At 68.2% G+C, this 56,720-nt stretch carries 50 protein-coding genes (1 of these 50 only partly in view); 18 read left to right on the plus strand and 32 right to left on the minus strand.

Going from position 1 to position 56,720, the window contains the following annotated elements; genetic code table 11:
* Nucleotides 1-387, minus strand: the start of a protein-coding gene (locus tag AC5P9I_RS13175; RefSeq protein ID WP_414608616.1) for an efflux RND transporter permease subunit. Its footprint begins 3,135 nt before the window's first position; the window shows 387 of its 3,522 coding nt (coding positions 1-387); it begins with the start codon at nt 385-387; its stop codon lies off the left edge, out of view.
* Entirely contained in the window at nt 384-1,529 is a 1,146-nt protein-coding gene (locus AC5P9I_RS13180) for an efflux RND transporter periplasmic adaptor subunit (RefSeq protein ID WP_064238278.1), read from the minus strand. The genes AC5P9I_RS13175 and AC5P9I_RS13180 overlap by 4 nt, the downstream gene beginning before the upstream one ends.
* A gap of 205 nt (nt 1,530-1,734) precedes the next feature.
* On the opposite strand from AC5P9I_RS13180, the gene AC5P9I_RS13185 reads away from it, so the two are divergent.
* Together AC5P9I_RS13185 and AC5P9I_RS13190 are read left to right on the plus strand one after the other, a co-directional pair.
* Nucleotides 1,735-2,124: a c-type cytochrome gene (locus AC5P9I_RS13185; protein ID WP_049464464.1), complete on the plus strand. Its 390-nt coding sequence runs from the start codon at nt 1,735-1,737 to the stop codon at nt 2,122-2,124.
* Nucleotides 2,125-2,133: 9 nt separating this feature from the next.
* A complete protein-coding gene (locus AC5P9I_RS13190; protein ID WP_235645209.1) occupies nt 2,134-2,595 on the plus strand; it encodes a c-type cytochrome in 462 nt (153 codons plus the stop codon).
* 155 nt (nt 2,596-2,750) lie between these two features.
* Here the strand turns inward: AC5P9I_RS13190 and AC5P9I_RS13195 are convergent, their stop codons facing one another.
* Both AC5P9I_RS13195 and AC5P9I_RS13200 read right to left on the minus strand, forming a co-directional pair.
* Nucleotides 2,751-4,631: an ATP-binding cassette domain-containing protein gene (locus AC5P9I_RS13195; RefSeq protein WP_049464460.1), complete on the minus strand. Its 1,881-nt coding sequence runs from the start codon at nt 4,629-4,631 to the stop codon at nt 2,751-2,753.
* A 193-nt stretch (nt 4,632-4,824) separates the two neighbouring features.
* Entirely contained in the window at nt 4,825-5,700 is an 876-nt protein-coding gene (locus tag AC5P9I_RS13200; protein ID WP_049464458.1) for a LysR family transcriptional regulator, read from the minus strand.
* A 101-nt stretch (nt 5,701-5,801) separates the two neighbouring features.
* On the opposite strand from AC5P9I_RS13200, the gene AC5P9I_RS13205 reads away from it, so the two are divergent.
* Both AC5P9I_RS13205 and dbpA read left to right on the plus strand, forming a co-directional pair.
* A complete protein-coding gene (locus AC5P9I_RS13205; RefSeq protein ID WP_049464456.1) occupies nt 5,802-6,881 on the plus strand; it encodes a YeiH family protein in 1,080 nt (359 codons plus the stop codon).
* Nucleotides 6,882-6,991: 110 nt separating this feature from the next.
* Nucleotides 6,992-8,368 (plus strand): ATP-dependent RNA helicase DbpA, encoded by a 1,377-nt coding sequence (dbpA, locus tag AC5P9I_RS13210; RefSeq protein WP_049464454.1) that lies wholly within the window; start codon nt 6,992-6,994, stop codon nt 8,366-8,368.
* Between the two features lie 92 nt (nt 8,369-8,460).
* On the opposite strand, the gene AC5P9I_RS13215 is transcribed toward dbpA, so the two are convergent.
* Complete coding sequence (locus AC5P9I_RS13215) at nt 8,461-9,000, minus strand: adenine phosphoribosyltransferase (RefSeq protein WP_049464452.1); 540 nt, start codon at nt 8,998-9,000, stop codon at nt 8,461-8,463.
* Nucleotides 9,001-9,298: 298 nt separating this feature from the next.
* On the opposite strand from AC5P9I_RS13215, the gene AC5P9I_RS13220 reads away from it, so the two are divergent.
* Both AC5P9I_RS13220 and AC5P9I_RS13225 read left to right on the plus strand, forming a co-directional pair.
* The gene (locus AC5P9I_RS13220) at nt 9,299-11,710 is read left to right on the plus strand and encodes a membrane-bound PQQ-dependent dehydrogenase, glucose/quinate/shikimate family (protein WP_049464450.1); all 2,412 of its coding nucleotides are present in this window, start codon (nt 9,299-9,301) and stop codon (nt 11,708-11,710) included.
* 101 nt (nt 11,711-11,811) lie between these two features.
* Complete coding sequence (locus AC5P9I_RS13225; RefSeq protein ID WP_187758928.1) at nt 11,812-12,666, plus strand: IclR family transcriptional regulator domain-containing protein; 855 nt, start codon at nt 11,812-11,814, stop codon at nt 12,664-12,666.
* A 76-nt stretch (nt 12,667-12,742) separates the two neighbouring features.
* Here AC5P9I_RS13225 and pcaC read toward each other — a convergent pair whose 3' ends face one another.
* The 15 genes from pcaC to AC5P9I_RS13300 all read right to left on the minus strand — a co-directional run bounded on the left by pcaC (nt 12,743) and on the right by AC5P9I_RS13300 (nt 27,597).
* Entirely contained in the window at nt 12,743-13,129 is a 387-nt protein-coding gene (gene pcaC / locus AC5P9I_RS13230) for a 4-carboxymuconolactone decarboxylase (RefSeq protein WP_049464447.1), read from the minus strand.
* A gap of 24 nt (nt 13,130-13,153) precedes the next feature.
* The gene (pcaD, locus tag AC5P9I_RS13235; RefSeq protein WP_130768171.1) at nt 13,154-13,939 is read right to left on the minus strand and encodes a 3-oxoadipate enol-lactonase; all 786 of its coding nucleotides are present in this window, start codon (nt 13,937-13,939) and stop codon (nt 13,154-13,156) included.
* 26 nt (nt 13,940-13,965) lie between these two features.
* Nucleotides 13,966-15,309 (minus strand): 3-carboxy-cis,cis-muconate cycloisomerase, encoded by a 1,344-nt coding sequence (locus tag AC5P9I_RS13240; protein ID WP_130768172.1) that lies wholly within the window; start codon nt 15,307-15,309, stop codon nt 13,966-13,968.
* A 90-nt stretch (nt 15,310-15,399) separates the two neighbouring features.
* Nucleotides 15,400-15,963, minus strand: a complete 564-nt coding sequence (gene pcaG, locus AC5P9I_RS13245; protein ID WP_049464441.1) for a protocatechuate 3,4-dioxygenase subunit alpha — start codon at nt 15,961-15,963, stop codon at nt 15,400-15,402.
* Between the two features lie 4 nt (nt 15,964-15,967).
* On the minus strand, nt 15,968-16,678 hold the full coding sequence (pcaH, locus tag AC5P9I_RS13250) for a protocatechuate 3,4-dioxygenase subunit beta (RefSeq protein ID WP_130768173.1): 711 nt from the start codon (nt 16,676-16,678) through the stop codon (nt 15,968-15,970).
* A 69-nt stretch (nt 16,679-16,747) separates the two neighbouring features.
* Complete coding sequence (gene pcaF, locus AC5P9I_RS13255; protein ID WP_414608186.1) at nt 16,748-17,962, minus strand: 3-oxoadipyl-CoA thiolase; 1,215 nt, start codon at nt 17,960-17,962, stop codon at nt 16,748-16,750.
* Between the two features lies 1 nt (nt 17,963).
* The gene (locus AC5P9I_RS13260; protein WP_053463262.1) at nt 17,964-18,611 is read right to left on the minus strand and encodes a 3-oxoacid CoA-transferase subunit B; all 648 of its coding nucleotides are present in this window, start codon (nt 18,609-18,611) and stop codon (nt 17,964-17,966) included.
* Nucleotides 18,608-19,288, minus strand: a complete 681-nt coding sequence (locus AC5P9I_RS13265) for a 3-oxoacid CoA-transferase subunit A (RefSeq protein WP_130768174.1) — start codon at nt 19,286-19,288, stop codon at nt 18,608-18,610. The genes AC5P9I_RS13260 and AC5P9I_RS13265 overlap by 4 nt, the downstream gene beginning before the upstream one ends.
* A gap of 172 nt (nt 19,289-19,460) precedes the next feature.
* A complete protein-coding gene (locus tag AC5P9I_RS13270) occupies nt 19,461-20,780 on the minus strand; it encodes an MFS transporter (RefSeq protein ID WP_235645208.1) in 1,320 nt (439 codons plus the stop codon).
* A gap of 53 nt (nt 20,781-20,833) precedes the next feature.
* Complete coding sequence (gene aroD / locus AC5P9I_RS13275; protein ID WP_231353059.1) at nt 20,834-21,685, minus strand: type I 3-dehydroquinate dehydratase; 852 nt, start codon at nt 21,683-21,685, stop codon at nt 20,834-20,836.
* 35 nt (nt 21,686-21,720) lie between these two features.
* Entirely contained in the window at nt 21,721-23,010 is a 1,290-nt protein-coding gene (locus tag AC5P9I_RS13280; RefSeq protein ID WP_130768175.1) for a carbohydrate porin, read from the minus strand.
* Between the two features lie 22 nt (nt 23,011-23,032).
* Entirely contained in the window at nt 23,033-24,544 is a 1,512-nt protein-coding gene (locus tag AC5P9I_RS13285) for a right-handed parallel beta-helix repeat-containing protein (protein ID WP_130768176.1), read from the minus strand.
* A 370-nt stretch (nt 24,545-24,914) separates the two neighbouring features.
* On the minus strand, nt 24,915-26,480 hold the full coding sequence (locus tag AC5P9I_RS13290; protein ID WP_130768177.1) for a protein adenylyltransferase SelO: 1,566 nt from the start codon (nt 26,478-26,480) through the stop codon (nt 24,915-24,917).
* A 32-nt stretch (nt 26,481-26,512) separates the two neighbouring features.
* The gene (locus AC5P9I_RS13295) at nt 26,513-27,202 is read right to left on the minus strand and encodes a glutathione S-transferase family protein (RefSeq protein WP_057493783.1); all 690 of its coding nucleotides are present in this window, start codon (nt 27,200-27,202) and stop codon (nt 26,513-26,515) included.
* Between the two features lie 185 nt (nt 27,203-27,387).
* Entirely contained in the window at nt 27,388-27,597 is a 210-nt protein-coding gene (locus AC5P9I_RS13300) for a cold-shock protein (protein WP_005416210.1), read from the minus strand.
* Nucleotides 27,598-27,900: 303 nt separating this feature from the next.
* Here AC5P9I_RS13300 and AC5P9I_RS13305 point away from each other — a divergent pair, with 303 nt between their 5' ends.
* Complete coding sequence (locus AC5P9I_RS13305) at nt 27,901-28,389, plus strand: YaiI/YqxD family protein (protein ID WP_057493784.1); 489 nt, start codon at nt 27,901-27,903, stop codon at nt 28,387-28,389.
* Between the two features lie 4 nt (nt 28,390-28,393).
* Here the strand turns inward: AC5P9I_RS13305 and AC5P9I_RS13310 are convergent, their stop codons facing one another.
* Nucleotides 28,394-29,272, minus strand: a complete 879-nt coding sequence (locus AC5P9I_RS13310; protein WP_130768178.1) for a pseudouridine synthase — start codon at nt 29,270-29,272, stop codon at nt 28,394-28,396.
* 125 nt (nt 29,273-29,397) lie between these two features.
* Here AC5P9I_RS13310 and AC5P9I_RS13315 point away from each other — a divergent pair, with 125 nt between their 5' ends.
* The 3 genes from AC5P9I_RS13315 to AC5P9I_RS13325 all read left to right on the plus strand — a co-directional run bounded on the left by AC5P9I_RS13315 (nt 29,398) and on the right by AC5P9I_RS13325 (nt 33,288).
* Nucleotides 29,398-29,946 carry a YaeQ family protein gene (locus tag AC5P9I_RS13315; RefSeq protein WP_049464421.1) on the plus strand — a complete coding sequence of 183 codons (549 nt, stop codon included), beginning with the start codon at nt 29,398-29,400 and terminating at the stop codon, nt 29,944-29,946.
* Entirely contained in the window at nt 29,943-31,127 is a 1,185-nt protein-coding gene (locus AC5P9I_RS13320; RefSeq protein ID WP_130768179.1) for a BaiN/RdsA family NAD(P)/FAD-dependent oxidoreductase, read from the plus strand. The genes AC5P9I_RS13315 and AC5P9I_RS13320 overlap by 4 nt, the downstream gene beginning before the upstream one ends.
* Before the next feature lie 91 nt (nt 31,128-31,218).
* Nucleotides 31,219-33,288 carry an EAL domain-containing response regulator gene (locus AC5P9I_RS13325; protein ID WP_053463571.1) on the plus strand — a complete coding sequence of 690 codons (2,070 nt, stop codon included), beginning with the start codon at nt 31,219-31,221 and terminating at the stop codon, nt 33,286-33,288.
* Nucleotides 33,289-33,395: 107 nt separating this feature from the next.
* On the opposite strand, the gene fabV is transcribed toward AC5P9I_RS13325, so the two are convergent.
* From fabV to queA, 6 genes are all read right to left on the minus strand, one after another.
* A complete protein-coding gene (gene fabV, locus AC5P9I_RS13330) occupies nt 33,396-34,655 on the minus strand; it encodes an enoyl-ACP reductase FabV (RefSeq protein ID WP_103282838.1) in 1,260 nt (419 codons plus the stop codon).
* A 210-nt stretch (nt 34,656-34,865) separates the two neighbouring features.
* Nucleotides 34,866-35,846 carry a protein translocase subunit SecF gene (secF, locus tag AC5P9I_RS13335; RefSeq protein WP_130768180.1) on the minus strand — a complete coding sequence of 327 codons (981 nt, stop codon included), beginning with the start codon at nt 35,844-35,846 and terminating at the stop codon, nt 34,866-34,868.
* A gap of 16 nt (nt 35,847-35,862) precedes the next feature.
* Entirely contained in the window at nt 35,863-37,719 is a 1,857-nt protein-coding gene (secD, locus tag AC5P9I_RS13340) for a protein translocase subunit SecD (RefSeq protein ID WP_014646827.1), read from the minus strand.
* 61 nt (nt 37,720-37,780) lie between these two features.
* A complete protein-coding gene (gene yajC / locus AC5P9I_RS13345; protein ID WP_005416201.1) occupies nt 37,781-38,125 on the minus strand; it encodes a preprotein translocase subunit YajC in 345 nt (114 codons plus the stop codon).
* 133 nt (nt 38,126-38,258) lie between these two features.
* Nucleotides 38,259-39,389, minus strand: a complete 1,131-nt coding sequence (gene tgt / locus AC5P9I_RS13350) for a tRNA guanosine(34) transglycosylase Tgt (RefSeq protein ID WP_130768181.1) — start codon at nt 39,387-39,389, stop codon at nt 38,259-38,261.
* A gap of 172 nt (nt 39,390-39,561) precedes the next feature.
* A complete protein-coding gene (queA, locus tag AC5P9I_RS13355; RefSeq protein WP_088475965.1) occupies nt 39,562-40,629 on the minus strand; it encodes a tRNA preQ1(34) S-adenosylmethionine ribosyltransferase-isomerase QueA in 1,068 nt (355 codons plus the stop codon).
* A gap of 211 nt (nt 40,630-40,840) precedes the next feature.
* Between queA and AC5P9I_RS13360 the strand changes: the two genes are divergently transcribed.
* Both AC5P9I_RS13360 and AC5P9I_RS13365 read left to right on the plus strand, forming a co-directional pair.
* Nucleotides 40,841-42,337, plus strand: a complete 1,497-nt coding sequence (locus tag AC5P9I_RS13360) for an aminotransferase class III-fold pyridoxal phosphate-dependent enzyme (protein ID WP_049464411.1) — start codon at nt 40,841-40,843, stop codon at nt 42,335-42,337.
* 253 nt (nt 42,338-42,590) lie between these two features.
* Entirely contained in the window at nt 42,591-43,184 is a 594-nt protein-coding gene (locus AC5P9I_RS13365) for an LOG family protein (protein ID WP_049464410.1), read from the plus strand.
* Nucleotides 43,185-43,203: 19 nt separating this feature from the next.
* Here AC5P9I_RS13365 and AC5P9I_RS13370 read toward each other — a convergent pair whose 3' ends face one another.
* Nucleotides 43,204-46,044: a bifunctional diguanylate cyclase/phosphodiesterase gene (locus AC5P9I_RS13370; protein ID WP_495217365.1), complete on the minus strand. Its 2,841-nt coding sequence runs from the start codon at nt 46,042-46,044 to the stop codon at nt 43,204-43,206.
* Between the two features lie 247 nt (nt 46,045-46,291).
* On the opposite strand from AC5P9I_RS13370, the gene AC5P9I_RS13375 reads away from it, so the two are divergent.
* The 5 genes from AC5P9I_RS13375 to AC5P9I_RS13395 all read left to right on the plus strand — a co-directional run bounded on the left by AC5P9I_RS13375 (nt 46,292) and on the right by AC5P9I_RS13395 (nt 50,526).
* Complete coding sequence (locus AC5P9I_RS13375; RefSeq protein ID WP_231353173.1) at nt 46,292-46,810, plus strand: RNA polymerase sigma factor; 519 nt, start codon at nt 46,292-46,294, stop codon at nt 46,808-46,810.
* Complete coding sequence (locus tag AC5P9I_RS13380; protein WP_130768182.1) at nt 46,807-47,859, plus strand: hypothetical protein; 1,053 nt, start codon at nt 46,807-46,809, stop codon at nt 47,857-47,859. The genes AC5P9I_RS13375 and AC5P9I_RS13380 overlap by 4 nt, the downstream gene beginning before the upstream one ends.
* Before the next feature lie 40 nt (nt 47,860-47,899).
* On the plus strand, nt 47,900-48,496 hold the full coding sequence (locus AC5P9I_RS13385) for an IMPACT family protein (protein ID WP_057493792.1): 597 nt from the start codon (nt 47,900-47,902) through the stop codon (nt 48,494-48,496).
* Nucleotides 48,489-50,261 carry an ABC transporter transmembrane domain-containing protein gene (locus AC5P9I_RS13390; protein WP_130768183.1) on the plus strand — a complete coding sequence of 591 codons (1,773 nt, stop codon included), beginning with the start codon at nt 48,489-48,491 and terminating at the stop codon, nt 50,259-50,261. The genes AC5P9I_RS13385 and AC5P9I_RS13390 overlap by 8 nt, the downstream gene beginning before the upstream one ends.
* A gap of 70 nt (nt 50,262-50,331) precedes the next feature.
* Nucleotides 50,332-50,526, plus strand: coding sequence for a hypothetical protein (locus AC5P9I_RS13395; protein WP_049466425.1), 195 nt, complete (start codon nt 50,332-50,334; stop codon nt 50,524-50,526).
* 242 nt (nt 50,527-50,768) lie between these two features.
* On the opposite strand, the gene AC5P9I_RS13400 is transcribed toward AC5P9I_RS13395, so the two are convergent.
* The 3 genes from AC5P9I_RS13400 to AC5P9I_RS13410 form a co-directional block, all read right to left on the minus strand.
* Nucleotides 50,769-51,893: a prephenate dehydrogenase gene (locus AC5P9I_RS13400; RefSeq protein WP_049466423.1), complete on the minus strand. Its 1,125-nt coding sequence runs from the start codon at nt 51,891-51,893 to the stop codon at nt 50,769-50,771.
* Nucleotides 51,890-52,798 carry a pyridoxal kinase gene (pdxY, locus tag AC5P9I_RS13405; RefSeq protein WP_049466422.1) on the minus strand — a complete coding sequence of 303 codons (909 nt, stop codon included), beginning with the start codon at nt 52,796-52,798 and terminating at the stop codon, nt 51,890-51,892. The genes AC5P9I_RS13400 and pdxY overlap by 4 nt, the downstream gene beginning before the upstream one ends.
* Before the next feature lie 539 nt (nt 52,799-53,337).
* Complete coding sequence (locus tag AC5P9I_RS13410; RefSeq protein WP_049470279.1) at nt 53,338-54,537, minus strand: MFS transporter; 1,200 nt, start codon at nt 54,535-54,537, stop codon at nt 53,338-53,340.
* A gap of 72 nt (nt 54,538-54,609) precedes the next feature.
* On the opposite strand from AC5P9I_RS13410, the gene AC5P9I_RS13415 reads away from it, so the two are divergent.
* Nucleotides 54,610-55,407, plus strand: a complete 798-nt coding sequence (locus tag AC5P9I_RS13415; RefSeq protein WP_049470282.1) for an AraC family transcriptional regulator — start codon at nt 54,610-54,612, stop codon at nt 55,405-55,407.
* Between the two features lie 60 nt (nt 55,408-55,467).
* Here AC5P9I_RS13415 and dnaJ read toward each other — a convergent pair whose 3' ends face one another.
* A complete protein-coding gene (dnaJ, locus tag AC5P9I_RS13420; protein WP_049470284.1) occupies nt 55,468-56,592 on the minus strand; it encodes a molecular chaperone DnaJ in 1,125 nt (374 codons plus the stop codon).
* Nucleotides 56,593-56,720: the final 128 nt, after the last annotated feature.

A 56,720-nucleotide genomic window follows, 5' to 3' on the forward strand; every position in this document is an offset into this window, starting at 1 on the left:
CTCCAGGCTGGCCTGGTCCATGTTGGTGCCCCAGGCGAATTCCAGCACCACGTCGCTCTGGCCGGTGCGCGAGACCGACTTCAGCTTGCGCAGGTTCTTGACCACGCCGACCGCTTCCTCGACCGGCTGGGTGATCAGGGTTTCGATTTCAGTCGGCGCCGCACCGGTGTATTCGGTGCGCACGGTCAGCGTCGGGTAGCTCAGGTCCGGCAGCAGGTTGACCTTGAGGTTGCCCAGCGCGATCAGGCCGAACAGCAGCAGGGTGACCGTGCACATGGCGATGGTCACGCGGCGGCGGGTGGCAAACTCCACCAGGCCGCCGCGCATGCCGGCGGCGGCGCCGTCGCTCGCCGGCGAGGCACCGTGGTCGTGGCCCGGGGCGGTCATTGCGTGCTCCCGGCCTTGGCTGCCGGCTTGGCGGCCGTTGCGACCGTCTTCGCCTTCGGGTCGGCAATCACCTGCACCGCGGTGCCGTCGCGCAGGGCGACCTTGCCGGCGGTGACCACCTGATCACCGGCCGCCAGGCCATCACGGATCTCCACCCACGGGCCCTCGGCGTAACCCAGTTTGACCGGAACGCGTGCGACCTTGCCTTCGCGCACGCGGAACACCGCCGGCTCACCGTCGTCGAGCAACGCCAGGCGCGGCACCACCAGCGCATCGGCACGCTGGTCGTAATCGATGCGGATGCGCCCGAACATGCCGGGCTGCAGCGCGTGTGCTGCGCCGTCGAAGGCGCTGACCACGCGAAACGTGCCACTGCCCGAGTCCACCACCGGCGCAATGCGGTCAACGGTGCCGGTGAAGCTCTGCCCCGGCAGCGCGTCGGCCGCCAGGGTCACCGGCTGGCCGGCGCGCAGGGTGGCCAGCTCGCGTTCGGGCACGTTGAGCGTCGCCTCCAGTCGCGAGTTGTCGACGATGCGGAAGATCGGCGTATTGATCTGCACGAAGTTGCCGGTCTTGATCGAGCGCGAGGCGATCACGCCGGAAATCGGTGCGACCACGGTGGTGTAGGACAGTTCCAGCGTCGCCAGGCGGTACTGCGCGCGGACGTTTTCCAGATCGAAACGCAGCTGGTCGACATCGGCGGCGCTGACCATCTGCTGGCCGACCAGCTTCTGTGCGCGCTGGTAGTTGTTTTCCAGCTTGCGCATCTGCGCTTCGCTCTGTGCCACCGCCAGGCGCGCGCGGTCCGGGTCCAGCCGCACCAGCGGCTGGCCGGCGGTGACCCGCTGACCTTCCTCGACCAGCACCGCCAGTGCCACGCCGGAGGTCTTGGCGACCACCTGCGATTCGGCGCGTGGCTCCAGTGCGGCGGTACCGGTGTAACTGGCCGCGACCGCGCGATGGCTGGCCACCGCCACCTCGACCGGGACCGCATCGACCTTCTTTTCCTCCTTGGTCTCGGCGGCCTTGGCTTCGGAATTGGGCCCTGCGGCGCAACCGCCCAGCAGCAGGGAGGTGGAGATCAGCAGTGCGGCAGCGCAGATTCCGCTGCGACGGCCGGACAGGAGGGTTGGGTGCGACATCGTCAGGTCCCTGGAGGATGCGTGGACAGGTGTGGTAGCAAAGTAATGCACCACTTCACGGCAACACCATATCCCAAAGGTCATGGTGCCTTCACGCCGCCGGTCGGCCCGACCCCATTTCAGCTAGATGAAACCTGAGGCTATACTCGGGTCGTTCCGTACCCCACGCCGGAACGACCAGACCCGAATCCCCGGAAACGACACCATGCGCCCGCAGCCGCTCGCCGCTTGTCTCGCTCTGGCCGTCCTCCTGCCCCTTGGGGCCGCCGCACAGCCCGCTCCTGCTCCCTCCACGCCTGCCCCGGCCCCGGCTCCCGCTGCGGCGCCTGCGCCTGCCGCGCCCACCGGCAACTTCGACAATGGGCGCGTCCTGGCCTACACGTGCCAGGGCTGCCATGGCATTACCGGCTACAAGAACGCCTATCCCAGTTACCGGGTGCCGAAGATCGGCGGCCAGACCCAGCAGTACCTGGCCCAGGCCCTGACCGAGTACCGCCAGGGCAAGCGCCGGCATCCGACGATGCAGGCGCAGTCGATGAGTTTCAGCGAACAGGAGATCGCCGATCTCTCTGTTTACCTGTCCACCGTCAAGTAAGGCCCGCCCATGTCGAATGCCGCGCATCCGATGCGTCACGCCATCGCCCTGTCCGTTGCCCTGCTGCTGGCGGCCTGTTCACAGTCGCAGGTGGAAAACAGCGAGACCTCCGCCGCCGACCCGGGTCATGCCAGCGGCGAGCACGGTTCTTCGTCCTCGGCCGGCCTGCCGACCGGCCGCGAGGCCGCCGGCGAAGCCCGCGCCAAGGTGAAGGGCAAGGCCACCAACCAGAGCTGCATCGACTGCCATGGCGCCGACGGCAACGCACCGATCGACCCGACCTACCCCAAGCTGGGTGGGCAGTACGGTGACTACCTGGCACACGCGCTGCAGGCCTACCGCGCCGGTGATCGCCAGCATGCGCTGATGACACCGCAGGCGAAGGACCTGAGTGATCAGGACATCGCCGATCTGGCGGCGTACTTCGGCAGCCGGCCGAGCCAGCTGCGGGATCTGCACGGGGTCAAATGACCGCCGGCCCCCGGTGGGGGCGGACCTTGGTCCGCACGGACCGTTGATTGGTGGGTGCGGACCGTTGGTCCGCACAGATCCGGATATCCACGCATGGCGTGGATCTACTGATTCTCCATCCGATCAATCGGCGCACTGCTGGCGCCGACCGATACTCAGCCTTCCAGCTCTTCCCAGCGCGCGTAGGCGGCATCCAGCTCGGCCTGCACCTTGGCCAACTGCTGGGTGTGCGCCGTCACTTCGGCGCTGCTGCGGGTATAGAACGCCGGATCGTTCATCGCCGAGGTCAGCCCTTCGACGTCGCTTTCCAGCTTCTCGATGGTCTTCGGCAGCTGTTCCAGTTCGCGCGCTTCCTTGTAGGCCAGCTTGCGCTTGGGCGCTGCGGGAGTCGCTGCCGCAGCAGCCGGTGCAGCGGCCGCCGGCTTGGCGGCCGTAGCCGCCGCGGGCGCCGCCACGCTGGCCGCATAACGCTGCCAGTCGCTGTAGCCACCGACGTACTCGCCGATCACGCCATCGCCTTCCATCACCAGCGTGGAGGTCACCACGTTGTCGATGAAGTCACGGTCGTGGCTGACCAGCAGCAGCGTACCGGTGTACTCGCCCAGCAGCTCTTCCAGCAGCTCCAGGGTTTCCACGTCCAGGTCGTTGGTCGGTTCGTCCATCACCAGCAGGTTGGACGGCTGCGCGAACAGCTTGGCCAGCAGCAGGCGGTTGCGCTCGCCACCGGACAGGCGGGTGATCGGCGCACGCGCGCGCTCGGGGGTGAACATGAAGTCCTGCAGGTAGGCATGCACGTGCTTGCGCTTGCCGTTGAACTCGAGGAAATCGCGGCCTTCGGCCACGTTCTCGATCGCGCTCCAGTCTTCGCGCAGCACCGCGCGGTACTGGTCGAAATAGGCGATCTGCAGGTTGGTGCCGGCGTTGACCTCGCCCTTGGCCGGCTGCAGTTCGCCCAGCAGCAGCTTCAGCAGCGTGGTCTTGCCGCTGCCATTGGGGCCGATCAGGCCGATGCGATCACCGCGCATGATGGTGGTGGTGAAGTCGCAGACCATGGTGCGCTCGCCGAAGGCGAACGAAATGTCCTTGACGTCGATGACCTTCTTGCCGGAGCTGATGCCCTGCGCGGCTTCCATCTTGACGTTGCCGCTGAGATCGCGGCGCTGCGAACGCTCCACGCGCATCGCCTTCAGGCGGCGCACGCGGCCCTCGTCGCGGGTGCGGCGCGCCTTGATGCCCTGCCGGATCCAGACTTCTTCCTGCGCCAGCAGCTTGTCGAAGCGCGCGTTTTCCTGCGCCTGCGCATTGAGCCGTTCCTCGCGGCGGCGCTCGTAGTTGGCCCAGTCGCCGGGCCAGCTGGTGACCTGCCCGCGATCGATCTCGACGATGCGGGTGGCCAGTGCACGCAGGAAGCGGCGGTCGTGGGTGACGAACACTACGCTGCCACTCCAGCCCTTCAGGAACGCTTCGAGCCAGTCGATGGCTTCGATGTCCAGGTGGTTGGTCGGTTCGTCCAGCAGCAGCACGTCCGGGCTGGAGACCAGCGCACGGGCCAGCAGCACGCGGCGCTTCATGCCGCCGGACAGGCGGCCGAACTCGGCCTCGCCGTCCAGGTCGAGCTTGGTCAGCGTTTCGCTGACGCGCTGGTCCAGGCCCCAGCCGTTGGCGGCGTCGATCTTGGCCTGCACGTTGCCCAGGGCTTCGCCATCGAACACCTCGGCATGGCTGAGGTGGTGGAACTCGGCCAGCCACTGGCCCAGTTCGCCCAGGCCATCGGCAACGACGTCGAACACCGAGCCGGCCGCGCCGTGTGGCACTTCCTGCTCGAGGCGGGTGACGCGCACGCCCTGCTGCACGCGCACTTCGCCGTCATCGGGCTTGTGGTCGCCGGAGAGCAGCTTGAGCAGGGTGGATTTGCCGGCGCCGTTGCGGCCGATCAGGGCGATGCGTTCGCCCGGCTCGATCGACAGTTCGGCCTTTTCCAGCAACAACGGGCCGCCGACGCTGAAGTCGACGTTCTGCAGAGTAATCAGAGGCATCCGGACATTGTACGGGTTGGGGCACCGGCCGGGTTGCACACCCGGCACCCGCGGTGGTGCCGGCCGCTGGCCGGCAACCTCGACGGCAACGTCAAACGCTGGTTTCCTGTGGGACGGCGGGGGTCGGATCCCGTTGCTGCGCGACGGGCTCTGACCCCGTCGTGGAATTCGCGCAGTGTAAGACCGATCCCGGCTACCCCACCTCCCCCAGCAACGCCTGCAACCCCGGCAGCCAGTGCTTGCCCGGGTGGCGTACCAGCCAGAGCGTGCGCTGCAGGGGCGGCAGCGGAGTCTCGAGTACGCGCAGGCGGCCCAGGGCCAGCGGCTCTTCCAGCGCATGGCGCGAGAGACAGGCCAGGCCGAGGCCGGCGATGGCGGCCTGCTTGATCGCTTCGGTGTTGCCCAGCTGCAGGGTCTGCGCGAAGCCGCGCAGGTGCGGCAGCAACGCCTGTTCGACCGCTTCGCGGGTGCCGGAACCCGGTTCGCGCAACAGCCAGCGTGCGCGGCGCAGTTCATCCAGCGACCAGCGTGCGCGGGCATCGGCGGCGGCCACGATCACCAGCGGGTCCTGCTGCCAGGCGGTCACCTGCAGGCCACGCTCGTGGCAGGGGCCTTCGATCAGGCCCGCGTCCACATCCAGGCGCTGCACGGCGGCGACCACCCCGGCACTGTTGTCGATGCGCAGGTCGACCTCTGCCTGCGGGGCGTGCCGCAGCAGCTCGGCGATGCGCGGCGGCAGCAGGTAATTGCCGATGGTGGTGCTGGCGGCCAGTACCAGCCGCAGCGGTGCCCCCTGCGACGGGTCGCCACCGGCGGCCAGCTGCCGCTCCAGATCGGCGGCATTGACCAGCAGGCTGCGCGCCGGCTCCAGCAGTGCGCGGCCATGGCCGTTCAGGGCCAGGCGACGACCGATGCGGTCAAACAGCGGAGTACCGAAATGCGCCTCCAGTTCCTGCAGGGCGGCACTGCTGGCCGATTGCGAGAGCGCGATGGCCTGGCCCGCAGCCGTGGTACTGCCGTGATCGGCGATGGCCACGAAGACTTGGAGCTGGCGCAACGTCAGGCGCATGGCCGTTACCTTCTGGACAGGTAGATTTCACTCATATTATTCGTTTTACAGGTCAACGGCTGGGGCGCACGCTTGCCCCATCACTCCAGCCCTGCCCTGCCATGAACGCCCCCGCTCTCTCCTCCTGGTCCCTGCCCGCCCTGCGCCAACGCTGGCAGCCTCGCCTGCCCGGCCTGCTGCTGGTGGGCCTGGTCGCGGCGGCGTCGCTGTACCTGGCCGAGCTTCCCTGGCTCCAGGCGCATGGCCTGAGCGCGCTGACCGTTGCCATCGTCGCCGGCATCGTGGTCGGCAACACCGTCTACCCGCGGTTGGCACCGGGCAGCGCGGCCGGTGTCGGCTTCTCCAAGCACTGGCTGTTGCGCGCCGGCATCGTGCTGTACGGCCTGCGCCTGACCTTCCAGGACATCGGCCACGTTGGCTTTGGCGGTGTGCTGATGGACGTGCTGGTGGTCGCCAGCACCTTCGGGCTGGCCTGCTGGCTGGGCATGCGTGTGTTCAGGATGGAGCGCGAAGCGGCGATGCTGATCGGCGCCGGCAGCGCGATCTGCGGCGCGGCGGCGGTAATGGCCGCCGAACCGGTGGTGCGCGGCCGCGCGGCGCAGGTCACGGTGGCGGTGTCGACGGTGGTGGTGTTCGGCACGCTGGCGATGTTCCTGTACCCGGCGCTGTATGCGCTGGTGCAGTCGCACGGCTGGCTGGCGATGGACGCACGGCAGTACGGCCTGTTCACCGGCGCGACGGTGCACGAAGTGGCACAGGTGGTGGCGGCCGGCCGCGCGGTCAACGAAGCGGCGGCTGACACCGCGGTGATCACCAAGATGGTGCGGGTGATGCTGCTGGCGCCATTCCTGGTGGCACTGTCGCTGTGGCTGGCGCGCGGCGGCAAGGCCAGCGCCGACGGCAGCAAGGCGCGCATCGTGGTGCCGTGGTTCGCGTTCGGTTTCGTGGCGGTGGCCGGGTTCAACTCGCTGCATCTGCTGCCGGCGGGCCTGCAGGCCGGGCTGGTGCAGCTGGATACCGTGCTGCTGGCGATGGCGATGGCCGCGCTGGGCCTGACCACCCACGTCTCGGCGCTGCGCCAGGCGGGCCTGAAGCCGCTGCTGCTGGCGCTGATCCTGTTCGCCTGGCTGCTGTTCGGTGGCCTGGCGATCCACCAGGGTGTGCTGGCGGTGCTGGGCTGAGCGGGCGCGTGCCGACCCGGGGCGGCATCGCGCCGTAGATCCACGCCATGCATGGATGCCGCCCCCACGCCATCAGGCGGGACCGGCCACGCAGGCAGGTACAATGCGCCATGACTGACTTTTCGACCCTGCCGCTGAGCCCGGCCCTGCAGCCCGGCCTGGACGCCCTCGGCTACACCACTCTCACCCCCGTGCAGGCGCAGAGCCTGCCGGCCATCCTGGACGGCCGCGATGTGATCGCGCAGGCGCCGACCGGCAGCGGCAAGACTGCCGCCTTCGGCCTGGGCCTGCTGCAGGCCATCGACCCCAGCGTGATCCGCGTGCAGGCACTGGTCCTGTGCCCGACCCGCGAACTGGCCGACCAGGTCGGCAAGCAGATCCGCAAGCTGGCCACCGGCATTCCGAATCTGAAGCTGTTGCTGCTGGTCGGTGGCGTGCCGCTGGGTCCGCAGCTGGCCTCGCTGGAAGGCCACGATCCGCATGTGGTGGTCGGCACGCCCGGCCGGGTGCAGGAACTGGCGCGCAAGCGCGCGCTGAATCTGGGCGCGGTGCGCACGCTGGTGCTGGACGAGGCCGACCGCATGCTCGACATGGGCTTCGAGGAGCCCATCCGCGAGATCGCCGGCCGCACCCACAAGGATCGCCAGAGCCTGCTGTTCTCCGCCACCTTCCCCGACAGCATCCGCGCCATGGCCCGTGACCTGCTGCGCGAGGCGGTGGAAGTGACTGTGGAAGGCGCCGACCAGGCCCCCGCCATCCGCCATCTGTTCTGCGAGGTGGAGCCGGCGCACCGCCAGAAGGCGCTGGCCGGCCTGCTGCTGAAGTACGCGCCGGAATCGGCGGTGGTGTTCTGCAACACCCGCAAGGACGTGGACGAAGTGGCCAACTCGCTGCAGCAGTTCGGCTTCTCCGCACTGGCCCTGCACGGTGACATGGAACAGCGCGACCGCGAGGAGGTGCTGCTGCTGCTGGCCAACCGCAGCTGCAACGTGCTGGTGGCCAGCGACGTGGCCGCACGCGGCCTGGACGTGGAAGCGCTGGCCGCAGTGATCAACTACGAACTGCCGACCGACGTGGAGAGCTACCAGCACCGCGTGGGCCGTACCGGCCGTGCCGGTGCCAGCGGCCTGGCGATCAGCCTGGTGGCCGGGCGCGAGAAGACCCGCGCCGAAGCGATTGAAGCGCAGATGGGGCAGCCGCTGGACTGGCAGAAGACGCCGCTGGCGACCTCGCGCCCGGCCGAACTGCCGCAGGCCGCGATGCGCACCCTGCGGATCGACGGCGGCAAGACCGACAAGCTGCGCCCGGGTGACATCCTCGGCGCGCTGACCGGCGACGCCGGCCTGTCAGCCAAGTTCATCGGCAAGATCGCGATCTTCCCGACCCGCTCCTATGTGGCGATCGCGCGCGAGCAGGCCAACAAGGCCGTGGCCAGGCTGGAGGCCGGCAAGATCAAGGGCCGTCGCTTCCGCGTGCGGATGATGTGATTGAGGCCGCGTTGCCAACCTCGGTTGGCAACGACCGGCTCCCGGCCATTCGCCAGGGTGGATGCCAACCCCGGTTGGCACCCAGCCCCTGATCAGAACACCAGTTCGGTGTGCAACGGCAGGCCCGCTTCCCAGCGCGCGCGGCCACCCAGGCCGTCCAGCTCGACCAGCACGCCGGCACCGACCACATCCACACCCAGGCGGCGCACCAGCGACAGTGCGGCGACCAGCGTACCGCCGGTGGCCAGCACATCGTCGATGATCGCCACGCGCGCGCCGGCCGGCAGCGCATCAGCATGCACCTCGATGCAGTCGCTGCGGTATTCGAGCGTGTATTCCTCGCGCAGCACCTGGCCGGGCAGCTTGCCCGGCTTGCGCACCGGCACGAAGCCCACCCCCAGTTCCAGCGCCATCGCGGCGCCGAGGATGAAACCGCGCGATTCGATGCCCACCACGGCATCCAGCTTCTGGTCGCGCCAGCGATCGGCCATCGCAGTGATCGCGCCGCGGAAATCCTCGCCGTGGGCGAGCAGCGGCATGATGTCCTTGAACAGGATGCCGGGCTTGGGGAAGTCGGCGATGTCGCGCAGGCGGGAGGACCAGGCGGAGACGGCCATGGTGGCGTCGGTCATTGCAGCTACCAGCGTGTATGGCGGCATAGGGTAACCGGTTCGCTCGCGCGCTGCCCGTTCCCGGTACCTGCGCGCCAATGCGTTCCATCAATGGCCCCGTGCCGTCACGCCAAAATCGCACACGCGTGCGATAATCGCGCTAACCGGTCATTCACCCAGCCTGCGCCATAAGCAGGCCGACGCCTGCCCGCCTTCATCGGCCCGCAGCCGCCCGGGATGCCGATGGTCCCCGCCACGCTCTGCGCGCGCGGGCCTTTCCCCGCCTGCGCGCGGGTTACTGCAATGAGGTTCATGCAACGTGGACGAGACGACGAAGGTTCCGGCCCTGTGCCGTGTGCTGGTGGTCCTGCTCGGCATCCTGGTGACGCTGTTCGGCCTGGCTCTGCTGGTCGGCGGGGTTCGCCTGGTACAGCTGGGGGGCAGTTGGTATTTCCTGCTGATGGGCGCGGTGTCGGCGGTGGCCGGCCTGCTGCTGGTGCTGCGCCGGCCGAGCGGTGCGATGCTGTATGGCCTGGCCTTCCTGGCCACGCTGCCGTGGGCACTGGTCGATGCGGGCTGGAATTTCTGGCCGCTGGTGTCGCGGCTGGTGATGCCGGCGGTGCTGGCCCTTCTGGTCGCGCTGGCGTGGCCGGTGCTGCGTCGCAGCCGCGGCCAGGTGGCCGGCCGCGGCGCCTATGGCGTTGCCGCCGTGCTGCTCGTCGGCCTGCTGGGCACGGCGCTGTCTGCGTTCCAACCCCGACCGCTGCAGACTGCGCAGGGTGCGACGCCGCCGGTGGTACCGGTGGCCAAGGGTGCCGAGCAGCGCGACTGGATGCACTGGGGCAACACCACGGCAGGTACCCGCTTCGCCGCGCTGGACCAGATCACCCCGGCCAATGTGAAGGAGCTGCAGGTCGCCTGGACCGCGCGCACCGGTGACGTGCCGGAAAGCAACGGCTTCGGCGCCGAAGACCAGAACACGCCGCTGCAGATCGGCGACTCCCTGTACCTGTGCACCCCGCACAACCAGGTGATCGCCATCGATGCCGACTCCGGCAAGCAGCGCTGGGCCTTCGACCCCAAGGCCACTGCACCGAACTGGCAGCGCTGCCGCGGCCTGGGCTATTTCGATGCGACCACCGCGCCAGCCGTTGCCGCGACCCCGGCATCGCTGCCGGCCCCCGCCACGACCGGCACCGGCGCGGCGCTGTGCGAACAGCGCATCCTGATGACCTCCATCGATGCGCGCCTGTTCGCGCTGGATGCGAAGACCGGTGCGCTGTGCCCGGACTTCGGCAGCAACGGCGTGGTCGACCTGAAGACCGGCATGGGCGAGATCAAGCCGGGCTTCTACACATTGACCGCTGCGCCGCTGGTCGCCGGCGAGCTGATCGTGGTCGGCGGCCGGGTGGCTGACAACATTGAAGTGGGCGAGCCGTCCGGTGTGGTGCGTGCCTACAACGTGCGCAGCGGCGCGCTGGCCTGGGTCTGGGATCTGTCGCGTGAAACCCCGGACGTGCCGCTGGATCCGTCCATCCACTACACGCGCGCCACGCCCAACGTTTGGACCTCGATGGCCTACGACCCGCAACTGGGCCTGGTCTACCTGCCCACCGGCAATACCACCCCGGACCAGTGGGCGGGCGAGCGCACGCCGCAGGATGACAAGTACAGCTCGGCCGTGGTCGCGCTGGACGTGGCCACCGGCAAGGAGCGTTGGGTCTATCAGACTGTCCACCACGACCTGTGGGACTACGATCTGCCCGCACAGCCGACCCTGGTCGACGTGCCCGACGGCAAGGGCGGCACGTTGCCGGCACTGCTGCAGGTCACCAAGGCGGGCCAGATCTTCATGCTCAACCGGCAGACGGGCGTACCGATCAGCGAAGTACGCGACATTCCGGCGCCGCAGGGCAACGCCGAAGGCGAGCGCTACGCCGCCACCCAGCCGCTGTCGGTTGGCCTGCCGCAGATCGGCGCCGAAACGCTGACCGAGTCGGACATGTGGGGGGCTACCCCGATCGACCAGATGCTGTGCCGCATCCAGTTCAAGCAGTTCCGCTACGACGGCATGTACACGCCGCCGGGCGAGGATCTGGCGCTGCAGTGGCCGGGCTCGCTGGGAGGGATGAACTGGGGCAGCGCTTCGGTCGACCCGACCACGGGCTACCTGTTCGTCAACGACATGCGCCTGGGCCTGTGGACCCGGCTGATCCCGCGCGCGCAGATGACCAGCGGTGCCGGCGGCGTGGAAATGGGCGCGGCCTCGCAGACCGGTACGCCGTACGGCTCGCTGCGTGACCGCTTCCTGTCCAAGCTGGGCATTCCCTGCCAGAAGCCGCCGTTCGGCACGATGTCGGCGATCAACCTGGCTACCCGGCAGCTGGTCTGGCAGGTGCCGGTGGGCACGGTGAAGGACACCGGGCCGATGGGCATCAAGATGCGCCTGCCGATCCCGATCGGCATGCCGACGCTGGGCGGGTCGCTGGCTACGCAGTCGGGCCTGCTGTTCTTCGCCGGCACCCAGGACTACTACCTGCGCGCCTTCGACAGCCGAACCGGCGAAGAAGTATGGAAGGCCCGCATGCCTGTGGGCAGCCAGGGCACACCGATGACCTACGTCTCGCCGAAGACGGGCCGCCAGTACGTGGTGATTTCCGCCGGCGGCGCGCGCCAGTCGCCAGACCGTGGCGACTACGTGATCGCCTACGCGCTGCCGAAGCGCACGTAGCCCGTGCCACGGGGCGCGGCCTGCCTGGCCGCGCCCCGTGGGTACCGGTTGCGGGTTCGAGCGCTTACCATTCAAGGTCGAACCTGATGAAAGCTGCTGCCATGCCTGCCGTTCCTCCCAGCCGTAGCACCAAGCGCCCCCTTGCGCCACCGCGGGATCGCGGCCTGGCCCATGAGCTGATGCAGCAGATCCAGGAAAACCAGGGGGACCCGGATTTCATGACCTCGCTCGGCCGCGGCCTGGCCGTGCTGAGCGTTTTCTCGCAGCATCCGCGCGAAGTCACCATGTCACAGATCAGCAGTGACACCGGCATCTCGCGCGCAGCGGTGCGACGCGTCCTGTACACGCTGGAAAAGCTCGGCTATGTGGGTGAGCAGGGACGTGGCTACGTGCTGCTGCCGCGTGTGCTGGGCATGGGGGGCGCCTACGTTGCGTCGTCCTCGATGACCGCTGCGGCACAGCCGGTACTCGATGCGCTGCGCGATGACGTGCACGAATCGTGCTCGCTGGGCGTGCTCGATGGCGATGACATCCTGTATGTCGCCCGCGCGGAGACGGTGCGCATCATGTCCATCGGCCTGCGTGCGGGCAGCCGCCTGCCCGCGTATTGCACTTCGATGGGCCGGGTGCTGCTGGCCGCACTGCCGCGCGACACGCTCGAAGGCTACCTGGAACGCACTCCCTTGCGGCCGCGCACCGAACGCACGGTCACGCGCATGGAGGACTTCCTCGACCTGCTGGAGAAGGTGCGACGCGAAGGCGTTTCGCTGGTCGACCAGGAACTGGAGATCGGCCTGCGCTCGATCGCGGTACCGGTGCGTTCGCGCAGCGGCGAAGTGGTCGCCGCGCTGAACATCGGCACCCAGGCCGGCCGCATTGGCCTGGGCGTGATGCAGACCCAGCTGCTGCCCCGCCTGCGCGAAGCCGCGCAACGCCTCGGTACGCTGTTGAATTGAACTGCACTGAATCTGGTAGTGCCGGCCAGCGGCCGGCCTTGCCGATGTGCAGGAGGTTGCCGGCCAGCGGCCGGCACTACCGTTCCGAAGCCTGCTCTTCCAGGATCGGCCTGGCCAGCGCGAAGGCGTGGTTGGCCGCAGGCACACCGCAGTAGATCGCAGCCTGCAGCAGCGCTTCCTTGATCTGCTCCGGCGTCACGCCGTTGTTGCGGGCCGCGCGGATGTGCAGCTTGAACTCCTCGTCATGGCCCAGCGCCACCATCATCACGATGGTCAGCAACGAGCGCGTGTGCCGCGGCAGGCCCTCGCGCGTCCATACCGTGCCCCATGCGGTGCGGGTGATGAATTCCTGGAATTCGGCGGTGAAGTCGGTGCGGGCTTCCAGCGAGCGCTCCACATGGGCCTCGCCCAGCACCTGGCGGCGCACCGCAAGGCCAGCTTCGTAACGTTCCTGTTCGTCCATCGGGGTCTACCTGTTGTGCGAAGGTCAGTGCTGCACGGAAAGATGCGCGGCCAGTGCATCGGTGAAGGCCCGCGGCGATTCCACGTTGCAGAGGTGGCGGCCAGGCACCTGCGCATAGTGGCCATGGGCCACGCCGTGGGCGATCGCCTGCAGCTCGGCGGGGACGCACACCGGATCCTCGTCGCCGGCAATGGCCAGCAGCGGCACGCTGATGCGCCCCAGCGCCTCCCGGAAGTCGGCCGTGCCGACCGCATTGCAGCAGCCCACATAGCCGGCGACGCGGGTAGCCAGGAAGCGCTGCAGAATGTCTTCAACCTGGCTGGCGTGGGTCTGTGCAAAGGCAGCCGTGAACCAACGCTCGCGGGTGCCATCGACCAGCGGCAGCAGTCCATCGTGCTGGACCTGGGCGATACGGGCGTGCCAGACCTCCAGCGTGCCGATCTTCGCCGCGGTGGCCGCCACGGTGAGCGTGTGCAGCCGGATGCCGGCGTGCACGCCCAGCCACTGCCCGGTCAGGCCACCGATCGACAGCCCGCAGAAGTGGCTGCGCTCGATGCCCAGGTGATCCCACAGGGCCAGCACGTCCGCGCCCAGTTCGGCCACCGTGTACAGGCCCGGCGGTGCACTGGACTGGCCGTGGCCGCGGCGGTCGTAGCGCAGGATGCGGTAGTGGGCGGCCAATGCCTCGACCTGCGGCTGCCACATGCCCAGGTCGGTGCCCAGCGAGTTGCAGAACGTCAGCCATGGCCCGTCGGCTCGGCCTTCGGTCCGGTAGTGCAGGCGATGCTGGGGGAGATCGAGGAAGGGCATCGGTACTCCAGCGGTCAACGTGACGATCAGCCGCGCGCGAGCACGCGGTCGATCCAGGTATCGGCCATGCCACGCCAGCTGTCGGCAGCGAACAGGGCATCCAGTTGCGCAGCAGACAGCTGCGCGGACACGTCCGGCATCTGCCCCAGTACCTCGCGCAGATGCTGCGATTGTGCCAGCGCCTGCTTGGCCGCGCGCTCCACCAGGGCGTGCGCGGCCTGCTTGCCGATGCGCTCGCCCAGGGTGACCGCCACCGCCTCGGCATAGAGCAGGCCGCCATGGCTGTCCAGGTGCTGGCGCATGCGCACGCGGTCCAGCTGCAGGCCCTGTACCACCACGGACACCTGGGCCAGGCTGCCGGCACACAGCCGCACGATTTCCGGCACGGTGTCCCACTCCGCGTGCCATTGCCCCGCCGCGCGCTCGTGCGGCTGTGGCATCGCGCTGAACAGCGTGGACAGCAGGCCCGGCACGCGCGTGGCGGCGGCGATGGCCGCCACGCAGCCGACAGGATTGCGCTTGTGCGGCATCGCCGACGATCCGCCCTTGCCCTCGCCCGCCGGCTCAAACGCTTCGGCCACCTCGGACTGCATCAGCAGCACGATGTCGGTGGCGATCTTGCCGAGGCTGCCGGCCAGCAGCGCGAACACGCTGCCGAGCTCGGCCATGCGATCGCGCGAGGTGTGCCAGGGCAGCGCCGGCAGCGGCAACTGCAGCTCATCGGCCAGCGCTTCGGCCACGTCCAGTCCTCGTGATTGCAGCGAGGCCAGCGTGCCGGCTGCACCGCCGAACTGCAGCACCAGGGTATCGTCGGCAAGTCCCTCCAGGCGACGCTGGCTGCGTTGCAGGGCATCCAGCCAACCCGCCGCCTTCAGCCCGAACGTCACCGGCACTGCCTGCTGCAGCAGCGTACGCCCGGGCAGACCGGTACCGCGCTCGGCCTGGGCCAGCCGCGCCAGCGCGGTGCACAGGACCTGCAGGCGCGCCCGCACGTGGCCGACGGCCGCGCGCAGCTGCAGCATCGCGCCGGTATCGATGATGTCCTGGCTGGTGGCGCTCCAGTGCACCCAGCGCGCGGCTTCGGCGTCGCGCGCCGCGACCTGCGCGGTGAGCGCCTTCACCAGGGGAATGGCCGGGTTGCCGGCCAGGGCCGTCGCTGCCGACAGCGCCGGCAGCGGGTACAGGTCCGCGCTGCAGGCTGCTTCGATCGGGGCGAGCGCCGCAGCGGGAATCACCCCGCATTGCACCTGCGCACGGGCCAGCGCGCGTTCAACATCCAGCATCGCCTGCAGGCGCGCCTCGTCGGTGAACGCAGCGTCGACGGCGGGGTCGCCGAACAGACCGCCCAGCAGCGTTGGGGAGTGACTCATCGGTGCAGTCCATCATGGGTGGCCACAGCTTACCCGCGCCCGCCGAACGCGGGCGTGGAGTGGCCGGAAGGCGCGTCGAGGGCGCCGTGATCAATAGGAAAAGAACACCGTCTCGTGCGGGCCCTGCATGTGCACGTCCCAGCGGTACAGGCCGCCGCCCTGCGCCTGCGCGACCAGGGTGTGGCGGCGCTCTGCAGGCACCAGCGCCAGGATGCCGTCCTCGCCGTTGCTGGCCTCGTCACTGAAGTAGATACGGCCACGGGCGGCCTGCAGCAGGCCGCGCATGAACACCAGCACGATCAGATGCGGCGCCTGCGGCGCGCCGCGCAGGCCCGGCACGCGCCCCGGCTTGACGGTACTGAAGGCGAAGCGGCCCTGCTCGTCGGTGGGCACCCGGCCCCAGCCATCGAACGCCGGGTCGTGGTCGTCACTACGCGGGTCCTCGGCATGGGCATAGATGCCCTGCGCATCCGCCTGCCAGATTTCCAGTACTGCATCGGACACGGGCACGCCATTGCCATCGAACACCTGGCCCTGCACTTCCACGCGCTCACCGCGCGCGGCAGCCGGGGCGATGTCGGTGCGGTACAGCGGCTCCAGGCCCAGGCGGTAGTACGGGCCCACGGTCTGCCACGGAGTGGATTGGAAACTCATGGTCTTACTCCCAGACGGTCATCTTGCGACCGCGCAACACGATGTCGAAGCGGTAGCCCAGCGCGAATTCGTTGGCGGTGTTTTCCCAATCGAACGAGGACACCATGCGCTCGCGCGCATTGGCATCGTCCACGCAGTTGTAGATCGGATCGAACGCCAGCAACGGGTCGTTGGGGAAATACATCTGCGTGACCAGGCGCTGGCCGATGCCATCGCCATGCAGGGAGAAATGGATGTGCGCCGGCCGCCAGGCGTTGTAGTGGTTGCGCCACGGGTACGCACCCGGCTTGATGGTGGTGAACCGGTAGCGGCCTTCGCTGTCGGTCAGGACCTGGCCGGTACCCTTGAAGTTCGGGTCCAGCGGCGCGTCATGCTGGTCGCCCGTGTGCAGGTAGCGGCCGGCGGCGTTGCACTGCCACACCTCGACCACGGTATTGCGCACTGGACGGCCATTCTCGTCCAGCACGCGGCCACTGACGATGATGCGTTCGCCCTGGGGCTGGCCGGCGAAGCCTGCGGTCAGGTCGGCGGCATGCGCCCCGAGGGTGATCCGGTCCAGGCGCGGGCCGGTCACTTCCGAGAGCGTCACCGGGATGGCGATCGGGTCGGTGCCCGGCCCGCGCAGCGCAGTGGAGGCATAGGGCAGATGGATGCGCGGCGGCTGGCTGCCGGGATACGGCTTGCGGTAGCCGCGCAGTTCGGTGGGATCGCTCATGGCGTGCTCCTGTTGGCGAGCGGCCCGCAGGCCGCAGCTGTCGTGCAGATTACGGGGTCGCGGGGTGACTCACACGCGTTCAAGGGCCAGGGCCACGCCCTGCCCCACGCCAATGCACATCGTGGCCAGGCCGCGCCGTCCACCGCTGGATTCCAGCTGGCGCAGCAGGGTCAGCGCCAGGCGCGCACCGCTCATGCCCAGCGGATGACCCAGGGCGATGGCACCGCCATTGGGGTTCACGTGCGCGGCATCATCGGGCAGGCCCAGCTCGCGCATGCAGGCAAGGCCCTGCGAGGCAAATGCTTCGTTCAGTTCGATGGCATCGAAATCGGTGATGGACAGGCCCAGGCGGGCCATCAGCTTGCGGCTGGCCGGCACCGGGCCCATGCCCATGATGGCCGGCTCCACGCCGGCGCTGGCAAAGCCGAGGACGCGTGCGCGCGGGGACAGGCCCAGCGCCTTCACCTGCGCACCGGACGCCAGCAGCAGTGCGGCGGCGCCGTCGTTGATGCCCGAAGCGTTGCCGGCGGTGACCGTGCCCGGCTGACGGAACAGCGGTTTCAGCCTGGCCAGCGCTTCCATCGTGGTATCGCCGCGCGGGTGCTCATCGCGGTCGACGGTCACGGTTTCGCCGCGCTTGCGCCCCGGCACGTCCACCGCCACGATCTCGCCGTCGAAGAAGCCACGCGCCTGCGCGGCCGCTGTCCGCTGCTGGCTCCGCAGGGCGAACGCATCCTGGTCCTCGCGGCTGATGCCCTGCCGCTCGGCCACGTTCTCGGCGGTCTGGCCCATCGTCTCCACGCCATGCAGTTCGCGCAGGCGCGGATTGATGAAACGCCAGCCCATGGTGGTGTCTTCCATCTGCTGGTCACGGGCGAATGGGGAGGTCGCCTTGCCCATCACGAACGGCGCGCGCGACATTGATTCGACACCGCCAGCGATGGCCAGGCCGAGTTCGCCTGCGGCGATGCCACGGGCCACGGTGCCGATCGCATCCAGCCCCGAACCGCACAGCCGGTTGACCGTGCTGCCCGGTACCGTCACCGGCAGGCCGGCCAGCAGCAGGCTCATGCGGGCGACGTTGCGATTGTCTTCACCGGCCTGGTTGGCGCAGCCCAGATAGACATCCTCGACCAGCGCCGGGTCCAGCTGCGGATGGCGTGCCAGCAGTGCCTTCAGCGCCATCGCGGCGAGGTCGTCGGCACGCACGCCGGACAGCGCGCCGCCGTAACGACCGATCGGGGTGCGGATGCCATCAACGATGTAGGTTTCGTGCAGGCTCATCTCAGGCTCCCTCGGCCAGTGCCAGCGGCAGGCCAGTCAGTTCACGCAACTGTTCGATGTCCATGCCGTCCACCATTTCCAGCACGGTCGCGCCATCGGCACCGAGGTCGAACACCGCCACATCGGTATACACCCGCGACACGCAGCGCAGCCCGGTCAGCGGATAACTGCATTCGGACACCAGCTTGCTTTCACCGTGCTTGGTGAACAGATCCATCATCACGAAGACCTGCTTGGCACCGATGGCCAGGTCCATGGCACCGCCCACGGCGGGGATCGCGTCGGCAGCACCGGTACTCCAGTTGGCCAGATCGCCGTGTGCCGACACCTGGAAAGCACCGAGGACGCAGATGTCCAGATGACCACCGCGCATCATCGCGAACGAGTCGGCATGGTGAAAATAGCAGCCGCCGGTCAGCAGGGTGACCGGCTGCTTGCCGGCGTTGATCAGGTCCGGATCTTCGTGGCCCGGGGCCGGCGCCGGCCCCATGCCCAGCAGGCCATTCTCCGACTGCAGGAAGATCTCCTTGTCGGCCGGCAGGAAGTTGGCCACCGTGGTCGGCAGGCCGATGCCCAGGTTGACGTAGGCACCTTCGGGAATGTCACGCGCCACGCGCGCGGCCATCTGTTCGCGGCTGAGCCTGTTCATGCCTGCACTCCTTCGGCTGCAACCTGCACCACGCGCTGCACGAAGATGCCGGGGGTCACCACCGCCTCCGGGTCCAGTTCGCCCAGCGCCACCACATCACGCACCTGCGCGATGGCGCAGCGTGCGGCCATCGCCATCAGCGGGCCGAAGTTGCGCGCCGTCTTGCGATACACCAGGTTGCCCCAGCGGTCACCGCGGTCGGCCTTGATCAGCGCGAAGTCCGCGTGCAGCGGGTATTCCAGCACGTACTGGCGGCCATCGATCTTGCGCGTCTCCTTGCCCTGGGCCAGCTCGGTGCCATAGCCGGTGGGGGTGAAGATCGCGCCCAGGCCGGAACCGGCGGCGTGGATGCGCGCGGCCAGGTTGCCCTGCGGCACCAGTTCCAGTTCGATCTCGCCGGCGCGGTAAGCGGCGTCGAAGTGCTGCGAGTCCGCCTGGCGCGGGAACGAGCAGACGATGCGGCGCACGCGCTTGTGCTTGATCAATGCCGCCAGCCCGGTATCGCCGTTGCCAGCATTGTTGTTGATGATCGTCAGTTCGCGCGCGCCCTGTGTGATCAACGCATCGATCAGCGCGTCGGGCATGCCGGCGGTACCGAAGCCACCGATCATCACCGTGGCGCCATCATGGATATCGGCCACCGCTGCTTCCACGCTGGCCAGGGTCTTGTCGATCACTGCATTGCTCCTTGCCCACGCGGCCGGCGACCATCACCGGCGTACTGCGGGGACACTGCGAAGGGAAAACACAACCCGGCCATGGTCGCCATGTCACCTCGCCCGGTCAATGCGATATTCGGACATGTGATTCGATAATCGCACATTGCATGACATGCGTAGCGCATGGGGTTCAGCGCCTTTTCTGTCCCACGCCTACGCGCAGGCCCAGGCACGCCCAGGCCGCGAGCAGCAGTGGCAGCGCGCACAGCACATACAGCGCCGCAGGCTGCCAGTGGCGGTCGACCAGCACGCCTACGGTCAGCGGCGAGAGAATCGCGCCGACGCGGCCGATGCCGATCGCCCAGCCCAGGCCGGTCGTCCGCACGTCGGCGGCGAACACCACCGGCGCGGCCACATACAGGCCAGCCATCGCCGCGAACAGCGCCGCGCCGATCACAAAGGCCAACGGGAAGGCGACGCCCAGCCGCGTGTTGAAGGCAGCGAAGCCCAGCATCGACACCATGGCCAGCAGCAGCGCGCCTGCGGTCAACTTCGACAGCGACCAGCGCGAAGCGAGCCAGCCGAACAGGCTGCCGCCGACGATGCCGCCCAGGTTCAGCAGCACGCCACCGGTGATGCCCTGCTGTGCCGACACCCCGGCCGAGACCAGCAGTTTCGGGGTCCAGCTCAGCACGAAATAGAATGCGAACATGTGCAGGAAGAAGGCCAGTGCGATCAGCAGCGCGACCCGGCGCAGATCACCCACGAACAGCGCCGCATAGCCCTGCCGCTGCCCCGTACGCACGGCGGCAGGCGGCAGGGCCGGCAGTTCCGGCATGCGCATGCGCGCGCGCAGTGCATTCAGCCGCGGCAGCGCGTTGGGCGGGCGACGCGCAACCAGGAAGTCCAGCGATTCGGGCAGGCACGTGAGCACCAGCGGAATGCACAGCAGCGATGCCGCGGCACCGATCAGGAACACGCTGTGCCAGGACCAGTGCTCCAGCATCCACGCCGCCAGCAGGCCACCGGCGGTGGCTCCGATCGGATAGCCGGTGGCCTGCAATGCGACCGCCGTGCTGCGCCACTTGGCATTGGCGTATTCGGCGGTGATCACGCCCACGCCGGCCAGCATGCCGCCGATGCCGATGCCGGTGTACACGCGCAGCGCGCCCAGCTGCCACGCATTGGCCGCCAGCGCCGACAGCGCCATGCCGCTGGTCAGGATCAGCAGGCAGCAGATGATCATCGGCCGCCGGCCCCAGCGGTCGGCCAGCGGCGCCAACAGGAACGATCCCAATGCCATGCCGACCAGTCCGGCACTGAGCATCAGCCCCAACACCTTGCCCGACAGCGCCCAGTCCGCCGACACATGTGGCGCGGTGAAGGCCATGACCATCACATCGAAGCCATCGAGCATGTTCAACAGCACGCAGATGGCGATGGCGGTCCACTGGAAAGGACTCATCCGTTCCAGGATGAGCGAGGGTGCAGCGGTGGGGGCATGGCTCATGGCGCGGTTTCCTGCAACAGCATGGTGCGATGGAACGTCTGGCGGGGAAGGTCTCAGTGACCGGCCTGGCTGGAGGCGTGGATGACCTGCAGAACGTCCTGCAGGCGATCAACCTCGACCTGGCCAGGCGCCGAGGCGGTGCCGATCATGCCGAAGGTCAGCGCCTGCCCGAAGGTCTCGCCGGCCAGCCGCGAGACCACCCCGGTGCCGCCCATCGACATGGTCAGCAATGGCCTGTCGCTCTGCTGGCGCACCTGCCAGGTGGCGTCGAGCAGGGCCAGCACGTCGCCGGCATCGCGCGGCATCACCGCGATCTTCAGCACGTCCGCACCCAGTGCCTGCTGCTTCAGCAGCCGCGCGACGATCTCCTCGCGCGGCGGCGTGGCGTGGAAGTCATGGCTGGACATCACCACCTTCACCCCGGCCTTGTGCGCCTGCGCTACCAGCGCCTTTACCACCGTCGGGTCGCGGAACATCTCCACGTCGATCAGCTGGGCCACGCCTGCACGCAGCAGCGTGGCGTACAGCGCGCCGTAGTCGGCATCGCTGATCGGCCTTGCGCCGCCTTCGGCCTTGGTACGGAAGGTCACGATGACCGGCTTGCCCGCCAGCGTCTGCTGGATCCGCTTGCCCAGTGCCACCAGCGCCTGGCCATCGGTGGCGATGTCCAGGTAGTCGATGCGCCATTCGGCGATGTCGGTGGCCTTGCTGGCGGCGATGGCGGCCGCCTGCTGCAGGGCGAGGTCTGCGGTGGCACCGGTGATCGGCACGATGGTGCGGGGGCTGCCTTCGCCGATGCGCAGCGAACCCACCTGCAGTACCGCCGGCGGGGGCGCGGCCAGGGCCGGTACGGACCCGGCGCACAGTGCACCGGCGAGGACGACCGAGGCAAACGGAATCTTCATGGCAGATACCCAAGCAGGAATGGAGCGCGCGACCATCAGAAGGTCACCTTGGCCTGGACGCCCACGGCCCAGGCGTTGTCGGTACCGCTGTAGTTGAACGTGCCCGGGTTGACGATGTACTGCACGTCCGGGCGGATCATCAGCCACGGATTCACCTGGATGCTGTAGGACAGTTCGAACAGCTCCTCGGCCTGGCTGAGGTGGTACAGCGGCGAATCGATGGGCACGCCACCGTCGGCCAACGCGGCCCGTCGCGCATCGACCAGCCGGTTGTTGATGTCGGCGCCCACGTAGCCCAGGGCGATGCTGTCCTGCGCGCGCCGACCGATGCCCTGGTAGACGCCGCCCAGCGCATACCAGCGCTTGATCTGCGCCGTCTGCCGGTCCGACACCATGTACTGCGCGAACGCGGTCAGGCCACGGGAAGGGTCGGCCGACTCCTGCGTAAGGCGCTGCTCGGCCAGGAGGTACGCACCATGGCGACCGGTGGTCGGCGAGGTGTCCAGCCCACGCTGGGCAACGCGCGAGGTGTCGTAGTATCCGCCGAACTTGTAGACGCCGGCGTAGCGGCTGCCCTTGGCAGGCGTCCAGGTCACTTCGACCGGGAACAGCGAACCGGTGGTGCCCGAGGCGAACGGACGGAAGGCATTGCGTTCGATGTTGCCGCCCAGGTTCGGATTGACCTGGAACCAGCCGGCGCGAACGTTCACTGCCGGGCTGACCTGCTGGGCAAACTCTCCGCCCCAGCGCGCCACCGGGTAGTTGTACCAGCCACTGTTGCCGGACATCGCCAACGGGTGCGCACAGAACGCGGCGTTGACGAAATGGGTCAGCAGGCTGTGCAGGCCGAACTGGTTGCCCATCGCGTAGTAGCCGAGCTTGAAGTACGACTGGCCGGCGTTGAAGGTCTGGTCGTAGCTCAGTTCGGTCAGCCGGGTGTACTGGCCACCGTAGGCTTCCTGGATCGGGAAGCGGTTGCCGACGAGGTCGGCCGACGTACTGCGGCCGCGACGGTCGTTGAGGGTGAAGTGGAACGCCCCACCGCTCCAGCCGGCCAACCGGCCCATGTCCAGGTCCATGCCCACGCGCACCTGCTGAGCGTAGCGCGCGCCGGTTTCGCCATAGCCGCCATCGACCACACCCATGGCTTCGCCCACGTAGTCGCCGCGGAAGGCGACGCCACGCTCGAACAAGTCGGTGCGGGTGCCGCCCCAATCGCCGGTCAGGGTCCTGCCTTCGTAACGGTTGCTCGATTGCGCGCAGGCCAGCGCCGGCAGCAGCGCAGTGGCCAGGATACCCAGGGCAACGGATGTGGGACGTGTCATGATCGCAGTCTCGTAGAGGGGATCAGCGCAGCGACAGCGGCGCGCTCAGGGGGGAGGTGGCGCCCTGCGCCGAGGTGACCGTGGCGGTCACGCTGCCGGCCACGGCAGCATCCACGGCTGCAGCAAGCGGGAAGGTGAAGCGGCCCTGCCCCTGCGCGTCGGTACGCGCTTCCACGCTGCCCAGCATCCATTCGGCCTCGCTGCCGCCGGCGGCGCGGTTGCCGAACACTTCCACCTGGTAGCGGGTGTCGGGCACGCCGTGGAAACGACCGCTCAACTGGCGCTGCGCGCCCTCGCCGCGCACGTCGACCCACGTCGGCGCGGCCTGTCCCAGGTTCGGCAAGGGCTGGCAGTCGGCCTGGCCGGCAGCCGTGCAGATGCGCGCGCGCCGGGCGGGATCGCTGTCGACGCCGCGACCGCGTGAACCGACGAAGCTGGCATGTTCCAGCCCCGGCACGCCGAACACGATGGCCCCCCGCGGCTGGCCCTTCACGCAGGCACCGCCGGCTTCGCAGCGCTCGATCGGCAGGCCGTTGCCGTAGATGCGGTTGGCGGTGAAGCGGTTCGGCGCACTGACCGGTTGTGGGCGCACGCCGATTCCAATGCCGTTGCCGGTGATGGTGTTGCCGTCAACCACGTTGCCGCTGCCGGTGATGCTCAGGCCCAGCGAGTTCCCGGTGAAGGTATTGGCCGCGATGTAGTTGCGGTTGCCCCAGTTGATCTGCAGGCCGTCGGAGTAGTCCACGAAGCGGTTGTGAACCACGGTGTTGTCGTTGCCCCACAGGATCTCGATGCCCTGCGAGGGCTCCGGGTTGGCCGCGGTGGACTGGAACAGGTTGTCGGCCACCAGGTTCCAGGCCGCGCCACGGGTCAGCTCCAGGCCATCGCCATTGTCGAGGAACACATTGCGCACGATGCGGTTGTGCACCGTGGTGGTCGCGGTGGACTGGCCCTTGCCGTCATCGCCGGTGAGCATGATGCCGGCACCGCCCTTGTTGGCGACGATGCGGTTGTCATGGATCTCGTTCTGGCTGGAGCGGTTGACCAGCACGCCGATGCAGAAATTGCGGATTTCCAGGCCTGCCAGTTCCACGCCCTGGGTATCCCGCAGGACCAGGCCCGGCAGCGTGGTTGTGCGCACATTGGTGCCGGACTGCCCTGGCTCGGCGCCAGGGCAGGCATCGGTACCGCTGCCGGTGACGTAGGCCGAGCCATCGATGGCGATGTACTGGCCGTCGCGCGCCCAGGACGTACCGATGATCTGCACCGGACCCTTGACCTCCGGCAGCGGCGAGGCCGGCCTGATGACGTAGGGCGCAACGCCGACGGCGTCGATCTCGATGCGGTAGCGGCCCGGATCGGCATTGGCGGTGGTGATCGCCCAACGCAACGAGCCGGCGTTGGCGTCATCGGCGTAGCGATCCACGCGGAGCACCTGCAGCGGCGCGCGCGGTGGCTCGGCTTGGTAGGCCAGCGCCAGCGTCGGCAACACGGCAAGCAGGGACAGGGCAACAACGGACAGACAACGGGACATGCGAACACTCCGCACAGGTGAAGGGACATCCGGCGGCCTTCCCCTGCACCTGGCTTCAGCACCGGACCGGCTGCTGCCCTCGCCCCGCCAGGGGTGGATCGCTTGGACTGCTACGAAACTGTGGAGTGAAATTAGGTTTATCGCACCGCACCATTCAAGTGCGATAATCGACTATGCGTGCGAATATCGAACTTAACGGGTACGACCATCGTTGTAGGCGGGCCGCGCAGCGACGCCGTCGACTGCGGTGCCGGCCAGCAGATGCGCGCCTTGCGCGGATGAAATCTGCCTGCGATCGCAACAGATCACGAACGCCCGTCGAAGGCCTGTTGTTGTTTCTGCGGGCGCCGGCCGGCGCCCGGCCGAACGCTCAGGAACTGCAGGACAGCATCGAGCAGCCGGCGCGGTGGTCGGCCCACCCCGGCCGCTTGCCGGCAAAGTGCTCCAGGCCGGCGCGCTCGGTGTATGGATCGCGCAGCACGTCCTGCAGTGCGTGCACACCGCCGAGGTCGCCCTGCTCGGCGCGATCGATGGCCTCCTGGGCCAGCCAGTTGCGCAGCACGTACAGCGGGTTGGCCGCTGTCATCTTCGCCAGGCGTTCGCTGGCCGACAGTGGATCGCTGCGCAGGCGCGCCGCGTAGTCCTGCAGCCACTGCTGCAACGGCGCCTGCACCGCCTGCTGGCGCGCCTGGTCGTAGTAGACGGCGTCGAGCAATGCTGCCTCCGGTGCCACCGGATCGAGCCGCATCAATGCGCGCCAGGCCAGGGTCATGTCCATGGCGCCCTCCTGCATCAGCTGCTGCCAGCGCTGGTAGAGCTGCAGGTCGTCATCGTCGGCGGCGGCCAGCCCCAGCTTCGCTGCGGCATCGCGGCGCGTGCAGGCCAAGAAGGTGGACGCATAGGCCGCCAGGCCCGCCTGCAACGGCGCAACGTCGGCAAACAGCGGCGACAGCGCCTGCGCCAGTCGGCTCAGGTTCCAGTACGCCACCTGCGGCTGCGTGCCGAAGCGGTAGCGCCGCCCCTGAGCATCGGTGGTGTTGGGCGTCCAGTCCGGATCGAAGTCCTCGACCCAGCCGTAGGGGCCGTAGTCCAACGTCAGGCCGAGCACGGACAGGTTGTCGGTGTTCATCACGCCATGGACGAAGCCGACGCGCATCCAGTGCGCGATCATCTCGGCGGTCCGCACTGCGATCTGCGCGAACCACGCGCCGTAACGCGCCTCGCCCTGCCCTTCAATCTCGGGGAAGTCGCGCGCGATGCAGGCATCGACCAGCTGCTGCAGCAACGTGGTTTCACCACGCGACGCCGGCAGTTCGAACGAACCGAAGCGCAGGAACGACGGCGACACCCGGCAAACGATGGCACCGGGCTCCGCACGCGGGTGGCCGTCATAGAACATGTCGCGCACCACGTCCTCGCCGGTGCCGACCAGTGACAACGCACGCGTGGTCGGCACGCCCAGGTGGTGCATCGCCTCGCTGCACAGGAATTCGCGGATCGACGAACGCAGCACGGCCCGCCCGTCGGCGCCACGCGAGTACGGCGTGGGGCCTGCTCCCTTCAGCTGCAGCTCCCAGTGGCGCCCGTCCGGTGCAACCAGTTCGCCCAGCGAGATCGCGCGACCATCGCCCAGCTGGCCGGCCCAATGACCGAACTGGTGGCCACCGTAGTTGGCAGCCCACGGTTGCATGCCGGCGTACAGGGCATTGCCACCGAACACACGCGCAAAGCCTTCGCTCTGGACTTCGGCGGCGGGCAGGCCAAGCATCGCGGCCACGTCAGCCGACCAGGCCAACAGCGTGGGCGCCGCCACCGGCGTCGGCATCACCGGCGACCACGCCGCGCCCAGCACCTCGCGGCGGCGTGGGCCGGATTCGGCGTCGCCCGGCAGGGTGCGCAGCAGGCGGTTGTCGAAACGAAGGCTGTCGGTATCCATGGCGTTGAAGATGGGGGCGACGGCCGCCCGCCTCAATTGCCGCTGAGCGCCTGCAGGTGGCCGCCGTGGGCCTCGGCCCGCTGGTAGGCCGGGCGCTCACCGATGCGCTTGAGGAAGCCGCGCAGCCCCGGCTTGTCGTCGAGGCCACCGCCTCGCGCGGCAGCGGCCTGGATCGGGAAGCTCATCTGGATGTCGGCCGCACTGAAGCGCTCGCCCGCGAACCAGGGGCTTTCGGCGAGGCGGCGCTCCATCCAGTCCAGGTGCAGGCGCCGCTGCGGACCAATGAAGCCGCGCTCGGCCTTGTCGGCGATGCTGCGCGCGATCGGGCGGGCGAAGAACGGCATCGGCGCGTTGCGGATGCGCCCCATCACCAGGGTCAGCAACAGCGGTGGCATTGCCGAGCCTTCGGCGTAGTGCAGCCAGTAGCGATAGGCCAAGCGCTCGGCCCCGTCGGCCGGCATCGGCGACGGCGACAGCTGGCGCTGGGTGTCGTAACGGTCCGCAAGGTAGTCGAGGATCGCGCCAGACTCGGCCAGCACCAGGTCGCCATCCTGCAGGACCGGCGACTTGCCGAGCGGATGCACCCTGCGCAGCTCCGGCGGTGCCAGCAGTGTCTTCGGATCGCGTGGATAGCGGCGCAGCTCGTAGTCCAGCCCCAGCTCCTCCAGCATCCACAGCACGCGCAGTGAGCGGGAGTTTTCAAGATGGTGGACGATGCGCATGGGGATGATCCTTGGGAAGGGCCACATCGTACCGCGCGCAGTGCATGCCCTTTGTAGAGTCGAGCCATGCTCGACTGGCGTTGAGAACACTCAGGCGCGGCTCGACGCCGCAAGGACAGCGGGCAATAAAAAACGCCGGAAGCTTTCGCTTCCGGCGTTCTGGCTACCCAACGGTAGCAGACGGATTAGACCGCCTGCACCTGGTCAGCCTGCATGCCCTTCTGACCCTGGACGGCGATGAAGGTAACCTTCTGGCCTTCCTGCAGGGTCTTGAAGCCGGTGCCCTGGATCGCGCGGAAGTGCACGAACAGGTCCGGGCCGCTTTCCGGGGTGATGAAGCCGAAGCCCTTGGCGTCGTTGAACCACTTGACGGTACCGGTCTGACGTTCAGACATTTTTACTAACTCCTGAAACACATGTTGAAAAAAATCGCAGCCACCGGGTATCGGGGCCGAGACTGAGTTGCAGGCGTTGGTAAAGCGGATCGATGAGCGGATCGTGAGATCAACTGCACCAGGCCACGATTCACGGTGACCCTAGCAAACACAGTGGGTCGCACGATACGCGTGTTTTCTGCAAAAAGCGATAGCCCCGGCGTTCATCGGAACACCTCGCCCGCTAGGCGTGGCAAGGGCTGGCAGCCTTTCGCGGCTAACCCCGAGTCCCCATTCAGGTTTTTCCTACCCTACACTGGGTAAATGACTGAAGCTGAAATCCCCGCTGAACACGCGTCTCCCCGCATCTGGGTGGACGCAGACGCCTGCCCCACCGTCATTCGCGACATCCTGTTCCGGGCCGCCGAACGGGTCGGGATCGAGCTGACCCTGGTCGCCAACCAGTGGATCCGCACCCCGCCGTCGCGCTGGCTGCGCTCGATCCAGGTACCGCAGGGGCTGGATGTGGCCGACAGCGCCATCGTCGAGCGGGTCGGCGCCGGTGACCTGGTGGTCACCCAGGACATCCCGCTGGCCGCACTGGTGCTGGAAAAGAAGGCCGTGGCGCTCAACCCGCGCGGCCAGCTCTACACGCCGAACAACATGGCCGAGCGGCTCTCGATGCGCAATTTCATGGAGGAACTGCGCGGCGCCGGGGTACAGACCGGCGGACCGCCGCCGCTGGGGCCGCGTGACCGGCAGCTGTTCGCCGCCGAACTGGACCGCTGGCTGGCGCGTCGCCCCGGTCGCTAAGCGCCTAGCCGCCCTCGGGCGGCAAGCGCAGGCGGCGCCCGCTGCTGAAGACCCGCCGCGCCCCGTCCAACGGGTCATCGAAGGCCAGGCCCTGCGCCAGCAGTTGCAGCGGAGCCTCGGCCGCGTCCGCAGGGCGTTGACGAAGCTGCGGGTACAGGTCGTCGCCCATGATCGGGGCGCCCAGCATCGCCATGTGCACGCGCAACTGATGCTTGCGGCCGGTTTCCGGCAGCAGGCGGTACCGCCAGATCGGGCCGTCGGCCTCGATCAGCTCGATCCGGCTGCGTGCGTTGGGCTCGCCGTGCCCTTCGGCCATGCGGAAGAAGGGCTCGCCCGGTACCAGCCGGCTGTCGCGCCGCAACGGAAACGCGACCCCTGGCAGCGCCGGCGCCAGGGCCTCATAGGCCTTTTCGATGCGTCGCTCGCGGAACAGCCGCTGGTAGGCATCGCGCGACGCCCGCTGGGTCGAGAACAGCACCAGCCCGGCCGTCAGCCGATCCAGCCGATGCAGCGGCACCAGATCGGTGTTGCCGGTGCGGGCCACCAGTCGCGCCAGCAGGGTCTCGCGAACATGCGCGCCGGCCGGCGTCACCGGCAGGAAGTGCGGCTTGTCGGCCACCAGCAGGTGCGCGTCCAGATGCACGATGGTCTCGGCGAAGGGAATCGACGGCTCGTCGGCCACCTCGCGGAAGTACTGGATCTCAAGGCCTACCTTCCACGGCGTATCCGGCGCAAGCACCCTGCCCTGCGCGTCCAGCACGCGGCCGCGCGCGAAGCGATCCTGCCATTGCGCGCGCGTGATGCGCGGGAAACGCGCACACAGGCCCTCCAGCAGGGTGGCCCAGGGGCCAGGCGGCAGCTGCAACCGGCTGGGCAAGCACATCGCATCCACTCCGACCACGGGGAAAGAGCACCAGAGTGCCACCGTTGACGGCCTGCAGACAGCCCAGCCACGGACACCCCTGCGGCAAACCTCTATCATTGTCGTCTTTAGTCCACGGATCCCCCATGGCTCTTACCGCCACCATCCGCAAGGCCGAACTGCAGATCAGCGACATGGATCGCGGCTATTACGCGACCCACAACCTGACCCTGGCCCAGCATCCGTCCGAAACCGACGAGCGCCTGATGGTGCGCCTGCTCGCCTTCGCGCTGAACGCCGGCGACCGCCTGGAATTCGGTCGCGGCCTGAGCACCGACGATGAGCCGGATCTGTGGGAACACGACTACACCGGCGACATCCTGCAGTGGATCGACCTGGGCCATCCGGACGAATCGCGCATCCGCAAGGCCAGCAACCGCAGCCGCCAGGTGCAGGTGGTCAACTACGGCGGCAATGCTTCGGAGATCTGGTGGAACAAGCAGGGCAAGGGCCTGGCACGTTTCGACAATCTCTCGGTGGTCGATCTGGACGGTGACTTCGTCGAGCGCTGGGGCCAGCAGATCCAGCGCGCCATGCGCTGGAGCGTGCTGATCCAGGACGGCGAGGTGCAGCTGCTGAACGATCAGAACCAGTTCGACGTGATCCCCAACTGGCGCAAGCGCGCCCAGGCATGAGTACGATCCGTTGCGACGTGGTGGTCATCGGTGCCGGCGCCGCCGGGCTGATGACCGCGATCACCGCCGGCCAGCGCGGCCGCCAGGTGCAGGTGATCGACCATGCCAACAAGGTCGGCAAGAAGATCCTGATGTCCGGCGGTGGTCGCTGCAACTTCACCAACACCGGCACCACACCGGCCAATTTCCTGTCGGCCAACCCGCACTTCTGCAAGTCCGCGCTGGCACGCTACACGCCCTGGCACTTCATCGAGCTGGTGCACAAGCACGGCATTGCCTATCACGAAAAGGAACTGGGGCAGCTGTTCTGCGATGTCTCGTCCAAGCAGATCGTGAAGATGCTGGTCGACGAATGCCAGGCGGCCGGCGTACAGAACCGGACCGACTGCAGCGTGCAGCGCATCGAGCACGGCAGCGATGGTTTCCGCGTGCACACCACGCAGGGCCTGTTCCATTGCGCCTCGCTGGTGGTTGCCACCGGCGGCCTGTCGATTCCCAGCATGGGCGCCACCGGCTTTGGTTATGAGGTGGCCCGCCAGTTCGGCCACCAGGTGCTGCCGACCCGCGCCGGGCTGGTCCCGCTGACGCTGAGCGGCAAGCACCAGGAGCGGCTGGCCGACCTCAGCGGCGTCGCACTGCCGGTCGAGGCGCGCTGCAACGGAAAGAGTTTCCAGAACTTCATGCTGCTGACCCACCGTGGCGTGAGCGGCCCGGCCATCCTGCAGATTTCGTCGTTCTGGCAGCCCGGCGATGCGCTGGAGCTGGACCTGTTGCCGGGCCAGGATGCGGGCGAGTGGCTGCGCCAGATGAAGCGCGAGCGGCCCGCCGCCGAGCTGCGCACCGTGCTGGGCGACGTGATGCCCAAGCGGCTGGCGCAGCGCCTGTGCGAGCACTGGATGCCGGACCGCCCGGTGCGTCAGCTGGACGAGCCGGTGCTGCGCCAGGCCGCGCAGCTGCTGGGCGCGTTCCCGCTGGTGGCCAGCGGCACCGAAGGCTACCGCACTGCCGAGGTCACCCTGGGCGGCGTGGACACGGCCGAAGTGTCATCCTCGACCCTGGAGTCCAAGCGCGTGCCCGGCCTGCACTTCGTCGGCGAGGTGCTGGACGTGACCGGCTGGCTGGGCGGCTACAACTTCCAGTGGGCCTGGGCCAGCGGCCACGCTGCCGGCAGCGTGGTGTGAACCACATCGCCGTTCGATGCGTGCCGGGGGCGCGCGCATGGACGGTTCGCCGCGCATCGTGTATCTAGATTTGCAGATTGGGGAGCAGTGCATGCAGAACGCGAACGACATCACCATCCGCCTGCTGATTGTCGATGACAGCGGCGAAAACGCCGAAGCCATCGTCAGCACCCTGCGCAACAGCGGCATCGCGGTACGCCCGTGGCGCCCGCAGGATGCGGCAGAGCTGGCCCAGGTGCTGGCCAGCCAGGCCATCGACCTGGTGCTGGCCTCGCCGTCCCAGGGCATCCCGCTGCAGCTGGCCGCCCAGCACATCGCCGCCAGCGGCAAGGACATTCCACTGGTGCTGCTGGCCGAGCGCATCGACGAGGACGAGCTGGTGCAGGCCAGCAGCCACGGCATCCGCGCCCTGGCCCTGCGCCAGCGCCCCGAGCACCTGCTCGCCGTGGTCCGCGACCAATGGGTCGATCTGCAGGCGCGTCGCGGCCTGCGCCGGATCGAGGCGCAGATGCGCGAGACCGAGCGCCGCTGCGACGCACTGATCGCCTCCTCGCGCGACCCGATCGCCTACGTGCATGAAGGCATGCACATCCGTGCGAACGATGCTTACCTGGAGATGTTCGGTTACGAGCACTTCGACGACATCGAGGGCATCTCGCTGCTGGACATGGTCGCGGCCCAGCACGTGGAGGGCTTCAAGCAGCTGCTGAAGGGCCTCAGCCGTGGCGAGGCGCCGCCGCCGCAGTACCAGCTCGACGCGCGCCACCAGGATGGCAGTGCGTTCCCGGCGACGATGGAATTTGCCGCGGCCACCTACGAGGGCGAGTCCTGCCTGCAGGTGGTGCTCCGCCGCCGCATGGAATTCGACCCCGAGCTGGCGCGCGAGGTCGAGGACCTGCGCCAGCGCGACCAGGTCACCGGCCTGCTCAATCGCCCGACCTTCATGCTGCAGCTGGAAAGCGCAGTGGCCCAGGCCGGGCGCAGCGAAGGCCAGTTCGGCCTGCTGCTGATCGAGCCGGACCACTACGCACGCCTGCTGCCGGACATCGGCCTGGCCTCGGCCGACACCCTGATCGGCGCCCTTGCCGGGCTGCTGGCCGACGTGGTCGGCGAGGACGCGCAGCTGGCCCGCTTCGGTGAACACAATTTTGCCGTGCTGCAGGCCGGGCCCTACGCGCAGACCGTGGCGCTGGCCGAGCGCATCCGCGAGGCCTACGCCGCGCACGTCTTCAGCATCGGCGCACGTTCGGCCACGGTAACGGTCAGCATCGGTGGCGTGCAGGTCGGCGAGAAGATCGCCAGCATCGGCCAGGTACTGGCGCGCGCCAGCGAATGCACGCAGGCCGCCGCCGAGCTGGGCAACACCTGCCGCATCTTCGATCCGGCCGCTGCCGACCGGGTCGAGGAAGAGCGCGTGCTGCGCTGGGTCGCCCGCATCCGCGAGGCACTGGCCGGCGACGGCTTCCAGCTGCACTACCAGCCGGTGCTGAATCTGCAGGGCGAGCCGCTGGAGCTTTACGAGGCCTACCTGCGCCTGGAAAACAACGGCGAGCTGCTGAGCCCGACCGCGTTCCTGGGCATCGCCGAGGAACACGGGCTGCTGGCCGACATCAACCGCTGGGTGGTCTCGCAGGCGATCGCAGTGCTGGGTGAGCGCGCACGCGCGGGTCATGCGACCCAGGTGCTGGTGAAGGTCACGCCGGAATCGTTCGATGACCCGCAGATGATCGCCACCCTGCGCCGCGAGCTGCAGGCGCAGGGCGTGCCGGGCGAACGGCTGTGGCTGCATGCGCCGGAAGCCAAGGTATTCACCCACCTGCGCAGTGCGCAGCAGTTCCTCGCTGAAGTGGCACCACTGGGCTGCCGCATCGGCCTGGAGCAGTTCGGTTCGGGCCTGGACTCGTTCCAGCTGCTGGCCCACTTCCAGCCGCAGTTCCTCAAGCTGGACCGCGGCTTCACCAGCGATCTGGCCGCCACCCGCGAGAACATCGACCGCGTCAGCCAGATCACCGCGCGCGCGCAGGAAGCGGGCATTCGCACCATTGCCGAGTTCGTCAGCGATGCCAACTCGATGACCCTGTTGTTCAGTGCCGGCGTGGATTACGTGCAGGGCGACTTCGTCGGCCCGGCACTGCCGGAGATGGGCTTCGAGTTCGGGTGACCGAGGTAGCGCCGGGCGCTGGCCGGCAGCCTTTGGTACCCAGGGTTGCCGGCCAGCGGCCGGCACTACCCAAAGAAAAGGCCGGCGTTCGCCGGCCTTTTCGCTGATCAGGTCATGTCGACCAGGTTGTCGATCTTCACGTCCGGATTGACGTCGGCCTCGTAGTCGACGCCGTCCACGCCAAAGCCGAACAGGCGCAGGAAGTCGGCCTTGTAGCCGGCCAGGTCGCTGATCTCGTACAGGTTCTCGTTGGTCACCTGCGGCCACAGCGCAACCACCTTGCCCTGCACGTCCGCGGCCATTTCCTTGTAATCGGCGCGCAGGCGGCCCTCGTCATCGACCAGCGCAACGGTGTGGCCGTCGCCATCGACCAGGTCGTGGCGCAGGCGTTCGACCGCCGTGCCGTCAGCCTTGCCGCCGTAAAGGATGTCGTACAGCACGTCGAGCTGCTCGATGCAGCCTTCGTGGGTGCCCTTCTCCTTCATCACCTTGAACAGCAGCGACAGGTACAGCGGCATCGTCGGAATCGCCGAGCTGGCCTGGGTCACCACGGCCTTCAGGACCGACACGCGCGCATCGCCACCGATTTTCGCCAGCTTCTCGCGCAGGCCCAGCACCTTCGTATCCAGGTCCTTCTTGGCGGCGCCGATCGAGCCGTTCCAGTAGATCGCCTGGGTGATCTCTTCGCCCACGTAGGTGAAGGCCGTGGTGGTGCAGCCATTGGCCAGCACGCCCGCATCGGCGAGTGCGTCGATCCACATCTGCCAGTCCTCGCCGCCCATCACTGCGACGGTGCCGGCGATTTCTTCCGGAGTCGCCGGCTGCAGGGTGGTCTCGGTGATCACTTCCTTGTCGGTATCCAGGCCACGCAGGGTGATCGGTTCGCCGATCGGCTTCAGCGTGGAACTGATGATGTCGCCGGTCTTGGGGTGCTTGCGGCGAGGTGCGGCCAGGCTGTAAACGACCTGGTCGACCTGGCCCAGGTCGGCCTTGATCATCTCGATGGCCCTGGCCTTGACCTCATCGGAGAAGGCGTCGCCGTTGATGCTCTTGGCGTACAGGCCGGCTTCGTCAGCGTACTTGTGGAACGCGGCCGAGTTGTACCAGCCCGCAGTGCCCGGCTTGGTTTCGGTGCCCGGGCGTTCGAAGAAGATACCCAGCGTGGCGGCGCCGCTGCCGAACGCAGCAGTGATCCGTGCGGCCAGGCCATAGCCGGTGGAGGCACCGATCACCAGCACCCGCTTCGGGCCGTTCTGGATCGGCGGACGCGCGCGGATGTAGTCGATCTGCTGCTTGACCGCGGCCTCGCAGCCGGTCGGGTGGGTGGTGACGCAGATGAAGCCGCGTACGCGCGGTTTGATGACCATGGATACCTCGGGTTGGCAGATGCGGCGCACGGGGCGCTCAGCAGGAATATGGGCGCGCCTGCGCGCGCGAACCGCAGGATCGTAGTGCGCGGGGGACGATTGCACAACCGACGCTGGCGTAGGGTGGGGTTTGCTTTGCAAGGCTGCAAGCCCTGCACACAAAAAACCCCGCGTGCGCGGGGTTCTCTGTGTGCCGCATGCAGCAGATGCTTACGGGCGACGGGCCAGGGCCTCGACGTCCTTCGCCTTCGGCAGCAGGTCCTGCTTGCTGACGCGCAGGAAGCCGATCGTCAGCATCGGCACCGCGACCAGGATCGAGGACAGCACCACGATCACCGCGCCGATCATGTGCGTCTCGGCCAGGCCTTCCATCGACGCACCGCCGTACAGGTACAGGGCAAGCGCCGACAGGAAGAACATCACCGCAGTGATCACCGTACGCGACAGCGTCTGGTTGATCGAACGGTTCAGCACCTCCATCGAGTCCACGCGCAGGCTGCGGAAGTTCTCGCGGACGCGGTCGAACACCACGATGATGTCGTTGATCGCAAAGCCCATCACCGACAGCAGGCCGGCCAGCACGGTCAGGTCGAACTCACGGCCCAGCAGTGACACGTAGGCGACCGTCACGATCAGGTCGAACATCGCCACGATGCTGGCGGTGACCGCGAACTTCCATTCGAAGCGCACCGCGATGTAGATCAGGAAGCCGGCCAGCATGAAGATGGTGGCGTACAGGCCGTTCTTCGCCAGGTCCTTGCCGATCTGCGGGCCGACGAATGCGGTACTCATCACCGTGGCCTGGTTTTCGGCGCTGGACAGCACCTTCACCACGGCCGCGGCGGTGGCCTTGTCCTCGGCAGCGGCATCACCGGTGCCCGGCGCATGCTCGCCGTGCGGCGCCAGGCGGATCAGCAGGTCGGTGTTGCCACCGACGCTCTGCACCTGGGCACCGTCGAAGCCGTTCTGCTCCAGCTTGGCGCGGACCTGCTCGACGTCCACGGCCTTCTCAAAACGCGTTTCGATCAGGGTGCCGCCGGTGAAGTCCAGTGCGTAGTTGAAGCCCTTGATGCCGATGATGGCGACCGAGGCCAGGAACACCACGATGGTGACTGCCATGGCGACATGGCGCCAGCGCATGAAGTCGATCTTGGTGTCGTTCGGGAGGATGTGCAGCGGAAACAGTTTCATTGTGCGTGTCGTCCCGTCAGATGGCCACGTTCTGGAGCTTCTTGCGACGGCCGTAGATCAGCGTCGCCAGCGCACGCGACACGGTGATCGCAGTGAACATGGAGGCGAAAATACCGATGATCATGGTCAGCGCGAAGCCCTTCAGCGGACCGGTACCGAATGCGAACAGCGCCACACCGACGATCAGGCCGGTCAGGTTGGCGTCGAGGATGGTGCCCGAGGCACGCTCGTAACCGGTCACGATCGCGGTCTTGCCCGGCACGCCGGCGCGCAGTTCTTCACGGATACGCTCGTTGATCAGCACGTTGGCGTCCACCGACAGGCCCACGGACAACGCCAGGCCGGCGAAGCCCGGCAGGGTCATGGTCGCGCCGAACAGCGACATCACCGCCACCACGATCAGCAGGTTGAACAGCATCGCCGCCGAGGTGATCACACCGAACATGCGGTAGTAGATGCTGAAGAACACCAGGGTGAACAGGAACGCGAACACCACCGCGCGCATGCCGTTCTTGACGTTCTCGGCGCCCAGGCTCGGGCCGACCACGCGCTCTTCGACGAAGTCCATCGGCGCGGCCAGCGAGCCGGACTTCAGCAGCTTGGCCAGGTCCTCGGCTTCCTTCTTCTGCAGGCCGGTGGTCTGGAAGTTCTTGCCGAACACGCCGTTGATGTTGGCCACCGAGATCACCTCCTCGTTGACCTTGAAGCCACGCACTTCCTGGCCGTCGACGACGGTCACGGTCGGCACGCGTTCGGTATAGACCACCGCCATCGGCTTGTTCACGTTGGCGCTGGTGAAGTCGAACATGCGCTGGCCACCGACATTGTTCAGCGTCACGCTGACGGCCGGGGAGCCACTGTTCGAATCGGTCACCGCCTGCGCGCCGACCATCTGGTCACCGGTGACGATCACGCGCTTGTTCAGCAGGATCGGGCCGCGGCCGTCACGCTGCTGGTAGACCTTCGCTTCCGGCGGGATGCGGCCGGAATTGATGGCGTCCTGCGCATTGCCCTCGACCACCGCGCGGTACTCCAGGGTGGCGGTGGCGCCGATCATGCGCTTGGCTTCGGCGGTGTCCTGCACGCCCGGCAGCTGCACGACCACACGGTCGGCACCCTGGCGCTGGATGATCGGCTCGGCCACGCCGAGCTGGTTCACGCGGTTGCGCAGGGTGTTGATGTTCTGCTCGATGGCGCCGTTGGCGATCTGCGTGATCTCGGTCTCCGGCACGGTGACCGTGATGCGGTTGCCGCTGACGTCATAGCCGAGCGTCGGCTGTGCCTTGACCAGGGCGGCACGGGCACGCTGCGCGGCGTCGTCACCGGCGGACGGGCTCAGGTTGGCCACGATGCTGTTGTCCGCACGGCGCTCCACCGACTGGTAGGCGATGCGGGCGTCACGCAGGGTGCTGCGCACGTCTTCGGTGTAGGCATCCAAGCGCTTGTCGAGGGCGGCCTTCTGGTCGACCTGCAGCACGAAGTGCACGCCACCCTGAAGGTCCAGGCCGAGCACCATCGGGCGACCGCCCAGCCGGGCCAGCCAGTCCGGCACGGTCGAGGCCAGGTTCAGGGCCACCGTGTACTTCTCGCCGACGGTGTCGCGCAGGGCATCGCTGGCCGCGGACTGCGACTTCAGGTCCGGCAGGCGGACGATCAGGCTTTCCCCTTCCTTTTCGGCACCGATGGCAGTGACACCGGCCTTCTTCAGGTCGGCCAGCACACGGTCGCGCAGCGCATCGTCGATCTGCCCGCCACGGTTGGCGGTGATCTGGATGGCCGGGTCCTTCTGGTAGATGTTGGGCAGCGCGTACAGCGCACTGAGCGCCAGTACGATCAGGATGACGACGTACTTCCAGCGTGGAAATTCGAGCATTGCTTGGGTCCCGCGCGGCGCCATCCCCGGCGCCGCGGTTGTGCTTCGGAAAGGGAGTGGCTTACTTGGCCGAATCCAGGGTGCCGGTCGGCAGCACGCTGCCGACAGCGCCCTTCTGCACGCGGATGCGCACGTTGTCGGCCACTTCGACGGTGATGAAGTGGTCGCCGATGTCGGTGACCTTGCCGGCGATGCCGCCGTTGGTCAGCACTTCGTCGCCGCGCTTGATCTTTTCCAGCATCGCCTTGTGCTCCTTCTGCCGCTTCATCTGCGGGCGGATCATCAGGAAGTACATGATGGCGATCAGGATGATCGGGAACAGCAGCGTGGTCAGGCCCATGCCCTGCGGTTGGCCGCCGGCGGCCTGGGCGTGGGCGGCGGGAATCAGGAAAGCAAGCAGGTTCATCGTTGGTCCTTTGGTTGGGCGGCGCCCCGGCACCATCAGGTGCCACGGTCGCGACCGCGGATCTGGGTCAGCCTTGAAGTATGCCACGGCCCCGGGCGTTCGTCCTTGGGCCGTTTGGCAGGGGGCGTCCGGGTTACAGCGGCGGGGCCACTGCCCCGCGTGCCGCGTAGAAGGACTCGCGGAAGGCCAGGAAGGTTCCCGCCTCGATCGCGGCCCGGATGTCGGCCATGAGCTTTTCGTAATAGAACAGGTTGTGCAGGGTGCCCAGCATCGGCGCCAGCATCTCGTTGCAACGGTCCAGGTGGCGCAGGTAGGACCGGGTGTAGCCGCCGGTGCAGGCCACGCAGCCGCAGCCCGGCTCGATCGGGTCCATGTCGCGCGCGTACTGCGAGTTGCGGATGCGGACGGTACCGAACGAGGTGAAATAGTGGCCGTTGCGGGCGTTGCGGGTCGGCATCACGCAGTCGAACATGTCCACGCCGCGGGCCACGCCTTCCACCAGGTCCTCCGGCCGGCCCACGCCCATCAGGTAGCGCGGGCGGTCGCCCGGCAGCTCCGGGTCCAGGTGGTCGAGCATGGCGTTGCGCTCGTGTTCCGGCTCGCCCACGGCCAGGCCGCCGATGGCGTAGCCGTCGAAGCCGATCGCCTGCAGGGCATCGGCCGAGCGGCTGCGCAGGTCGGTGTACACGCCGCCCTGGACGATGCCGAACAGGGCCGCGTCGTTGCCCAGCTCGTCATGCGCGTTGCGGCTGCGCTGGGCCCAGCGCAGGCTCAGCTCCATCGAGCTGCGGGCGACGTCCTCGGTGGCCGGGTACGGGGTGCACTCGTCGAAGATCATCACAACGTCCGAATCGAGCACCTTCTGGATCTTCATGCTCTCTTCCGGCCCCAGGAACACCCGGGCGCCGTCGGTCGGCGAGGCGAAGGTCACGCCCTGCTCGGTGATCTTGCGGCGGTGGGCCAGCGAGAACACCTGGAAGCCGCCGGAATCGGTCAGGATCGGGCCATCCCAGCGGCAGAAGCCGTGCAGCCCGCCGTGGTCGGCGATGATGTCCAGGCCCGGGCGCAGGTACAGGTGGAAGGTGTTGCCGAGGATGATCTCGGCGCCCAGCGCGCGCACCTGGTCCGGCAGGATGCCCTTGACCGAGCCATAGGTCCCCACCGGCATGAACGCCGGCGTTTCCACCGTGCCACGCGGGAAGGTCAGGCGGCCACGGCGGGCACGGCCGTCGCGGGTCTTGAGCTGGAACTGCAGTCGGGACATGGAGCGGTCGTTCAGGCAAATAGTCGCCCATTGTCTCCCAAAACCGGGGCGGCCGCCCATTCAGGCCTGAACGGACCGGCTGCGGAGCCACGCCGTGCGTGGCTTTCCTCCCGGGTTCCGGCAGGTCCGCACCCACCGTGCGCACCCACCACAGGCAGATGCCGCAGGCGCCCTACCCCGCCTGCGGGAACAGCAGCATGGCGTCGCCGTAGCTGAAGAAGCGGTAGCGCTGCTCGATCGCGTGCCGGTAAGCCTCGAACACGCGCTCCTTGCCGGCGAACGCGGAAATCATCATCAGCAGCGTGCTTTCCGGCAGGTGGAAGTTGGTCACCATCGCGTCGACGCTGCGGATGCGGTAACCCGGGGTGATGAAGATCTGCGTTTCACCCGCGAACGGCAGCAGCTCGCCATCGCGCATCGCGCTTTCCAGCGCGCGCACCACGGTGGTGCCGACGCCGATCACGCGGCCGCCGGCGGCGCGCGTGCGCCGCACCTGCTGGACCAGTTCGGCGCCGACGTTCAGCCACTCGCGGTGCATCACGTGGTCTTTCAGGTCATCGGCGCGCACCGGCTGGAAGGTGCCTGCGCCCACGTGCAGGGTGACGTGGCCGAACTCCACGCCCCTGTCCTTCAGTGCGGCCAACAGCGGTTCATCGAAGTGCAGGCCGGCGGTCGGTGCCGCCACAGCGCCGACTTCGCGCGCGAACACGGTCTGGTAGCGCTCGCGGTCGTCCACGCCCGGCTCGCGCTGGATGTACGGCGGCAGCGGCAGCCGGCCGGCGTGCAGCAGCCACTGCTCCAGGGATTCGGGCACATGGAACTGCAGCACATAGAACTCGCCGTCGCGGCCCAGTACTTCGGCTTCGCCACCGGCATCGAGCGCGATGCGGCTGCCGGCCTTGGGCGACTTGCTGGCACCGACCTGTGCACGCGCCTGCTGGCCGCCGAGCAGGCGTTCGATCAGGATTTCCACGCGGCCACCGCTGGCCTTCTGCCCGAACAGGCGCGCCGGGATCACCCGGGTGTCGTTGAACACCAGCAGGTCGCCCGGCTGCAGCAGCGACGGCAGGTCACGCACCTGCAGATCGGTGAAGGCCGCAGGGGCCGGCGGCACCAGCAGCAGGCGGCTGGCGGAACGTTCGGCCAGGGGAGCCTGCGCGATCAGCTCGGCCGGCAGGTCGTAGTGGAAATCGGACTTCTTCAAGGCAGTGGGCGGCAACAGGTCGACAATGGCGCGCATTGTACGTGCAGCGTCCGCGAGCCGGCGTGCTTCACGGCGAACGTCGCGCAAAATGCTGCTATGCAGCAGGTTTCTGCGGGGTTATCGCGCAGAAAAACAAGTGCTAGCATCGAGTTGGAAGTCCGCTGCACGAGCCTGCCCCCAAGCGCGCGTGATGACGCGCGTTTTGCTTTTGAAGACCCGTGCGACCCATCGTTTCAGGAGATCTGCAATGAGCTTCATCGAACGCCTCGCCCCCCTGCGCGACCAGCCCGGCACCCGCCTTACCACCGGCCTGGACGACGCGACCCTGACTGCCTTGTCCGCCCGCCACCCGCAGCTGGTCGCCGCAGTGGACGCCGCCGCCGAGGAATTCGCACGCGTGCAGGCCGACCTGGGGCCGCTGCTGGCACAGGACGAACAGGCGCAGGTCGATGCGATGCAGGACGGCTTCGTCAACTTCTATGCCGACGATGCGGTGACCCCGTACGTGGCGCTGGCCGCGCGCGGCCCGTGGGTGGTCACCCTGAAGGGTGCCGTGCTGTACGACGCCGGCGGCTACGGCATGCTCGGCTTCGGGCATACCCCGGACGCCGTGCTGGAGGCGATGGCACGCCCGCAGGTGATGGCCAACATCATGACCCCCAGCCTGTCGCAGCAGCGCTTCATCACTGCGCTGCGCGCCGAGATCGGCCACCGCCGAGGCGGCTGCCCGTTCGCCCGCTTCATGTGCTTGAACTCCGGTTCCGAAGCCGTTGGCCTGGCCGCGCGCATCGCCGACGTCAATGCCAAGCTGCAGACCGACCCGGGCGCCCGGCATGCCGGCGCGACGATCAAGCGCGTGGTGGTCAAGGGCAGCTTCCATGGCCGCACCGACCGCCCGGCGCTGTACTCCGATTCCAGCCGCAAGAGCTACATGCAGCACCTGGCCAGCTACCGCGGCGAGGACTCGGTGATCACCGTGGCGCCGTACGATGAGGCCGGCCTGCGCAAGGTGTTCGAGGACGCTGCACGCAACCAGTGGTTCATCGAGGCGGTGTTCCTGGAGCCGGTGATGGGCGAAGGCGACCCGGGCCGTTCGGTGCCGCCGGCGTTCTATGCCGTGGCCCGCGAACTGACCCGTGCGCATGGCAGCCTGCTGCTGCTGGACTCGATCCAGGCCGGCCTGCGTGCGCATGGCGTGCTCTCGGTGGTCGATTACCCTGGCTTCGAAGGCCTGGACCCGCCGGACATGGAGACCTACTCCAAGGCGCTCAACGCCGCGCAGTACCCGCTGTCGGTACTGGCGGTGACCGAACATGCCGCGCAGCTCTACCGCAAGGGCATCTATGGCAACACCATGACCAGCAACCCGCGTGCGCTGGACGTGGCCTGCGCCACCTTGGCGCAGCTGACCCCGCAGGTGCGCGCCAACATCGCCGAACGTGGCGCCGAGGCCGTGCGCAAGCTGGAGCAGCTGAAGGCCGAACTGGGCGGGCTGATCACCAAGGTGCAGGGCACCGGCCTGCTGTTCTCCTGCGAGCTGGCGCCGCAGTTCAAGTGCTACGGCGCCAACTCCACCGAGGAATGGCTGCGCCAGCACGGCATCAACGTGATCCACGGTGGCGAGAATTCGCTGCGCTTCACCCCGCACTTCGGCATGGACAGCGAGGAGCTGGACCTGCTGGTGGGCATGGTCGGCCGCGCCCTGCGTGAAGGCCCGCGCCGCGAGCAGGCCGCTGCCGCGTAAGCGCCCACTTGCGTGGAGCCGAAGGCAGCGGCAGGAGCCGCTGCCAACGTCGCTGGCGACGGCCCGAAGGGTGCCGGTCAGGACGACCGGCATAGCCATGCTCGACTCAGCCTTTGCCGCGATCTGAACGAAGCGCAGCCGAGCATGGTTCGGCGCTACAGAAGGGCCCATAATCCAAGGACACCCCGTCCCTGACCGCTCTGCGATCGGCGACGGGGCGTTTTCGTTTCCGCACCAAGAGACAAGAACCCCCATGAAGTCGATCTGCGTCTACTGTGGTTCCAACGCTGGCAGCAAGCCGGCCTACACCGAACGCGCCATTGCCCTGGGCGATCGCATTGCCCGCGACGGCATGCGCCTGGTGTATGGCGGGGGCAACGTCGGCCTGATGGGCACCGTGGCCAATGCCGTGCTCGCCGCCGGCGGCGAGGTGACCGGCGTCATTCCGCGCCAGCTGGCCGACTGGGAAGTGGCCCATCGCGGCCTGACCGAACTGGAGATTGTCGGTTCGATGCATGAGCGCAAGTCGCGCATGTTCGATCTTGCCGACGGTTTCGTCGCCCTGCCCGGCGGCTTCGGCACCATGGAAGAGATCTTCGAGATGCTGACCTGGCGACAGCTGGGCATCGGCAACAAGCCATGCGCATTCCTCGATGTGGAGGGCTTCTACGCCCCGCTGATCGGCATGATCGATCGCATGGTGGAAGAGCGCTTCCTGCATCCGGACCAGCGCCAGGACCTGTGGTACGGCTCGGACATCGAGGACATGCTGGCGTGGATGCAGAACTACCAGCCGGCCCAGGCCTCGAAGTGGATCGACGAAAAGCGTCGCTCCGCCCTGCGGTGAAGCAACGTCGCGCGGCGGCTCAGGCCACCGCGCGCGCCTTCGGTGCCGGGCGGCCCAACAGGTAGCCCTGGCCATAGTCGCAGCCAAGCTCGCGCAGCGTCTGCCGCTGCGCCTCGGTTTCGATGCCTTCGCCGATGGTTTCAATGCCCAGCGTGCGTGCCAGCGACAGCACGCCTTCGACCAGCGCACGCGTGCTCTGCACTTCCGGCCCATGCAGGCCGGCAATGAAACTCTGGTCGATCTTCAGCGTGCTGATCGGGAAACGGTGCAGGTAGGACAGCGCCGAGAAGCCGGTGCCGAAGTCGTCCAGCTGCACCTGGATGCCGCGCTCGCGAAGGCCCTGCAGGATGCGCAGCGTGTGCGGACCATCGTCCAGCAGCGCCACCTCGGTGATCTCCAGGCGCAGGCGACGCGGATCGGCACCACATGCGTCGAGCAGGCCGAACAGGCGGCCGCTGAACTCGGCCGAGCGGAAGTGGCGGGGTGATACGTTCACCGAGACATAGCTCTGCCCGCCTTCGGCCAGGCCGGCAATGACCTGCTCGTAGATCAGCCAGTCAACCTGTTCGATCAGGCCGCTTTCCTCGCCCAGCTCAAGGAATGCGCCCGGCAGCAGCAGGACGCGGCGCTCGTGCTGCCAGCGCAGCAGTGCCTCATGGCCCACCACTTCGCCATCGGACAGGCGCACGATCGGCTGGTAGAACGGCACGAAATCGCGGTTGTTGATCGCACGGCGCAGGTCGGCTTCCAGGTCGAGGCTGCGCATGGCCTGCTCACGCATGTCCTCGTCGAAGATCGCGCAGCGGTCATGGCCCTGCGCCTTGGCCCGGTACATCGCCGCATCTGCGTCGCGCAGCAGTTCCTCGCCGGTGCGGTAACGCGGATTCCACAGCGCGATGCCCAGGCTGCCGGACGGGAACAGCTCGCGCCCGGCGATCCATATCGATTCCTGCAATGCCAGCAACAAGCGCTGGCCGAAATCCAGCGCCTGCGCCAACCCTTGCGGACAGTGCAGCAGCACCGCGAACTCGTCACCCCCCAGCCGCGCGACCACGTCCTCCGGGCCGGCCATCGATACGATGCGCTTGGCCACTTCCACCAGCATGCGGTCGCCGGCAGCGTGGCCAATGCTGTCGTTGACCAGCTTGAAGCGGTCCAGGTCGAGGAACAGCACGGCGAACACCGGCCCTCCCTCGCGCTTGGCCAGCGCCAGCGCATCCTGCAGGCGATCGAGCAGGTGCAGGCGGTTGGGCAGGCCGGTCAGCGCATCATGCATGGCCTGATGGGTCAGGCGCTGCTCGGCCCGCAGGCGCTCGCCGATCTGCCCGAGCAGCTTTTCGTTGACCTCGGCCAGCTCGCGGGTACGCTCCTCCACGCGCTTTTCCAGCTCGGCATGCGCCGATCGCAGCCGCTGCTGGTCGCGCTGGCGCGCCAGGCCGGTTCCGATGTTCTGCGCGACGAAGGTCAGCAGGCGCTGGTCGTGCACGCTGAAGACGCTGTTCTCGCTGTAGCTCTGCACGACGATCGCGCCGACCACCTCGTCATCGCGCAGCAGCGGCACGCCCAGCCAGCAGTGCGAACGTGCACCGGACTCGCGCACCTCGCCGCTGGCCAGCAGCGCATCGATCTGCGCGCGCGAAGCCAGCAGGGGCCGCCGGTTGCGCACGACGTACTCGGTCAGGCCGCGGCTGAAGGACCGCGGTGCACGGCTGGCGTTGTGCTCATCCACCGAATAGACGAAGTCCAGGCCGTTGCCGGCTTCGTTCACCAGCGCGATATAGAAGTTGCGCGCATCCAGCAGGCGCCCGACCACACCGTGTACCTGCCCGTAGAACTGGGCCAGGCTGTCGGCCGACATCGCCATCTCGGCGATGTTGTACAGCGCAGTCTGCAGCTGCTCGGCGCGACGGCGCTCGGCCACTTCCTCCTGCAGGCTGTGGTTGGCGCGCTGCAGCTCCAGCGTGCGCCGCTCCACCTGCTGTTCCAGCCGGACCTGCGCCTGGCGCCGATCCATCGCGGTCTGCACGTGCTGGGCAACAAAGCCCAGCAGCGCCCGCTCGGCCTCGCCATAGCGGGCCGCAAGCTCATAGCTCTGCACGACGATGGCGCCGCATACCCGGCCATCGCGCAGCATCGGCACGCCCAGCCAGTCCAGGCTCTCCGGGCCGCGCTGCGGATCGTGCTCCTGCTCGACCACGCGCGCCAGCAGCTCGCGCGAGGGCCCGCTGAGCGGCTTGCCGTGACGCAGCAGGGCCACGGTCAGGCTGCGCGGCATTTCTTCGGCAGCATGGCTTTGCGCCGGATCGGCGACGAAGTCGTCGACCTGGTCGGCGAAGTACAGGAAGCGGATCTGGTCGCGGACATCGTCGTATTCGACGATGTAGCAGTTTTCCGCGTACATCAGCGTGCCAAGCACGCCGTGCACGTGGCGCAGCATCTCCGACATTTCCAGGTCGGCGCCGGCCAGATCGGCAATCTGGAACAGCGCCTGCTGCAACCGTTCGGCCTCTTCCAGCGCCTTGATCTGCCCGGCCTGGCGGCCACGCTGCAGGGCCAGTTCAATGGCCTGCCGCGCCAGCCCCCACCAGGCCGCCGATGGCACGGCGCCTTCCACCGACAACTGCAGGCGGGCGCCGTCATAGTCCCAGCCATGGCAGCCGTCACCGACGCCGGGCGAAGCGAACGCGCCGGCTGCCACGACCGCCGGCCAGCCCCCCTGGCCGCGCCCCAGCTGCGGGTCGTCCCAGCCAACGCGGACCACGGCCGAATCCGGCAGCAGCGCATGCAATGCGCGCACCAGCGCCGTGCTCAGCACGGCCTCGTGTGGTGGCTCTTCCGCCGGTTCAACGTGCGTGGACAAATGACAATCTCTTGGCGCCGTCTGTGCGTCGCCTCCCCTGAGCCGCCGAGCATAGCGCGCCACCCGGGGGGCAATGGAAGCCCGTGAACCCCGAATCGTGCGCCCGTACGTTTTTCCTGCTGTCCGCAGCCGCTTCCACGCCATGAACCTCGCCCTGCCCGCCCCCGTCACCGGCTATGCGCCACCGCCCGCAGGCCTTACCCTGTACGCCGTGGAAGCCAGCGCACTGCCAACCGATGAAGCCTTGATGCTGGCCTGGGCCGGTGGCGACCTGCGCGCGTTCGAAAGCCTGTACGCCCGCCATCGCAAGCGCCTGTTCGGCTTCCTGCTGCGGCAGCTGCGCGACACCGCGCTGGCCGAGGAGATCTTCCAGGACGTCTGGCAGCGGGTGATCAGCGCGCGCGCCGGCTGGCAGCCTGAGGCCGCATTCAGCACCTGGCTGTTCCGCATTGCACACAACCGGCTGAACGACCATTGGCGCGCGGCGCGCCATCGCCCTGCCGCACCGGCCGACGCCGACCTGCGCCTGGCCGCGATCGAGGATGGACAGACGCCGGAAGCAGAGCTTTCCGAATTCGAACAACGTCGCCGCATCCAGCGGGCGATGGAGCAATTGCCGCCCGAGCAGCGCGAAGTGCTGCAACTGCGGCTGGATCAGGAACTGAGCCTGGAGGAGATCGGCCAGATCACCGGCGTAGGCCGGGAAACCGTGAAATCGCGGCTGCGCTATGCGATGGACAAGCTGCGTGCGGGATTGAACGCATGAACCGAGACGAACCGCTGACGCCGGAAGAACGCGAGCTGGCGCGCCTGCTCGGCCGCCGCGCCGAACAGGGCCCACCGGCCGCGCTGGACGCGGCGATCCTGGCCGCCGCACGCGCTGCCGTGGACGCGCCGCCCGCCGATGCTGTTGCCTCACCGGAGGCACCACGCGCGCCGCGCCCGCGTCCGCGCTGGCCAGCCGTATTCGGCATCGCCGCCTCGATGGTCTTTGCCATCGGCATCGCCTGGCAGCTGCGCCCGGAGCCCCCGCCGGTTCCTGCGGCTGAAGCCGGGATCGCAGCACCCCGTGTGGCAGCCGATGACGCGGCCGCGACGCAGCGCGCGGACAGCCGTGCCGCCGATCAATCCACCGCTGCCGCTGTGGGACCCGCACCGGCGCAGGCAGCCCCGATGGCCGCGCCGGCTGCTGCACCGGCACCCGCAACGCCGGCCGTCGCGCACGCGCCAGAACCTGCGCCGGCCCAGGCCGCCAACGCTCCAGCACCGCCCGCGCAACCAGCAGCGCGAGCCAAGGCGGCGGACGTCGCCGCCGATACCTCGTTTGCCGCGCTGCCTCATGCACCGGCTCCCGCGCCTGCGCAGGCGGCCGCACCTGCGCCGGCAGCGGCACCGCCCGCACCTGCCGCACCTGCCGCACCGGCGGCTTACCTGGTGCCTGCGCCGGCGTTGGCCCCAGCGCCGGAGGGCGCGCTGAAAGCTCGCAGCGCCGAAGCGGCTGTGGCCAGCGCTGCCGATGCCGAACGGGCCCAGTCACTGGATCGGGTCGAGGTCACCTCGATGAAGCGGCCGGTCCCGAGCCGCTCCGCACCGGGCGTCATGCGCCGCGGCAGCGACGCCGGACTCACTGCCGATGCCGTGCAGGCCGAAGTGGACGCCGATGCCAGGCTGCCCAGGCGGCAGTGGCTGCAGAAGATCCGCGCGCGCCGCGACGACGGCCAGCGCGACCTGGCCCGCGCCAGCCTGGAGCGCTATGTGCAGCAGTATCCGGAGGCCCGCCTGCCGCGCGACCTGCGTCCACTGCTGGACGACTGAAACGGGCGAGCACCTGTGGCAACCCCGTAGAATGGCGGGAATGCTCGATACCCTTGCCCAGCCGGTCAGCCACACGCTGGAAGTCAAACACAGCCGTTTCATTGCACACGCCGCGCCGATCGACGGTGCTGCGGCGGCACTGGCGTTCCTGCAGCAGGTGGCGGTCGCCGATGCGACCCACAACTGCTGGGCCTACCGCCACGGCCAGGACTACCGCTCCAGTGATGATGGTGAGCCCGCCGGTACGGCCGGGCGTCCGATCCTGGCCGCGATTGACGGCCAGGGCTTTGACCGGGTGATGGTGGTGGTGACGCGCTGGTTCGGCGGTATCAAGCTCGGCGCCGGCGGACTGGTGCGCGCCTACGGCGGGGCCGCTGCGGAGTGCCTGCGCATCGCGCCGCGCCTGCCGCTGGTGGCGATGGCCCGGCTGCAGCTGCTGGCCGGGTTCGAGGAGCTGGGGACCCTGCATGCCACCCTGCCCGCCTTCGGCGCCGAAAAGCGCGATGAACGGTTCGATGCCAATGGCGTGTGCCTGCGGATCGAATTGCCGGCAGATCAGGTCGACGCATTGAAAATCCGACTGCGCGACGCCACCCGTGACCGTATCCGCATACAGGACGACCACCAGGATGACTGACAAGGACGACGCCGCCGCCTCGCCCCCGCCGCTGCGCCGCCTCGGCAGCCTGCGGACGCTGTGGCCATTCGTGCGCCGCCACAGTGGACTGTTCACCGCCTGGCTGCTGGCCCTGGCGGTATCGTCGGCGGCCACGCTGAGCCTGCCCCCCGCCGTGAAGCAGATGATCGACCATGGCTTCAGCAGTGGGGGCCAGATCAACCGTGCCTTCGCCCTGCTGATGCTGGTGGCGGTCGTGCTGGCACTGGCAACGGCCGCGCGGTTCTACTTCGTATCGCTGCTGGGCGAAAAGGTCGTCGCCGACCTGCGCAGCCGCCTGTACGCACACCTGATCCAGCTCGGCGCCGGCTTCCATGACCGCAGCCGCAGCGGCGAGCTGGTCTCGCGCCTGACCGCCGACAGCGAGCTGCTGCGCAGCGTGGTCGGCTCGACCATGTCGGTAGCCCTGCGCAGCAGCGTGACCGTGGTCGGCAGCCTGGCGATGCTGTTCGTCACCAGCCCGCGGCTGGCCGCGTGGTCACTGCTCGGCATCCCGCTGGCGGTGCTGCCGATCATCATCGGCGCGCGCAAGCTGCGCGCGGTTGCGCGCAGCAGCCAGGACCGCATCGCCGATGCCAACAGCCTGGCCAGCGAGACGCTGGGCGCGGTCCGCACGGTGCAGGCGCACGCACGCGAGCCCTACGAGCGCGGCCGCTTCGACAAGGCGCTGGGCGATGCCATCGGTGCCGCGCGCCGCCGCATCGGTGCGCAGTCGCTGGTCACCGCCAGCGCCATCCTGCTGGTGTTTGGCGCCATCGTCGGCGTGCTGTGGCTGGGCGCGCACGATGTCATCGACGGGCGCCTCAGCGCCGGTACGCTGGGCCAGTTCGTGCTGTACGCGCTGATCGGCGGCGGCTCGGTCGGCGCCCTGGCTGAAGTGTGGAACGAGCTGCAGCGTGCGGCCGGTGGCATGGGCCGCATCGGCGAACTGCTGCAGGAAGACATCGAGATCCGTGCGCCGACGCAGCCGCTTACGCTGCCGCAACCGCTCCGGGGTGAAATCCGCTTCGACGAGGTGGTGTTCCACTATCCGCAGCGCCCGGACCAGGCCGCTCTGGACCACTTCAACCTGCATGTCCGCCCGGGTGAGACCGTGGCCCTGGTCGGCCCGTCGGGCGCCGGCAAGAGCACGGTGCTGTCGATGCTGCTGCGCTTCCACGACCCGGCCAGCGGCCGCATCTGCGTGGATGGCATCGACGTGCGCCAGGTCGACCCGGCCGAACTGCGCGCGCAGCTGGCGCTGGTGCCGCAGCAGCCGACGCTGTTCGCGGCCAGCGCACGCGACAACATCCGATACGGCCGCCTGCAGGCCAGCGACGCCGAGGTCGAGGCGGCCGCACGCGCGGCCGAGGCCGATGGTTTCCTGCGCGCATTGCCGCAGGGCTACGACAGTGAACTGGGTGAGCGCGGTGCCCGCCTGTCCGGCGGCCAGCAGCAACGCGTGGCAATTGCCCGCGCGCTGCTGAAGGATGCGCCGATCCTGTTGCTGGACGAGGCCACCAGTGCACTGGATGCGCAGAGCGAGCATGGCGTGCAACAGGCACTGGAGCGCCTGATGGCTGGCCGCACCACGCTGGTCATCGCCCATCGCCTGGCCACCGTGTTGAAGGCCGACCGCATCGTGGTGATGGACCAGGGCCGCATCGTGGCCGAAGGCACCCATTCGCAGCTGCTGGCCCAAGGCGGACTGTACGCTGAACTGGCACGCCTGCAGTTCATCGATTGATGACGGCCGGCTAACATCGGCCGGACCAAGCTGGCCTCGCATCAGCAGCATCCGCTGAAGGAGGTCCACGATGTCGTTCCGTCAGTTCCCTGCCGTCGACAGCAATGGCGAAAGCCACATCATCATCGAGTTCAAGCCCGAGGCGAATGGCAGCGGGCACCATTCGGAAGCCACGCCGCGCTATGAACTGGATGATGGCCGTCATCTGGTGCGAAACGGCCGCGAGTTCACCACCAGCGGTGGTGAGCTGAGGCTGACGATCTAGCACTGCCACCCCGCCTGGTGGGTGCCCACCTTGGTGGGCACTGGCTCTATCGCCCCTCTCTGGGTAGGTGTCGCCCCTGGTCGACACGCTTTTTGCCAAGGGCAGTCGAGCATGACTCGACCCTGCAAAAAGCGTGATCAATTTTTGACCAACCATCTTGACAGCCTTGCCCGCCAAGGGCCGCACGCGGTTATCCACATGTTTGCTCAGCATCCATCCACACCGCCTGTGGATGAATGTGGTCAGCCCAACACGCGCCCGATGCCGCTGGCGTCCACCTCGGCGGCCGCGCGGGTGATCGCCCCCGGATCGCTGCCGGCCACGAACCCAAGGCGGAAGTGCACCTCGCCACCGGGCGTGCGCGAGGAATGGATCGACGCCAGGCTGACGCCATGCTGCTCGAACACATTCAGCAGCGCACGCAGCGAGCCGGGCCGGTCTTCCGGCAGGTGCACCGACAGCGCGTTGCGCTCGGTCAGGTCAGCCAGCAGATACCCCACGCGTTCAAAGGTGTAGTTGCCGTCAGCCAGCGCCTGCTCGCCGAAGGCACTGCGATTGGCCGACAGCAGCTGCTCGCGGAATCCAGCCCGCGCGCTGTCATCGCCCTGCGCAACCTGCGCCCGCAGCGCCTGCAGCTGGCCGACCAGCCGTTCCAGCATCGGCGCCACGTAGGGATTGCCGAACTGGATGTCTTCGTAGATCGCCGGATTGAGCGACAGGATGCGCGCGATGATCGCGGTATCCAGTTCGAACGACGCCGACCGGTACGGCATCATCGCGGCCAGGTCACCCAGCTGCGGCTGGTACTGCCGCAGCACGCCGGCCTGGGCCAGATGGGTGGCATGCACCATCGCCTGCACCAGCGCCATCATCTGGTCGTGGTGCTGCGGCGTGGCCCGCACGCACTCGGCCTGCAGCGCCGCGCACAGCGTGTCGACCCAGGGCTGCCAATGCTGAAGCCGGGCTTCGCAGACCACCATCACCCGGCCCTTCAGCGTCGGTGCTTTCGGCGGCGCGGTCATCGGATGCAGGCCGACCACTTCGGCCTGCGAGTCCAGCATCGCCTGTACCGGTGCTTCCTTCACCGAGGTCACGTCCAGCCACAGCCTGCCCTGCTCGCGGCCGGCCGACTGCCGCACGTACTCGGCGATCAATGCCGGCGTGTGCCGGATCGGTGCCGAGAACACCAGCACATCGGCCTGCGCCAGCAACTGCTCCGGCGTGTGCGAGTCCGGGTCCGCGGGATCATGGCCGATCACCTGCAGCTGCATGTGCTGCTGGAAGAAGCGGGTCAGCCAGCGCCCGTAGGCGCCAGCGCTGCCGATGATGCCGACCGTGCGCGGCGTGCGGGGATCCAGGCCGCTCATGCCACGCGTTCGGCGCGGAAGCGCGTTCCTTCGGCCAGCGCCGCCGGCGCGGCGGCGACCACGTCGAATTCCTCGAAGCCGTTGTCCAGGGTCGCCTCCAGCGCCGCGTGGGTGCCGGCGATCGCCCGCGAGATGGCCAGCTGCATCGATTCGCCGCGCAGCAGGAAGGACACCACCAGCGACATCAGCACATCCCCCGTACCGGCCACGTCCACCGGCAGCAGTGGCGAGGTCCAGCGCCAGGTCTCCTCGCGGCCAACGGCCAGGGTCACCAGTTCACCCGGGTTGCCGCCCACGCTGTGCGCGATCACCCAGTGCGGGCCACGATCCAGCAGCGTGCGCGCGGCGGCGATGGCATCGGTCTCGGCCAGCGCCGGCATGCCGGTCAGGCGATTCAGTTCGAAGGCATTGGGCGTCACCAGCCAGGCGTGCGGCAACAGGCGTTCGGCGAAGACCGCTTCCAGGCCCGGTTCCACATAGGGCCCGGTGTGGGTGTCGCCGATCACCGGATCCAGGCAGTAGCGCAACTGGGGGCAGGCCGGCAGGATCCCGTCCAGCCAGTCGGCGAACGCCGCGCCGTTGGCGGTACTGCCGAAATAGCCGGACACCAGCATCTTGGCGCGCTGCGGCAGGCCACGCTCGTGGGTACCGAGCAGCAGGTCGGCGAACCAGTCGACCGGCAGCACGCGGCCCCGCGTAGTGTCGTAGAACGGGGCATTGCTCAGCAGCACGGTCGGGATTTCCGCCACGCGCACGCCGAGTGCGCGCATCGGCGGTACAGCCGCGCTGTTGCCGGCATGGCCGTAGACAAGTTGCGACTGGACCGAGATGACATCGATCGGCGACGGCCCATCCGGCCGCTGGCGGCGGCCGTGGACCAGATGGTTATCAAGGGATTCGCTCATGGCCGCATTCTACGCCCAAGGGGGTTTTCGGCAGGGCTTGCAGCCCTGCACCTGCCGAAGGCGAAGCCGAAGCAAGATCAAGAGCCGCATTCCGTGGGGTGGCGAGGCGGTGTGGGTGGTCAGGACACGCCGTAAACCCATCCATGGGGGCTCGATGGCGCCATCCATGGCGCCAACGGTCCTGCCCACCCACACCGCCCCGCCTCTGACAGATTCCCGCGACTGTTGGTGGGTGCCGACCGTTGGTCGGCACATCTGTGGGATACCGAAATAAATCGGGGTCAGATCCGTTTTTCTTCGGAAAACGGATCTGACCCCACGAGCTGTTCCGACAGATCGCGGAAAACTGTCGAAGGCGGGGTGGGTCCGGTTGCGGGGGCGTGAGCCGCATGGATGCGGCGACCGAGCCTACATGGACGTATTTACGGCGCCCCCCGGAACCGGACCCACCCCGCCAACCCACGGATAGCCAGCTTCTGCTGTTGACGTTGACGTTGCTTCGGCAGGTGCAGGGCTGCAAGCCCTGCAACCCAACCTCCTCAGTGAGCAGCAGGCCGCGACGGCGGCAGCCACGCCGCGACGATGCCCAGCAGCGGCAGGAACGCGGTCAGCTGATAGACGTACTCGATGCTGGTCTTGTCCGCCAGCAGGCCGAGCACGGCCGCGCCCAGCCCGCCCATGCCGAATGCAAAGCCGAAGAACAGGCCGGACACCATGCCGATACGGTGCGGCATCATTTCCTGCGCGTACACCACGATGGCCGAGAATGCCGAGGACAACACGAAGCCGATCAGTACCGCCAGCACCGTGGTCCACAGCAGATCGGCATGCGGCAGCATCAGCGCAAACGGCGCCACGCCCAGGATCGAGGTCCAGATGATCGGCTTGCGGCCGATGCGATCACCCAGCGGGCCACCCAGGAAGCCGCCGGCCGCAGACGCCACCAGGAACGCGAACAGGTGCAGCTGCGCCTGTGCCACCGGAATGCCGAAGTGGTGGATCAGGTAGAAGGTGAAGTAGCTGCCGATGCTGGCCATGTAGAAGTACTTGCTGAAGATCAGCACCAGCAGGATCGCCAGCACCTTGGCCACGGTGCGCGGCGGATGGCGCGGGGCCATCGAGGCGGTGCTGGCCGGGCGCGGGGTGCCCAGGTGCAGCGCGTACCAGCGGCCGACATAGGTCAGCAGCGCGATGCCGATCAGCGCGGCGCCGGCAAACCACGATGCGGCATGCTGGCCATACGGCACGATCACTGCGGCCGCAATCAGCGGGCCCAGTGCGGTACCGAAGTTGCCGCCGACCTGGAACACCGACTGCGCGAAACCGTGCCGGCCACCCGAGGCCAGCCGGGCGATGCGCGAGGCCTCCGGGTGGAAGATCGCCGAGCCGATGCCGACCATGGCCGCGGCCATCAGCACCACCGCGTAGTTCGGTGCGAAACCGAGCAGCAGCATGCCGCACAGGGTCGAGGCCATGCCGATCGGCAGCGAGTACGGTGCCGGGCGGCGATCAGTGGCCATGCCGATCAACGGCTGGAAGATCGAAGCGGTGAGCTGATAGGTCAGCGTGATCAGGCCGATCTGGGTGAAGCTGAGGTTGAAGCCGCCCTTGATCACCGGATAGATGGCCAGGATCAGCGACTGCATCATGTCGTTGACGACATGCGAGGTGGAGATGGCGGCCAGCACGCCGGGAGCTACCGGGCGCGAGGTCGTTGCGGGAGAAGCCAGGGTCGACATGGACGCAGTCAGGTTGGGGGCGAGCCCCGCATGCTACGGTTGCCCTCCCCTCCCTTCTGCCGCGTTCAGGTCATGCCCTATCGCAAAAAGGACATCGCCGGCGACGTCGATCCGGCCGCGCCCTGGCGGGAGGTTCCCCTGCACCGTCCGGTCACCTATCGGGTCACCCAGTACCCGGTGGGCACCCACATTCCCGGGCACAAGCACCAGCGCCACCAGCTGGTCTACGCCATCTCCGGCCTGATGGTGGTGCGATCGGAAGTCGGCCGCTGGGTGGTGCCCTCGAACCGCGCGATCTGGATGCCGGCCGGGATGGTGCACGCGGTGGACTGCATCGCCGCCGTGCACATGCGCAGCCTGTACATCGACCCGTCGTTCGCCCCGCACCTGCCGACCGAGCCGTTCGCGGTGCAGGTGTCGCCCTTGCTGCGCGAGCTGCTGCAGGCCGCCACGCTGGTCAAGGGCGAGCACATCGAGGACAGCCGCGATGGCCGCGTGGTGCGCCTGCTGCTGGACGAACTGCACCGCATGGACGTGCTGCCGCTGCACCTGCCTGCGCCGAGCGACCCGCGCCTGCTGCGGATCTGCCAACACCTGCAGAAGCACCCCGGCGATGAAGCCACGCTGCAGGACTGGGCGCAGGCGCTGGAGGTTGACGTGAAAACCATCCAGCGCCACTTCGCCAGCGAGCTGGGCATGACCTTCGGGCAGTGGCGGCAGCAGGCGCGGCTGCTGGCTGCCCTGGAACGATTGGCGGTGGGCGACAAGGTCATCGATGTGGCGCTGGCGATGGGTTACGACAGCCCCAGCGCGTTCAGCAGCATGTTCAAGCGCCAGCTGGGGCAGACGCCTGCGGCATTTTTCCGATGATCGCAAACGAAAACGCCGGGCATGGCCCGGCGCTACCGCCCAACACTTCCGTTGAAAAACTCAGGACGTCATCCGGTCCCAGAAGCCCTTCACGCCATCCATGAACGTCGCCGACTTCGGCGAATGCTTGCGTGCTTCCTCGCCGACGAAGGTGGCTTCGAACTGCTCCAGCAGCTTGCGCTGTTCGTTGGTGAGGTTGACCGGGGTCTCCACCACCACGCGGCAGTACAGGTCGCCCTCGCTGCGGCTGCGCACCGAACGCACGCCCTTGCCGCGCAGGCGGAACAGCTTGCCGGTCTGGGTCTCGGCCGGGATGCGGATCTCTGCTTCGCCGCCGAGGGTAGCCACGCGCACGGTGTCGCCCAGTGCCGCCTGCGAGATGCGGATCGGCACTTCGCAGTGCAGGTCGTCGCCATCGCGCTGGAAGATCGCATGCTCGCGCACCCGCACTTCCACGTACAGGTCACCCGGCGGCGTTCCAGCCGGGCCGGCTTCGCCTTCGCCCTGCAGGCGGATGCGGTCGCCGGTATCGACGCCGGCCGGCACCTTCACCGACAGCACCTTGTCTTCCTCGACGCGGCCGTTGCCATGGCAGGTCTTGCAGGGCTTGGCGATGATCTGGCCACGGCCGCCGCAGTTGTGGCAGGCCTGCTGCATGGCGAAGATGCCGCGCTGGATGCGCACCTGGCCGCGGCCATGGCACACGTTGCAGGTCTCGACCTTGCCGTCCTCGGAGCCACTGCCATCGCAGTCGCCGCACTCGGCCAGGGTCGGAATCTCGATCCGGCGCTCGACGCCGCGCACGGCTTCTTCCAGGTCCAGTTCCATCACGTAGCCAATGTCGGCACCGCGACGGGCCTGGCGCGGACCACCGCCGCCACCGCCGAAGATGTTGCCGAAGATATCGCCGAAGATATCGTTCATGTCCGGGCCACCCGGACCGCCGCCGCCCATGCCGTGCTCGAACGCGGCGTGGCCGTGGCTGTCGTACATGCGGCGCTTGTTGCCGTCGGACAGCACTTCGTAGGCTTCCTTGCACTCCTTGAAGGAGGCCTCGGCCGCCGCATCACCCGGGTTGCGGTCCGGATGGAACTTCATCGCGCAGCGACGGTAGGCCTTCTTCAGCTCTTCGTCGGTGGCGGTGCGGGCAACGCCCAGCACTTCGTAGTAATCGCGCTTGCTCATATCGTGAATCGGGTTCCGGAACGTCGGGATTCGTCAAAGCGGAAGAGCGGAACCAGGTCCGCTCTTGCGTCGGGCGCCCCGACACGCCGGTGGGCGGTCAGGACCCTGATGCGACAACGGGACGCTGG

This window comes from Stenotrophomonas sp. YJH_SMC_29 (assembly GCF_059371235.1).

Coding starts and splice junctions, on each gene's coding strand:
- AC5P9I_RS13180 (WP_064238278.1), bottom strand. CDS start 1,529: ATGTCGCACCCAACCCTCCTGTCCGGCCGTCGCAGCGGAATCTGCGCT.
- AC5P9I_RS13185 (WP_049464464.1), top strand. CDS start 1,735: ATGCGCCCGCAGCCGCTCGCCGCTTGTCTCGCTCTGGCCGTCCTCCTG.
- AC5P9I_RS13190 (WP_235645209.1), top strand. CDS start 2,134: ATGTCGAATGCCGCGCATCCGATGCGTCACGCCATCGCCCTGTCCGTT.
- AC5P9I_RS13195 (WP_049464460.1), bottom strand. CDS start 4,631: ATGCCTCTGATTACTCTGCAGAACGTCGACTTCAGCGTCGGCGGCCCG.
- AC5P9I_RS13200 (WP_049464458.1), bottom strand. CDS start 5,700: ATGCGCCTGACGTTGCGCCAGCTCCAAGTCTTCGTGGCCATCGCCGAT.
- AC5P9I_RS13205 (WP_049464456.1), top strand. CDS start 5,802: ATGAACGCCCCCGCTCTCTCCTCCTGGTCCCTGCCCGCCCTGCGCCAA.
- dbpA (WP_049464454.1), top strand. CDS start 6,992: ATGACTGACTTTTCGACCCTGCCGCTGAGCCCGGCCCTGCAGCCCGGC.
- AC5P9I_RS13215 (WP_049464452.1), bottom strand. CDS start 9,000: ATGACCGACGCCACCATGGCCGTCTCCGCCTGGTCCTCCCGCCTGCGC.
- AC5P9I_RS13225 (WP_187758928.1), top strand. CDS start 11,812: ATGCCTGCCGTTCCTCCCAGCCGTAGCACCAAGCGCCCCCTTGCGCCA.
- pcaC (WP_049464447.1), bottom strand. CDS start 13,129: ATGGACGAACAGGAACGTTACGAAGCTGGCCTTGCGGTGCGCCGCCAG.
- pcaD (WP_130768171.1), bottom strand. CDS start 13,939: ATGCCCTTCCTCGATCTCCCCCAGCATCGCCTGCACTACCGGACCGAA.
- AC5P9I_RS13240 (WP_130768172.1), bottom strand. CDS start 15,309: ATGAGTCACTCCCCAACGCTGCTGGGCGGTCTGTTCGGCGACCCCGCC.
- pcaG (WP_049464441.1), bottom strand. CDS start 15,963: ATGAGTTTCCAATCCACTCCGTGGCAGACCGTGGGCCCGTACTACCGC.
- pcaH (WP_130768173.1), bottom strand. CDS start 16,678: ATGAGCGATCCCACCGAACTGCGCGGCTACCGCAAGCCGTATCCCGGC.
- pcaF (WP_414608186.1), bottom strand. CDS start 17,962: ATGAGCCTGCACGAAACCTACATCGTTGATGGCATCCGCACCCCGATC.
- AC5P9I_RS13260 (WP_053463262.1), bottom strand. CDS start 18,611: ATGAACAGGCTCAGCCGCGAACAGATGGCCGCGCGCGTGGCGCGTGAC.
- AC5P9I_RS13270 (WP_235645208.1), bottom strand. CDS start 20,780: ATGAGCCATGCCCCCACCGCTGCACCCTCGCTCATCCTGGAACGGATG.
- aroD (WP_231353059.1), bottom strand. CDS start 21,685: ATGAAGATTCCGTTTGCCTCGGTCGTCCTCGCCGGTGCACTGTGCGCC.
- AC5P9I_RS13280 (WP_130768175.1), bottom strand. CDS start 23,010: ATGACACGTCCCACATCCGTTGCCCTGGGTATCCTGGCCACTGCGCTG.
- AC5P9I_RS13285 (WP_130768176.1), bottom strand. CDS start 24,544: ATGTCCCGTTGTCTGTCCGTTGTTGCCCTGTCCCTGCTTGCCGTGTTG.
- AC5P9I_RS13290 (WP_130768177.1), bottom strand. CDS start 26,480: ATGGATACCGACAGCCTTCGTTTCGACAACCGCCTGCTGCGCACCCTG.
- AC5P9I_RS13295 (WP_057493783.1), bottom strand. CDS start 27,202: ATGCGCATCGTCCACCATCTTGAAAACTCCCGCTCACTGCGCGTGCTG.
- AC5P9I_RS13300 (WP_005416210.1), bottom strand. CDS start 27,597: ATGTCTGAACGTCAGACCGGTACCGTCAAGTGGTTCAACGACGCCAAG.
- AC5P9I_RS13305 (WP_057493784.1), top strand. CDS start 27,901: ATGACTGAAGCTGAAATCCCCGCTGAACACGCGTCTCCCCGCATCTGG.
- AC5P9I_RS13310 (WP_130768178.1), bottom strand. CDS start 29,272: ATGTGCTTGCCCAGCCGGTTGCAGCTGCCGCCTGGCCCCTGGGCCACC.
- AC5P9I_RS13315 (WP_049464421.1), top strand. CDS start 29,398: ATGGCTCTTACCGCCACCATCCGCAAGGCCGAACTGCAGATCAGCGAC.
- AC5P9I_RS13320 (WP_130768179.1), top strand. CDS start 29,943: ATGAGTACGATCCGTTGCGACGTGGTGGTCATCGGTGCCGGCGCCGCC.
- AC5P9I_RS13325 (WP_053463571.1), top strand. CDS start 31,219: ATGCAGAACGCGAACGACATCACCATCCGCCTGCTGATTGTCGATGAC.
- fabV (WP_103282838.1), bottom strand. CDS start 34,655: ATGGTCATCAAACCGCGCGTACGCGGCTTCATCTGCGTCACCACCCAC.
- secF (WP_130768180.1), bottom strand. CDS start 35,846: ATGAAACTGTTTCCGCTGCACATCCTCCCGAACGACACCAAGATCGAC.
- secD (WP_014646827.1), bottom strand. CDS start 37,719: ATGCTCGAATTTCCACGCTGGAAGTACGTCGTCATCCTGATCGTACTG.
- yajC (WP_005416201.1), bottom strand. CDS start 38,125: ATGAACCTGCTTGCTTTCCTGATTCCCGCCGCCCACGCCCAGGCCGCC.
- tgt (WP_130768181.1), bottom strand. CDS start 39,389: ATGTCCCGACTGCAGTTCCAGCTCAAGACCCGCGACGGCCGTGCCCGC.
- queA (WP_088475965.1), bottom strand. CDS start 40,629: ATGCGCGCCATTGTCGACCTGTTGCCGCCCACTGCCTTGAAGAAGTCC.
- AC5P9I_RS13360 (WP_049464411.1), top strand. CDS start 40,841: ATGAGCTTCATCGAACGCCTCGCCCCCCTGCGCGACCAGCCCGGCACC.
- AC5P9I_RS13365 (WP_049464410.1), top strand. CDS start 42,591: ATGAAGTCGATCTGCGTCTACTGTGGTTCCAACGCTGGCAGCAAGCCG.
- AC5P9I_RS13375 (WP_231353173.1), top strand. CDS start 46,292: ATGCTGGCCTGGGCCGGTGGCGACCTGCGCGCGTTCGAAAGCCTGTAC.
- AC5P9I_RS13380 (WP_130768182.1), top strand. CDS start 46,807: ATGAACCGAGACGAACCGCTGACGCCGGAAGAACGCGAGCTGGCGCGC.
- AC5P9I_RS13385 (WP_057493792.1), top strand. CDS start 47,900: ATGCTCGATACCCTTGCCCAGCCGGTCAGCCACACGCTGGAAGTCAAA.
- AC5P9I_RS13390 (WP_130768183.1), top strand. CDS start 48,489: ATGACTGACAAGGACGACGCCGCCGCCTCGCCCCCGCCGCTGCGCCGC.
- AC5P9I_RS13395 (WP_049466425.1), top strand. CDS start 50,332: ATGTCGTTCCGTCAGTTCCCTGCCGTCGACAGCAATGGCGAAAGCCAC.
- AC5P9I_RS13400 (WP_049466423.1), bottom strand. CDS start 51,893: ATGAGCGGCCTGGATCCCCGCACGCCGCGCACGGTCGGCATCATCGGC.
- pdxY (WP_049466422.1), bottom strand. CDS start 52,798: ATGAGCGAATCCCTTGATAACCATCTGGTCCACGGCCGCCGCCAGCGG.
- AC5P9I_RS13410 (WP_049470279.1), bottom strand. CDS start 54,537: ATGTCGACCCTGGCTTCTCCCGCAACGACCTCGCGCCCGGTAGCTCCC.
- AC5P9I_RS13415 (WP_049470282.1), top strand. CDS start 54,610: ATGCCCTATCGCAAAAAGGACATCGCCGGCGACGTCGATCCGGCCGCG.
- dnaJ (WP_049470284.1), bottom strand. CDS start 56,592: ATGAGCAAGCGCGATTACTACGAAGTGCTGGGCGTTGCCCGCACCGCC.